Source organism: Streptomyces sp. NPDC087300, assembly GCF_044744425.1.
Lineage (GTDB): Bacteria > Actinomycetota > Actinomycetes > Streptomycetales > Streptomycetaceae > Streptomyces.
Genome location: NZ_JBIUYI010000004.1, coordinates 313,602 through 367,761 on the forward strand (window position 1 = coordinate 313,602; position 54,160 = coordinate 367,761).

The 54,160-nt window shown below is 71.0% G+C and carries 57 protein-coding genes and 2 pseudogenes (2 of these 59 only partly in view); 27 read left to right on the forward strand and 32 right to left on the reverse strand.

Annotation, left to right across the window (positions count from 1 at the left end; genetic code table 11):
* On the forward strand, positions 1-331 hold the 3' end of the coding sequence (gene era / locus ACIO9J_RS17190; RefSeq protein ID WP_401999362.1) for a GTPase Era. 632 nt of this gene lie to the left of the window's left edge; the window shows 331 of its 963 coding nt (coding positions 633-963); its start codon lies off the left edge, out of view; it ends in the stop codon at positions 329-331.
* A 63-nt stretch (positions 332-394) separates the two neighbouring features.
* On the opposite strand, the gene ACIO9J_RS17195 is transcribed toward era, so the two are convergent.
* The 4 genes from ACIO9J_RS17195 to ACIO9J_RS17210 form a co-directional block, all read right to left on the reverse strand.
* Positions 395-1,633: an MFS transporter gene (locus ACIO9J_RS17195; RefSeq protein ID WP_401999365.1), complete on the reverse strand. Its 1,239-nt coding sequence runs from the start codon at positions 1,631-1,633 to the stop codon at positions 395-397.
* Entirely contained in the window at positions 1,630-2,982 is a 1,353-nt protein-coding gene (locus tag ACIO9J_RS17200; RefSeq protein ID WP_401999368.1) for a GH1 family beta-glucosidase, read from the reverse strand. Before ACIO9J_RS17200 ends, ACIO9J_RS17195 begins: the two co-directional genes overlap by 4 nt.
* A 140-nt stretch (positions 2,983-3,122) precedes the next feature.
* The gene (locus ACIO9J_RS17205) at positions 3,123-3,389 is read right to left on the reverse strand and encodes a protealysin inhibitor emfourin (RefSeq protein WP_401999371.1); all 267 of its coding nucleotides are present in this window, start codon (positions 3,387-3,389) and stop codon (positions 3,123-3,125) included.
* A gap of 44 nt (positions 3,390-3,433) precedes the next feature.
* Positions 3,434-4,510, reverse strand: coding sequence for a M4 family metallopeptidase (locus tag ACIO9J_RS17210; RefSeq protein WP_401999374.1), 1,077 nt, complete (start codon positions 4,508-4,510; stop codon positions 3,434-3,436).
* Positions 4,511-4,845: 335 nt separating this feature from the next.
* On the opposite strand from ACIO9J_RS17210, the gene leuA reads away from it, so the two are divergent.
* The 5 genes from leuA to ACIO9J_RS17235 all read left to right on the forward strand — a co-directional run bounded on the left by leuA (position 4,846) and on the right by ACIO9J_RS17235 (position 11,785).
* Entirely contained in the window at positions 4,846-6,576 is a 1,731-nt protein-coding gene (leuA, locus tag ACIO9J_RS17215; RefSeq protein ID WP_401999377.1) for a 2-isopropylmalate synthase, read from the forward strand.
* 171 nt (positions 6,577-6,747) lie between these two features.
* Entirely contained in the window at positions 6,748-7,488 is a 741-nt protein-coding gene (locus ACIO9J_RS17220) for a TerB family tellurite resistance protein (RefSeq protein ID WP_402001044.1), read from the forward strand.
* A gap of 172 nt (positions 7,489-7,660) precedes the next feature.
* A complete protein-coding gene (locus ACIO9J_RS17225; RefSeq protein WP_401999380.1) occupies positions 7,661-9,751 on the forward strand; it encodes an MMPL family transporter in 2,091 nt (696 codons plus the stop codon).
* Positions 9,748-11,079 carry a sensor histidine kinase gene (locus tag ACIO9J_RS17230; RefSeq protein WP_401999383.1) on the forward strand — a complete coding sequence of 444 codons (1,332 nt, stop codon included), beginning with the start codon at positions 9,748-9,750 and terminating at the stop codon, positions 11,077-11,079. The genes ACIO9J_RS17225 and ACIO9J_RS17230 overlap by 4 nt, the downstream gene beginning before the upstream one ends.
* 25 nt (positions 11,080-11,104) lie before the next feature.
* Positions 11,105-11,785, forward strand: coding sequence for a response regulator (locus tag ACIO9J_RS17235; protein WP_401999386.1), 681 nt, complete (start codon positions 11,105-11,107; stop codon positions 11,783-11,785).
* 22 nt (positions 11,786-11,807) lie between these two features.
* On the opposite strand, the gene ACIO9J_RS17240 is transcribed toward ACIO9J_RS17235, so the two are convergent.
* The 5 genes from ACIO9J_RS17240 to ACIO9J_RS17260 all read right to left on the reverse strand — a co-directional run bounded on the left by ACIO9J_RS17240 (position 11,808) and on the right by ACIO9J_RS17260 (position 18,495).
* Positions 11,808-12,737 (reverse strand): dihydrodipicolinate synthase family protein, encoded by a 930-nt coding sequence (locus ACIO9J_RS17240; RefSeq protein ID WP_401999388.1) that lies wholly within the window; start codon positions 12,735-12,737, stop codon positions 11,808-11,810.
* Positions 12,734-13,768, reverse strand: coding sequence for an oligopeptide/dipeptide ABC transporter ATP-binding protein (locus tag ACIO9J_RS17245; protein WP_401999391.1), 1,035 nt, complete (start codon positions 13,766-13,768; stop codon positions 12,734-12,736). The genes ACIO9J_RS17240 and ACIO9J_RS17245 overlap by 4 nt, the downstream gene beginning before the upstream one ends.
* Positions 13,765-15,828, reverse strand: coding sequence for a dipeptide/oligopeptide/nickel ABC transporter permease/ATP-binding protein (locus ACIO9J_RS17250; protein ID WP_401999393.1), 2,064 nt, complete (start codon positions 15,826-15,828; stop codon positions 13,765-13,767). The genes ACIO9J_RS17245 and ACIO9J_RS17250 overlap by 4 nt, the downstream gene beginning before the upstream one ends.
* A complete protein-coding gene (locus ACIO9J_RS17255; RefSeq protein ID WP_401999396.1) occupies positions 15,828-16,787 on the reverse strand; it encodes an ABC transporter permease in 960 nt (319 codons plus the stop codon). The genes ACIO9J_RS17250 and ACIO9J_RS17255 overlap by 1 nt, the downstream gene beginning before the upstream one ends.
* A 64-nt stretch (positions 16,788-16,851) precedes the next feature.
* A complete protein-coding gene (locus ACIO9J_RS17260) occupies positions 16,852-18,495 on the reverse strand; it encodes an ABC transporter substrate-binding protein (protein ID WP_401999399.1) in 1,644 nt (547 codons plus the stop codon).
* Between the two features lie 149 nt (positions 18,496-18,644).
* Here ACIO9J_RS17260 and ACIO9J_RS17265 point away from each other — a divergent pair, with 149 nt between their 5' ends.
* Positions 18,645-19,373 carry a FadR/GntR family transcriptional regulator gene (locus ACIO9J_RS17265; protein ID WP_401999402.1) on the forward strand — a complete coding sequence of 243 codons (729 nt, stop codon included), beginning with the start codon at positions 18,645-18,647 and terminating at the stop codon, positions 19,371-19,373.
* 39 nt (positions 19,374-19,412) lie between these two features.
* On the opposite strand, the gene ACIO9J_RS17270 is transcribed toward ACIO9J_RS17265, so the two are convergent.
* The 3 genes from ACIO9J_RS17270 to ACIO9J_RS17280 form a co-directional block, all read right to left on the reverse strand.
* Positions 19,413-21,539, reverse strand: coding sequence for an ATP-binding protein (locus ACIO9J_RS17270; RefSeq protein WP_401999405.1), 2,127 nt, complete (start codon positions 21,537-21,539; stop codon positions 19,413-19,415).
* Positions 21,540-21,752: 213 nt separating this feature from the next.
* The gene (locus tag ACIO9J_RS17275) at positions 21,753-22,433 is read right to left on the reverse strand and encodes an AIM24 family protein (protein WP_401999408.1); all 681 of its coding nucleotides are present in this window, start codon (positions 22,431-22,433) and stop codon (positions 21,753-21,755) included.
* Positions 22,434-22,447: 14 nt separating this feature from the next.
* On the reverse strand, positions 22,448-23,020 hold the full coding sequence (locus ACIO9J_RS17280) for a class I SAM-dependent methyltransferase (protein WP_401999411.1): 573 nt from the start codon (positions 23,018-23,020) through the stop codon (positions 22,448-22,450).
* 55 nt (positions 23,021-23,075) lie between these two features.
* Between ACIO9J_RS17280 and ACIO9J_RS17285 the strand changes: the two genes are divergently transcribed.
* Together ACIO9J_RS17285 and ACIO9J_RS17290 are read left to right on the forward strand one after the other, a co-directional pair.
* On the forward strand, positions 23,076-23,870 hold the full coding sequence (locus tag ACIO9J_RS17285) for an AraC family transcriptional regulator (RefSeq protein ID WP_401999414.1): 795 nt from the start codon (positions 23,076-23,078) through the stop codon (positions 23,868-23,870).
* 54 nt (positions 23,871-23,924) lie between these two features.
* Positions 23,925-24,818: an isocitrate lyase/phosphoenolpyruvate mutase family protein gene (locus ACIO9J_RS17290; protein ID WP_401999417.1), complete on the forward strand. Its 894-nt coding sequence runs from the start codon at positions 23,925-23,927 to the stop codon at positions 24,816-24,818.
* A 616-nt stretch (positions 24,819-25,434) separates the two neighbouring features.
* Here ACIO9J_RS17290 and ACIO9J_RS17295 read toward each other — a convergent pair.
* The 5 genes from ACIO9J_RS17295 to ACIO9J_RS17315 all read right to left on the reverse strand — a co-directional run bounded on the left by ACIO9J_RS17295 (position 25,435) and on the right by ACIO9J_RS17315 (position 28,423).
* On the reverse strand, positions 25,435-25,677 hold the full coding sequence (locus ACIO9J_RS17295; RefSeq protein ID WP_401999420.1) for a hypothetical protein: 243 nt from the start codon (positions 25,675-25,677) through the stop codon (positions 25,435-25,437).
* A 54-nt stretch (positions 25,678-25,731) separates the two neighbouring features.
* The gene (locus tag ACIO9J_RS17300; RefSeq protein ID WP_401999423.1) at positions 25,732-26,139 is read right to left on the reverse strand and encodes a hypothetical protein; all 408 of its coding nucleotides are present in this window, start codon (positions 26,137-26,139) and stop codon (positions 25,732-25,734) included.
* A 202-nt stretch (positions 26,140-26,341) separates the two neighbouring features.
* Positions 26,342-27,151 (reverse strand): hypothetical protein, encoded by an 810-nt coding sequence (locus tag ACIO9J_RS17305; protein WP_401999426.1) that lies wholly within the window; start codon positions 27,149-27,151, stop codon positions 26,342-26,344.
* Positions 27,148-27,519 carry a hypothetical protein gene (locus ACIO9J_RS17310; RefSeq protein ID WP_401999429.1) on the reverse strand — a complete coding sequence of 124 codons (372 nt, stop codon included), beginning with the start codon at positions 27,517-27,519 and terminating at the stop codon, positions 27,148-27,150. Before ACIO9J_RS17310 ends, ACIO9J_RS17305 begins: the two co-directional genes overlap by 4 nt.
* Before the next feature lie 397 nt (positions 27,520-27,916).
* The gene (locus tag ACIO9J_RS17315; RefSeq protein ID WP_401999432.1) at positions 27,917-28,423 is read right to left on the reverse strand and encodes a DinB family protein; all 507 of its coding nucleotides are present in this window, start codon (positions 28,421-28,423) and stop codon (positions 27,917-27,919) included.
* Between the two features lie 107 nt (positions 28,424-28,530).
* Here ACIO9J_RS17315 and ACIO9J_RS17320 point away from each other — a divergent pair, with 107 nt between their 5' ends.
* Complete coding sequence (locus ACIO9J_RS17320; protein ID WP_401999435.1) at positions 28,531-30,003, forward strand: membrane-associated oxidoreductase; 1,473 nt, start codon at positions 28,531-28,533, stop codon at positions 30,001-30,003.
* Positions 30,004-30,213: 210 nt separating this feature from the next.
* Entirely contained in the window at positions 30,214-31,113 is a 900-nt protein-coding gene (locus ACIO9J_RS17325) for a GNAT family N-acetyltransferase (RefSeq protein WP_401999438.1), read from the forward strand.
* A gap of 88 nt (positions 31,114-31,201) precedes the next feature.
* Here ACIO9J_RS17325 and ACIO9J_RS17330 read toward each other — a convergent pair whose 3' ends face one another.
* Both ACIO9J_RS17330 and ACIO9J_RS17335 read right to left on the reverse strand, forming a co-directional pair.
* A complete protein-coding gene (locus ACIO9J_RS17330) occupies positions 31,202-31,489 on the reverse strand; it encodes a DUF397 domain-containing protein (RefSeq protein WP_401999441.1) in 288 nt (95 codons plus the stop codon).
* Positions 31,471-32,313: a helix-turn-helix domain-containing protein gene (locus ACIO9J_RS17335; protein ID WP_401999444.1), complete on the reverse strand. Its 843-nt coding sequence runs from the start codon at positions 32,311-32,313 to the stop codon at positions 31,471-31,473. Before ACIO9J_RS17335 ends, ACIO9J_RS17330 begins: the two co-directional genes overlap by 19 nt.
* A 115-nt stretch (positions 32,314-32,428) precedes the next feature.
* On the opposite strand from ACIO9J_RS17335, the gene ACIO9J_RS17340 reads away from it, so the two are divergent.
* Both ACIO9J_RS17340 and ACIO9J_RS17345 read left to right on the forward strand, forming a co-directional pair.
* Entirely contained in the window at positions 32,429-32,653 is a 225-nt protein-coding gene (locus ACIO9J_RS17340) for a hypothetical protein (protein ID WP_401999446.1), read from the forward strand.
* 2 nt (positions 32,654-32,655) lie between these two features.
* Positions 32,656-32,871 (forward strand): hypothetical protein, encoded by a 216-nt coding sequence (locus tag ACIO9J_RS17345; protein ID WP_402001047.1) that lies wholly within the window; start codon positions 32,656-32,658, stop codon positions 32,869-32,871.
* A gap of 16 nt (positions 32,872-32,887) precedes the next feature.
* On the opposite strand, the gene ACIO9J_RS17350 is transcribed toward ACIO9J_RS17345, so the two are convergent.
* Positions 32,888-33,292 carry a twitching motility protein PilT gene (locus ACIO9J_RS17350; protein WP_401999449.1) on the reverse strand — a complete coding sequence of 135 codons (405 nt, stop codon included), beginning with the start codon at positions 33,290-33,292 and terminating at the stop codon, positions 32,888-32,890.
* Positions 33,289-33,558 (reverse strand): hypothetical protein, encoded by a 270-nt coding sequence (locus ACIO9J_RS17355; RefSeq protein WP_401999452.1) that lies wholly within the window; start codon positions 33,556-33,558, stop codon positions 33,289-33,291. The genes ACIO9J_RS17350 and ACIO9J_RS17355 overlap by 4 nt, the downstream gene beginning before the upstream one ends.
* A 116-nt stretch (positions 33,559-33,674) precedes the next feature.
* Here ACIO9J_RS17355 and recO point away from each other — a divergent pair, with 116 nt between their 5' ends.
* Positions 33,675-34,424 carry a DNA repair protein RecO gene (gene recO, locus ACIO9J_RS17360; protein ID WP_401999455.1) on the forward strand — a complete coding sequence of 250 codons (750 nt, stop codon included), beginning with the start codon at positions 33,675-33,677 and terminating at the stop codon, positions 34,422-34,424.
* 23 nt (positions 34,425-34,447) lie between these two features.
* Positions 34,448-35,269: an isoprenyl transferase gene (locus ACIO9J_RS17365; RefSeq protein WP_401999458.1), complete on the forward strand. Its 822-nt coding sequence runs from the start codon at positions 34,448-34,450 to the stop codon at positions 35,267-35,269.
* An 82-nt stretch (positions 35,270-35,351) separates the two neighbouring features.
* Here ACIO9J_RS17365 and ACIO9J_RS17370 read toward each other — a convergent pair whose 3' ends face one another.
* From ACIO9J_RS17370 to ACIO9J_RS17385, 4 genes are all read right to left on the reverse strand, one after another.
* On the reverse strand, positions 35,352-35,756 hold the full coding sequence (locus ACIO9J_RS17370) for a Fur family transcriptional regulator (protein ID WP_401999461.1): 405 nt from the start codon (positions 35,754-35,756) through the stop codon (positions 35,352-35,354).
* 78 nt (positions 35,757-35,834) lie between these two features.
* Positions 35,835-36,725, reverse strand: coding sequence for a metal ABC transporter permease (locus ACIO9J_RS17375; RefSeq protein ID WP_401999464.1), 891 nt, complete (start codon positions 36,723-36,725; stop codon positions 35,835-35,837).
* A gap of 15 nt (positions 36,726-36,740) precedes the next feature.
* Positions 36,741-37,529, reverse strand: a complete 789-nt coding sequence (locus ACIO9J_RS17380) for a metal ABC transporter ATP-binding protein (RefSeq protein ID WP_401999466.1) — start codon at positions 37,527-37,529, stop codon at positions 36,741-36,743.
* Between the two features lie 32 nt (positions 37,530-37,561).
* Positions 37,562-38,524, reverse strand: a complete 963-nt coding sequence (locus ACIO9J_RS17385) for a metal ABC transporter substrate-binding protein (protein ID WP_401999469.1) — start codon at positions 38,522-38,524, stop codon at positions 37,562-37,564.
* 189 nt (positions 38,525-38,713) lie between these two features.
* On the opposite strand from ACIO9J_RS17385, the gene ACIO9J_RS17390 reads away from it, so the two are divergent.
* Positions 38,714-40,096, forward strand: a complete 1,383-nt coding sequence (locus tag ACIO9J_RS17390) for a glycine--tRNA ligase (protein ID WP_401999470.1) — start codon at positions 38,714-38,716, stop codon at positions 40,094-40,096.
* 84 nt (positions 40,097-40,180) lie between these two features.
* A complete protein-coding gene (locus ACIO9J_RS17395; RefSeq protein ID WP_401999473.1) occupies positions 40,181-40,393 on the forward strand; it encodes a hypothetical protein in 213 nt (70 codons plus the stop codon).
* Here ACIO9J_RS17395 and ACIO9J_RS17400 read toward each other — a convergent pair.
* A complete protein-coding gene (locus tag ACIO9J_RS17400; RefSeq protein ID WP_401999475.1) occupies positions 40,326-41,198 on the reverse strand; it encodes a helix-turn-helix domain-containing protein in 873 nt (290 codons plus the stop codon). The two genes, ACIO9J_RS17395 and ACIO9J_RS17400, sit on opposite strands and share 68 nt — an antisense overlap.
* Before the next feature lie 78 nt (positions 41,199-41,276).
* Here ACIO9J_RS17400 and ACIO9J_RS17405 point away from each other — a divergent pair, with 78 nt between their 5' ends.
* The 6 genes and pseudogenes from ACIO9J_RS17405 (at position 41,277) to ACIO9J_RS17430 (ending at position 45,644) form a co-directional block, all read left to right on the forward strand.
* Positions 41,277-41,702, forward strand: coding sequence for a hypothetical protein (locus tag ACIO9J_RS17405; protein ID WP_401999478.1), 426 nt, complete (start codon positions 41,277-41,279; stop codon positions 41,700-41,702).
* A 5-nt stretch (positions 41,703-41,707) separates the two neighbouring features.
* Positions 41,708-42,085 (forward strand): annotated as a pseudogene (locus tag ACIO9J_RS17410) (methyltransferase domain-containing protein); the annotation flags it as partial.
* A 30-nt stretch (positions 42,086-42,115) separates the two neighbouring features.
* A pseudogene (locus ACIO9J_RS17415) lies at positions 42,116-42,418 on the forward strand (DUF1330 domain-containing protein); the annotation flags it as partial.
* Between the two features lie 242 nt (positions 42,419-42,660).
* Entirely contained in the window at positions 42,661-43,236 is a 576-nt protein-coding gene (locus ACIO9J_RS17420) for a VOC family protein (protein WP_401999481.1), read from the forward strand.
* A gap of 183 nt (positions 43,237-43,419) precedes the next feature.
* Complete coding sequence (locus tag ACIO9J_RS17425) at positions 43,420-43,932, forward strand: hypothetical protein (protein WP_401999484.1); 513 nt, start codon at positions 43,420-43,422, stop codon at positions 43,930-43,932.
* Positions 43,933-44,051: 119 nt separating this feature from the next.
* Complete coding sequence (locus ACIO9J_RS17430) at positions 44,052-45,644, forward strand: class I adenylate-forming enzyme family protein (RefSeq protein ID WP_401999487.1); 1,593 nt, start codon at positions 44,052-44,054, stop codon at positions 45,642-45,644.
* 126 nt (positions 45,645-45,770) lie between these two features.
* Here ACIO9J_RS17430 and ACIO9J_RS17435 read toward each other — a convergent pair whose 3' ends face one another.
* Entirely contained in the window at positions 45,771-46,064 is a 294-nt protein-coding gene (locus tag ACIO9J_RS17435; RefSeq protein ID WP_401999490.1) for a hypothetical protein, read from the reverse strand.
* 397 nt (positions 46,065-46,461) lie between these two features.
* Here ACIO9J_RS17435 and ACIO9J_RS17440 point away from each other — a divergent pair, with 397 nt between their 5' ends.
* Entirely contained in the window at positions 46,462-47,151 is a 690-nt protein-coding gene (locus ACIO9J_RS17440) for a hypothetical protein (protein WP_401999493.1), read from the forward strand.
* Positions 47,151-47,639, forward strand: a complete 489-nt coding sequence (locus ACIO9J_RS17445; protein ID WP_401999495.1) for a hypothetical protein — start codon at positions 47,151-47,153, stop codon at positions 47,637-47,639. The genes ACIO9J_RS17440 and ACIO9J_RS17445 overlap by 1 nt, the downstream gene beginning before the upstream one ends.
* Before the next feature lie 112 nt (positions 47,640-47,751).
* On the opposite strand, the gene ACIO9J_RS17450 is transcribed toward ACIO9J_RS17445, so the two are convergent.
* The 3 genes from ACIO9J_RS17450 to ACIO9J_RS17460 form a co-directional block, all read right to left on the reverse strand.
* Positions 47,752-48,336, reverse strand: a complete 585-nt coding sequence (locus tag ACIO9J_RS17450) for a TetR family transcriptional regulator (RefSeq protein WP_401999498.1) — start codon at positions 48,334-48,336, stop codon at positions 47,752-47,754.
* Positions 48,337-48,360: 24 nt separating this feature from the next.
* Positions 48,361-49,377, reverse strand: a complete 1,017-nt coding sequence (locus ACIO9J_RS17455; RefSeq protein ID WP_401999501.1) for an aldo/keto reductase — start codon at positions 49,375-49,377, stop codon at positions 48,361-48,363.
* A gap of 76 nt (positions 49,378-49,453) precedes the next feature.
* A complete protein-coding gene (locus ACIO9J_RS17460; protein ID WP_401999504.1) occupies positions 49,454-49,867 on the reverse strand; it encodes an ATP-binding protein in 414 nt (137 codons plus the stop codon).
* A gap of 162 nt (positions 49,868-50,029) precedes the next feature.
* On the opposite strand from ACIO9J_RS17460, the gene ACIO9J_RS17465 reads away from it, so the two are divergent.
* Together ACIO9J_RS17465 and ACIO9J_RS17470 are read left to right on the forward strand one after the other, a co-directional pair.
* A complete protein-coding gene (locus tag ACIO9J_RS17465) occupies positions 50,030-50,572 on the forward strand; it encodes a GntR family transcriptional regulator (RefSeq protein WP_401999507.1) in 543 nt (180 codons plus the stop codon).
* Entirely contained in the window at positions 50,569-51,363 is a 795-nt protein-coding gene (locus ACIO9J_RS17470; protein WP_401999510.1) for a GntR family transcriptional regulator, read from the forward strand. The genes ACIO9J_RS17465 and ACIO9J_RS17470 overlap by 4 nt, the downstream gene beginning before the upstream one ends.
* On the opposite strand, the gene ACIO9J_RS17475 is transcribed toward ACIO9J_RS17470, so the two are convergent.
* A complete protein-coding gene (locus ACIO9J_RS17475) occupies positions 51,350-52,804 on the reverse strand; it encodes an MFS transporter (RefSeq protein WP_401999511.1) in 1,455 nt (484 codons plus the stop codon). The genes ACIO9J_RS17470 and ACIO9J_RS17475 overlap by 14 nt on opposite strands.
* A gap of 90 nt (positions 52,805-52,894) precedes the next feature.
* Positions 52,895-54,160 carry the 3' portion of an MFS transporter gene (locus ACIO9J_RS17480; protein ID WP_401999514.1) on the reverse strand. 186 nt of this gene lie beyond the right edge of the window, so 1,266 of the gene's 1,452 nt are visible here — the last part of the coding sequence; its start codon lies beyond the right edge, outside the window — the gene reads right to left on this strand; it ends in the stop codon at positions 52,895-52,897.

Genomic DNA, 54,160 nt, shown 5'->3' on the forward strand with positions numbered 1-54,160 from the left:
GGTCGCCGAGCTGATCCGTGAGGCGGCGCTCGAAGGCGTGCGGGACGAGCTGCCGCACTCCATCGCCGTCGTCGTCGAGGAGATGCTCCCGCGCGAGGACCGCCCGGCCGACAAGCCGCTCCTGGACATCCACGCGTTCGTCTACATCGAGCGGCCCAGCCAGAAGGGCATCATCATCGGCCCGAAGGGCAAGCGGCTCAAGGACGTGGGCATCAAGTCCCGCAAGCAGATCGAGGCGCTGCTGGGTACGCCGGTCTTCCTTGATCTGCACGTCAAGGTGGCGAAGGACTGGCAGCGGGATCCTCGCCAGCTCCGCAAGCTCGGGTTCTGAGGGTTTTCGACTGCGGGCTCGTCGTGGCTTGTCGCGCAGTTCCCCGCGCCCCTCAAGGGGCGCCTATTCCACGCCCCTGATCCTGCGGACCAGCACCGCCCCCGCCAGTCCCACCACCGCCGCCGTCAGGTACAGGACCCGGTAGCCGCCCAGGTACGTGACGATCGGGGCCGCGATCGCCGGGGCCGCGACCTGGGGGAGGGAGTTGGCGATGTTGATGACGCCGAGGTCCTTGCCCCGGTCGAGGGCCTCGGGGAGCACGTCGGTCATCAGGGCGAAGTCCACGGACGTGAAGACGCCGAAGCCGATGCCGAGGACCGCCGCGGCGACGATCGCGCCGGGCCAGGTCTGCCAGAGCGCGAGCAGGCCCGTCGCCACCGCCATCAGCGTGCCCGCCCAGATCACGAAGGGCTTGCGGCGGCCCACCCGGTCCGACCAGGCGCCGCCGACGACGACCGTGGCGAGCATGGTCACGCCGTTCACGGCGGTGAGGACGAGCACGCCCTGCTCGGGGTCCGCGTGGTGCAGGCGGTCGCGCAGGAAGTACAGCAGGTAGAGCAGGACCACCGAGTTGCCGACGTTGATCAGGAACCGGGTGAGCCAGGCCCAGGCCAGGTCGGGGTGGCGGCGCGGGCTCAGCCAGAAGCTCTTCAGGAACTCCCGCCCGTTCCACGGCGGCCGGTCGGCGCGCGGCAGGCGCAGGTCCCGGTGGCGTACGACGTAGGGGAGCACGCCCGCGACGGTGAAGACCGCGCACGCCGCGTACCCCGCCACCGTGCCGCCCGCCACCGTCGCCAGTCCCGTGCCCACCACCACGCCGAGCAGTTGCGCCGCGCCGAGCCAGCCGCCGACCGAGCCGCGCTGCGCGCGCGGCACCCGGTCGGGGACGGCGGCCGTGACGGCGGCGAACGCGGCGTTCAGGGTGAGCTGGACCAGGCACCAGCCCGCCGCCATCGACCAGACCGAGCCCGCGGCGGAGAGCAGCAGCAGCGCGGCCGCGCCGCCCGCCGTGCCCGCCACGATCCACGGGGTGCGCCGGCCCCGGCGGGCGGTGGTGCGGTCCGAGAGCGCGCCGAAGAGCGGGTTCGCGGCGAGGGAGACCACCGCGCCGACGCCGGTGACCCAGGCCAGGACGGTCTCCTTGGAGGTGCCCGCAGGCGCGAGGTCCTCCGCCTGCACGGCGAGCAGGATCTGCAGCGGCCCGTACCAGCCCACCCAGATCGCGCCGTTGGCGAGGGACAGCGCGCCGGTCCAGGACCTGCCGACCCGCTCGGTCGGCTCCCGCAGCGCGGTGGCGGTCATGGGCGCTGCGCCCGCAGGGCCTCGCGCAGCCAGTGGTAGGACGCCTTCGGGGTGCGCGTCAGGGTGTCGTAGTCGACGTGGACGAGGCCGAAGCGGCGCCGGTAGCCCTCGGCCCACTCGAAGTTGTCGAGCAGGGACCAGACGAAGTACCCGCGCACGTCCACGCCCGCCGTCAACGCCCGGTGCAGCGCCCGCAGATGGCCGTCGAGGTAGGCGATCCGGTCCTGGTCGTCGAGCCCCTCGTACGAGCAGCCGTTCTCGGTGATGACCAGGGGCGGGAGACGGTCGCCGTAGCGGTCGCGGAAGGCGGTGAGGAGTTCGGTGAGCGCGTCGGGGACCACCGGCCAGCCGAAGTCGGTGACCGGGTAGCCCTCGATCTGCCTGGGGGAGAAGGGGAGTTCGGGCGGGAGCGTGACGCCGGAGAACTCGGCGGCGGTGCCCTCGGGCAGCGGGGCGCCCACCTTCGTCGGCTGGTAGAAATTGATCCCGTACCAGTCGAGCGGCTCGGCGATGGCCTTCAGGTCGGCTTCGAGATCGGGCGAGGGCATCAACTCGCCCATGCCGTCCGGGTAGTGGCCGAGGAGCAGCGGGTCGGCGAAGAGCCGGTTGAGGAGTACGTCGTAGAAGTCGGCCGCCGCCGTGTCCTGCGCGTCGGGCGAGGCGGGCCAGGTCGGGCCGTGCGAGTTGGCGATGCCGATGTCACGCGCGCCCGCCGCGCGCAGCGCCCGTACGGCGAGGCCGTGCGCGAGCAGTTGGTGGTGGGCGACGGGGAGCGCGTCGAAGAGGAGCCGCTCGCCGGGCGCGTGCTGGCCGAGAGCGTGGCCGAGCAGGGTGTGTTCGGCGGGTTCGTTGAGGGTGATCCAGTGGCTGACGCGGTCGCCGATCCTGGCCGCGACGACGGCGGCGTACTCGGCGAACCGGCCGGCCGTCGACCGCTTCAGCCAGCCGCCCGCCTCCTGCACCACGAGCGGGGTGTCCCAGTGGAAGAGGGTGGGCACGGGGCGTACGCCCGCCGCGCACAGCTCGTCCACGAGGCGGTCGTAGAAGTCGAGGCCCGCCGGGTCCACGGCGCCGGACCCGGTGGGCAGGACGCGCGGCCAGGAGACCGAGAAGCGGTAGGCGCCGACGCCCAACTCCCTGATGAGGGCGACGTCTTCGCGGTAGCGGTGGTAGTGGTCGCAGGCGACGGCGGCCGTGCTGCCGTCCTTGACGTTGCCGGGGACGGCGGTGAACGCGTCCCACACCGAGGCGCCGCGCTCGTCGGCGGCGCCCTCGATCTGGTGGGCCGATGTGGACACGCCCCACAGGAAGTCGTGGGGGAACTGGGGTATCGCCGCGCTCGCTGCCATGGGCGGGATCTTCCGTACCGGTAGGTACGGAAGTCAATGGCCATGCGCGGAAAAGATGAACAAGGCTCAGGTTTCCCGGTAATCCGCAGGCCCGCCGTGGCTTGTCGCGCAGTTCCCCGCGCCCCTTACGGGGGCGCCTCCTAGGCACCCTCCTTCAAGACCCGCGAGATCAGCTTGCGCTGCGGCTCGGTCAGGCGCGGGTCCGAGCAGTACACCGTGCGCCCGTCCACCGTCAGCTGGTAGTTGAAGCCGTCCGGTACCCCTATCGACGGGGTGCCGCGGCCGTCGGCCAAGGCCTGTTCGGCCAGGGCGTGCCATTCGGGGGCATCGGCCAGCCGCGAGGTGTCCACCTCGGCGTGCCGGTCGATGCCCGCGAATCCTCCCGTGCGCTTCACCTGGATACGCATGGGTCCTGTCTACTCCACCGCGTGGGCGGCGGGTAGCGCGACGGTCAGTCGGTGGCGGGGACCTTCACCGTGGACCACGCGTCGATGACGGCCTTGAGCTCGTCGCCGTCGCCGTACTTCGCGCGTGCCGCGGCGACCGTCAGCTTCGCGAAGTCCGTGAACGACGCGTCCTGCGCCAGCTCGCCGCCGGTCAGGACGGCGTACCAGATCTGTCCCGCGCGCTCCCAGGAGTGCCCGCCGAGGGCGTCGGCGACCAGGAAGAAGGCGCGGTTGGGGATGCCGGAGTTGATGTGCACGCCGCCGTTGTCGCGGCCGGTCTTCACGTAGTGGTCCATGTCGGCGGGCTGCGGGTCCTTGCCGAGCACGTCGTCGTCGTACGCCGTGCCGGGCTCCTTCATGGAGCGCAGCGCCTTGCCGGTGACGCGCGGGGCGAGCAGGCCGGCGCCGATCAGCCAGTCGGCCTCCTGGGCGGTCTGGCCGAGCGCGTACTGCTTGATCATCGAACCGAAGACGTCCGAGAGCGACTCGTTCAGGGCGCCGGGCTGCCCGAAGTACGTCAGGTTCGCGGTGTACTGCGTGACGCCGTGCGTCAGCTCGTGGCCGATGACGTCGACCGGGATGGTGAAGTCGAGGAAGATCTCGCCGTCACCGTCGCCGAACACCATCTGCTCGCCGTTCCAGAAGGCGTTGTTGTACTCCTCGGAGTAGTGCACGGTGGCGTTCAGCGGCAGACCGCTGCCGTCGATGGAGTCGCGCTCGTAGGACTTCAGGTAGAGCTCGAAGGTCGCGCCGAGGCCCGCGAACGCGCGGTTGACCGTGGCGTCCTTGCCGGGCTTGTCGCTCTCGCCGCGCACCTTGCGGCCCGGGAGCTCCGTGCGGTGCCTGGCGTCGTAGATGGTGCGGTGGGGCTTGCCCGCGGCGGCTTCCTTGGGCGGGCTCACGCTGGGTGCGCCGACGACGGTCGTCAGGCGGCGCTGGGTGCGCTCGAAGGCGTCCCGCTGCAGGGTGCGGCGGGCGGGCGCGGCGAGCGCGGGGTCCTGGCTCTGGGCGAGGGTGTCCAGGACGTGCGGCGGCACGATGCTGCAGAAAACGGGCTCGAAGCCCGTTGGGTTCGCGGTCATGGCGGCAATGTGGCACTGGGTCATGCCGCTGTCACTACCTGCAACCATGATTAGTGAAATAGAGGTATACGGGGGCCGGAAGGTGACCCCGTCGTGACCGTCCCCGTGGGATACCGCACCTTTTGGCCGGAATCTGACGTCGGTCCCGCATACTGATACGGGCCCGCGCACAGCGCGCCGCTCGGCTAGGCTGCGGCACATCATGCGATTCGGGCTGCTTCTCCTTAGCTGCCGCGGCGAGGGCCTGTAGACGAGGCCGACCCCCTCCCCGCGGAGTTCGGCGTTGCGCTAAGACCGTCGGCCGTCCTTCAGGACACTTCCGAGGAGCCCCGCAGATGCCGAACTTCCAGCGCCCCACCTCCATGCCTGTCCACAAGTACGGCAGGTACGAGCAGGTCGACATCCCCGACCGCACGTGGCCGGACAACCGGATCACCGTCGCCCCCCGCTGGCTCTCCACCGACCTGCGCGACGGCAACCAGGCCCTGATCGACCCGATGTCCCCGGCCCGCAAGCGCGCGATGTTCGACCTGCTGGTGCGGATGGGCTACAAGGAGATCGAGGTCGGTTTCCCGTCATCGGGCCAGACCGACTTCGACTTCGTACGGTCGATCATCGAGGACGAGGACGCGATCCCCGAGGACGTGACGATCTCCGTCCTGACCCAGGCGCGCGAGGAGCTGATCGAGCGCACGGTCGAGTCCCTGAAGGGCGCGAGGCGCGCCACCGTGCACCTGTACAACGCGACCGCGCCCGTCTGGCGCGACGTCGTCTTCCGCGGCTCGCGCGACGCCGTGAAGCAGATCGCCGTGGACGGCACCCGGCTGGTCATGGAGTACGCCGACAAGCTGCTGGACGACCGGACGGCCTTCGGCTACCAGTACAGCCCGGAGATCTTCACCGACACCGAGCTGGACTTCGCCCTGGAGGTCTGCGAGGGCGTCATGGACGTCTGGCAGCCCGACGCCGAGCGCGAGATCATCCTCAACCTGCCCGCCACGGTGGAGCGTTCGACGCCCTCCACGCACGCGGACCGCTTCGAGTGGATGTCCCGCAACCTGTCCCGGCGCGAGTTCGTCTGTCTGTCCATCCACCCGCACAACGACCGCGGCACCGCCGTCGCCGCCGCCGAGCTGGCCGTGATGGCCGGCGGCGACCGCGTCGAGGGCTGCCTGTTCGGCCAGGGCGAGCGCACCGGCAACGTCGACCTGGTGACGCTGGGCATGAACCTGTTCAGCCAGGGCGTCGACCCGCAGATCGACTTCTCGGACATCGACGAGATCCGCCGTACGGCCGAGTACTGCAACCAGATGGAGATCCACCCGCGCCACCCCTACGCGGGCGACCTCGTCTACACCGCCTTCTCCGGCTCCCACCAGGACGCCATCAAGAAGGGCTTCGACGCGATGGAGACCCGCGCGGCGGGCCAGGGCAAGACGATCGACGACATCGAGTGGGCCGTGCCGTACCTGCCCATCGACCCCAAGGACGTCGGCCGGTCCTACGAGGCCGTCATCCGCGTCAACTCCCAGTCGGGCAAGGGCGGCATCGCGTACGTCCTGCAGAACGACCACAAGCTGGACCTGCCCCGCCGGATGCAGATCGAGTTCTCACGGATCATCCAGGCGAAGACCGACGCCGAGGGCGGCGAGGTCACGCCGGGCGCCATCTGGAGCGTCTTCCAGGACGAGTACCTGCCCAACCCGGGCAACGCCGCGGCTCAGTGGGGTCGGATTCAGGTCAAGAACGGCCAGACGACGACCGACAAGGACGGCGTCGACACGCTGACCGTCGAGGCCACGCTGGACGGCGCGGACACCGTACTGACCGGCTCCGGCAACGGGCCGATCTCCGCGTTCTTCGACGCGCTGCAGGGGATCGGCGTCGACGTACGCCTGCTCGACTACCAGGAGCACACGATGAGCGAGGGCGCGTCCGCGCAGGCCGCCTCGTACATCGAGTGCGCGATCGGCGAGAAGGTCCTGTGGGGCATCGGCATCGACGCGAATACGACACGTGCGTCGCTCAAGGCCGTCGTCTCCGCCGTGAACCGGGCCGCGCGCTGACGCGCTGACCGGCGCTTTCCCGGCCCCGGCCGCCGATCGGGCGGGCGGGGCCGCGTCGTGTCCCGGCCATGTCCCGCTCGATCTCCTGTGCGAGGTGCTGACGCCACATCATCAATGTGGCTAACATCACGCCAACGCGGCAATGCAGCCGGGGAGTTACGGAGGTGCGTGGTGCTGCCAGATCGGGGACGAAACGGCCGGAAAGCGCGCATCTTCGGCACGCCCGTCACACGCGGGCATGCCCTCTTCCGGCGCGTCATCGGCATCCACACGGCCTGGGACTCCGTCGGCGACGGCGAGTTCTTCTGCCCCGGCTGCGGCGGCGACCGCAACTACCAGCGGCTCACCGGGCGGCGCCGCTTCATGCTGCTGGGCCTGCCGGTCGTGCCGCGCGGCGACGCGGGCCCGGTCATCCAGTGCGCCGCCTGCCAGGACCTGTTCGACCCCGACGTCCTGGACCACCCCACCACCACCCGGCTCTCCGCGATGCTCCGCGAAGCCGTGCACACCGTCGTCCTCGCCGTCCTGTCCACCGGCGGCGCCGCCTCCCGCACCACCCTGGAGACCGCCGTCGCCGCGCTGCGCGGCGCCGGCTTCGACGACTGCACCCGCGACGAGCTCAGCGCCCTCGTCGACGCGCTCGCCGCCGACACCGGCCGCGCCACCGACCCCGACTGCGGCCCCGCGATCCCCGGCCTCGCCATCGAACTCCACGAGGCACTCGGCCCGCTCGCCCCGCACCTGGCCCCCGCGGGCCGCGAGGCGCTGCTCCTCCAGGGCGCCAGGATCGCCCTCGCCGACGGCCCCTACACCCCCGCCGAACGCGACGTACTCGCCACGGCGGGCTGCGCGCTGACGATCGGCTCGGACGACGTGGCCCGGCTCCTGGTGGCGGCGCGCACGCCCTCCTGAGGGCCCCGTGACCGCCGCGCCGACTTCACCGCGCGTACTCCGCCGGGAGTAATCCCCACCCCCGGCCTCCGTACGCCGTACCCCTCAACTCGGTCGCGAGCCGGACGGAACGAGGGGCGGGTGCCGGAAGGGTTGACGTTGAACATGTCATCCCTGCCGAAGGAGGCCCGTCATGGGGGCCGCACCGAACAGCGTCGCCTCGCCACGGCGGCGGCGCGCCGTGCCCTGGGTGTTTCTGGGGCTCTGGGTCGTGGTGCTCGCGCTCGCCTCGCCGTTCGCGGCGAAGCTCGCCGATGTGCAGAAGGACCGGCCGGTCGACTATCTGCCCGCGAGCGCCGACTCGACCGAAGTCGCCGAGATCCAGGACCGGTTGCCCGGGGGCGAGGCCACCGAGCTGGTGCTCGTCTACCACCGCGACGGCGGGCTCACCGCCGCCGACCGCCGGCTCGCCGGTGCGCAGGCCGCCGAGATAGCGGGGGCCCACGAACTCGTCTCCGAGCCTCGCGGCGTGCCCTCCAAGGACGGCACCACCCTCGTCTACCCGGTCGCGAGCACCGATCCTGGACAGGACGAGGAGAAGCGGAACGCGCTCGTCGAGGACGTGCGGGACATCGCCAGGGGCGAGGGCGGGCTGAGCGTCGACGTCGGGGGATCCGGGGCGCTCGACACCGACGCGGGGGAGGTCTACGACTCGCTCGGCGGGCCGCTGCTCTACACCACCGCCGCCGTGGTCGCGCTGCTCCTGATCCTCATCTACCGCAGCCCGTTCCTGTGGCTCGTGCCGCTCGCCGTCGCCGGGGTCGCGGACTACTTCGCGATGGCCGTCGCGTACGGACTGAACCAGGCCTTCGGGACGTCCGTCACCGGGCAGAGCGCGGGCGTCATGACCATCCTCGTGTTCGGCGCGGGCACCGACTACGCGCTGCTGCTCGTCTCCCGCTATCGGGAGGAGCTCAGGCGGATCGAGCGGCCCTACGACGCCATGGTGGCCGCGCTGCGCGGCTGCGGGCCCGCCGTGCTCGCCTCGTCGGGGACCGTCGCCGCGGGGCTGCTCTGCCTGCTCGCCGCCGACCTCAACAGCAGCAGGGGCATGGGGCCGCTCGGCACCGTCGGGGTGCTCTGCGCGCTCGCCACGATGCTGACCCTGCTGCCCGCGGTCCTCGTGCTGCTCGGGCGGCGCGTGTTCTGGCCGCTCGTGCCCGCCTTCGGCAGCGTGCCCAAGGCGCGGCGCGGGCTCTTCGCGGCGATGGGCGGTTCGGCGGGGCGGCGGCCGCTCACCGTGCTCGCGGGCGGCGCCGTGCTGCTCGGGGCACTCGCGCTCGGCGCGTTCAACCTGCCGGGCGCCCTCAAGCAGGAGGACTCCTTCACGAAGAAGCCGGACTCCGTGGCCGCCATGGAGACCCTCGCCGCCGCCTATCCCGAGCAGGGCACCCAGCCCCTCACCGTGATGACACCGGCCGCGCGGGCCGACGCGTCCCTCGCGGAGATCCGGGCCACCCGGGGCGTCGACAGCGCGGCACGCGGCCGTACGGCCGAGGGCTGGACGGAGATCTCCGTGCTCGCGTCGGCGCCGCCCGAGTCGGCGGGGGAGACCGCCACCATCGAGGCGCTCAGGGACGGGCTCGACGGGTCCTACGTCGGCGGGGCCAGCGCCCAGCAGCTCGACCTGAAGGACACCAGCGCGCGGGACCGGACGATCGTGGTGCCGCTGGTGCTCGCGGCCGTGCTGCTGATCCTCGTCGTCCTGCTGCGCAGCCTCGTCGCGCCGCTGCTGCTGCTCGCCGCGGTCATCGCCGTCTGGGGCGCCTCGCTGGGCATCGCCGGGTTCGTCTTCGAACCGCTCTTCGGGTTCGGGGGCACCGACCCGGGGCTCGGCCTGCTCTCGTTCGTGTTCCTCGTCGCACTCGGGGTCGACTACGGGATCTTCCTGATGCACCGGATGCGTGAGGAGTGCCTGAACGGGGCCGAACCGGGGACGGCCGCGCTCACCGCACTGCGCACCACCGGCGGCGTCATCGCCTCCGCGGGCCTGGTGCTCGCCGCCACGTTCGCGGTGCTCACCAACATGCCGCTGGTCCAACTCGTCGAGCTGGGCTTCGTCATCGCGGTCGGCGTGCTGCTCGACACCTTCCTGGTGCGTACGTACCTGGTGACGAGCGCGAGCGTGGCGCTCGGCAGGAAGGTGTGGTGGCCAGGGCCGCTCGCCAGGCCGCGTGCCGTCGGGGAGCCGCGGCCCGAACCCGTACGGGTGCCCGCGCCGTGACCTTCGTATCCAGGGCGTCCCTCCCCTCCCGGAGGGGCGCCCGCGTGCCGCAGGATGAGGCGGTGGACGACACCGTGAACCCCTCCGGGCGCGCGCGCCCGCGCCTGGTCGAGCGGATGCCCGGTCTCCGCCTGGTCGAGCGGGTGGCCGCCATGCCCGCGCCCGCCGGACGGCTCGGCGCCGACGTCCTGTTCGCCCTGGTGATGTTCGCGAGCAGCGGCGCCGTCGTGGGGTTCGTGCGCGACAACGGCGAGCCGCCCGGCGCGGCGGGCTGGACGCTGCTCGTCGCGGCCCACGCCGTCATCGTGTGGCGGCGGCGCGCGCCGCTCGGCGTCATGGTCGCGCTGATCGCGATCCTGATGTCGTACCACCTCCTGGACGTCAACCACACCGCCCCCATGGCGGTCTCGATGTGCGCCCTCTACACGGTCGCCTCGCGGCGCCGCCCGCTGTACGCCGTACTCGTCGGCGCGGTCGTGCTCACCGTGATGCTCAGCCTGAAGTTCTCCGAGGGCATGGCCCAGGGCGCCGAGTCGCTGCGGATCTCCGGCTGGATCGTGGCCTTCCTGCTGCTCGGCGTGTACGTGCGCATGCACCGGCAGTACGTCGCCTCCGTCCTTGAGCGGGCCGAGCGCGCCGAGCGCACCCGCGAGGAGGAGGCCCGGCGCCGGGTCGCCGAGGAACGGCTGCGGGTGGCCCGCGATCTGCACGACCTGCTCGCGCACAGCATCACCCTGGTCGGCGTCCAGACGTCGGTGGCCGCGCACGTCCTGGCCACCGACCCGGACCGCCTGGACCGGGCGGCCGTGGCCAAGGCGCTCGACGACGTCGCGGAGACCTGCCGCAGCGCGCGGGGCGAACTCCGCGCCACCCTGGAGGTGTTGAGGTCGGGAACCGAGGGGGACGCCGCGGAGGCCAGGGGCCCGCTGCCCGGCCTGGACGGCCTGCCCGACCTCGCGGCGGCGGCCCGCACGGCGGGCGCCGACGTGGAGCTCTCGGTGGCCGTGTGCGAGGCGCCGCCCGTGGTGGGCGCCGCCGTCTACCGCATCGTGCAGGAGGCGCTCACCAACGCCGTACGGCACGCGGGTCCCGGCCTCGCCGTCCGCGTCGCCGTGCGGGTCGCGGACGAGGCGCTGAACGTGACGGTCGCCGACGACGGCGCCGGGGCCGAAGAGCCTTCCCACGCACCGGGGTTCGGCCTCGTCGGGATGCGCGAGCGGGCCCGCACCGTCGGCGGCACGCTGGAGGCGGGGCCGCGGCCAGGCGGCGGCTTCCTGGTGTCGGCCGTGCTGCCCCTCGCGCCGGTGTCCCTGGGCGGCCTGACATGATGAACTCCGGCTCAGGAGGCCCGAGATGACCGTGCGTGTGCTGCTCGCCGACGACCAGACGCTGGTGCGTGCCGCGTTCGCGATGCTCGTCGATTCGGCGCCCGGCATGGAGGTAGTCGGGCAGGCGGGCACCGGCCGCTCGGCCGTCGAACTCGCCCGCGCCGCACGGCCCGACCTCGTCGTCATGGACATCCGCATGCCCGACCTCGACGGCATCGAGGCGACGCGGCTGCTCGCGGCGGACCCGGACCTCGCGGACGTCAGGGTCCTGATGCTCACGACGTACGACACGGACGAGCACGTCGTCGACGCGCTGCGCGCGGGCGCGTCCGGCTTCCTGGTCAAGGACACCAGGCCCGCCGAACTCCTGGACGCGATCCGCACGGTGGCGGCCGGCGAGTCACTGCTGTCGCCGGGGCCCACGGCACGGCTGATCGCCCGGGTCCTGCGGGCGCCGGACGCCGCCGAGCTGACCGGGGCGGGCGGCCCCGAAGGGCTCTCGGAGCGGGAGCGGCAGGTGCTGCGGCTCGTCGCGCGCGGCCTGAACAACACGGAGATCGCCGAGACGCTCGGGCTGAGCCCGCTGACCGCGAAGACCCACGTGAGCCGCATCATGGGGAAGCTGGGCGCACGCGACCGCGCCCAACTCGTCATCGTGGCCTACGAGTCGGGGCTCGTGTCGCCGGGATCCGTGCCCTCGTCGTGAGCCCTCGCGGTGCGCGGCGAGGTCACATCAGGCCCGCCGCCGCCAGGTACTTGCCGACCCGCTCGATGTCCTCGGCCGACAGCGGGATCTGCGGCGCGGCCGTGGCGGGGCAGTCGATGATGCCGCGCAGCCGCAGCGCCGCCTTGAAGGCGCCGAGCGCCGACGAACTGCCGCCCATCCGGGCCGGATCGCCCACGGTGACCATGCCGAACAGGCCGCACAGACGCTCCTGTTCGGTCCGCGCGAGCGCCCAGTCGCCCGCGCGGCAGGCGCGGTACAGGCGCACGTACCCCGCCGGGTCGACGTTCCCGAGCCCCGGCACGACACCGTCCGCGCCCATCGCGAGCGCCGCGTCGGCCGTCACCTCGGAGCCCGTGAGCACGCTCAGGTCCGTCGGGCCCGACCGCCTGCCGAGGATGACGCGCCGGAAGCCGCCCTCGTCGCCGCTGGAGTCCTTCAGGCCCGCGAGGACGCCCTCCGCGGCCAGTTCCAGGACCAGTTCGGCGGACAGCTTCGTGTGGACGGCCATCGGCAGGTCGTACGCGAGGACGGGCACCGCGGAGCCGCGCGCGACGAGCCGGTAGTGGCGGGCGATCTCGGCGGGGTGCGTGCGCGTGTAGAAGGGGGCGGTGACCACCACCGCGTCGGCGCCGCCGGCGCCGAGCGCGCGCACGTGGTCCAGGACGCGGGGCGTCGTCATGTCGATCGCGCCCGCCAGGACGGGCAGTTGACCGGCCACGTGCCGTACGACCGTGTCGAGCACCAGGGCCCGTTGCCGGTCGGTGAGGTAGGCGACCTCCGAGGTCGAGCCGAGCACGAACAGGCCGTCCACACCGCCCGCGACCAGATGGTCGACGAGCCTGACGAGCGACGCGGTGTCCACCTCGCCCTCCGGTGTCAGGGGGGTGCAGACGGGTGGGACGACACCGGTGAGCGGGGCGGGCGGAGTCATGGACGCTCCCTGATGGCTGGGGCCGTGGCGGCGGCCTGGGTGACGAGATCGTGGGTCGACTGTCCTATGCCCACGGGGTGGTGGCAGCGGAACGTGTGCGCGGGGCCCGCGGGTTCCGGATTCGGCATCGCGGTCGCGCACACCTCGTCGGCCTTCCAGCAGCGGGTGCGGAACGGGCAGCCGCTCGGCGGGTGGGTCGCCGAGGGCACGGGACCCGCCAGCGGAATCGGGTCGATGGGGTCGAGGAGTCCGGGCGTGGCGGAGAACAGGGCGCGGGTGTACGGGTGCCTGGCCCGGTCGAGGATCTCGGCGGCGGGCGACTCCTCGACGATCCTGCCGAGGTACATCGTGACGACGCGGTCGCTCATCCTGCGGACGGTCTGGATGTCGTGCGAGACGAAGACGAGGGCGAGGCCCAGGCGTTCCTTCAGGTCGAGGAGGAGGTTCAGGATCTGGGCGCGCACGGAGACGTCGAGGGCGCTGGTCGGCTCGTCGGCCACGACCAGATCGGGTTCGAGGGCGAGCGCGCGGGCGATGGCGACGCGTTGGCGTTGTCCGCCGGACAGTTGGCCGGGCAGGGCGTCGGCGAGGGCCTTGGGCAGGCCGACGAGTTCCATCAAGTCCCGTACGCGGATGTCGCGTTCCCTCGGGGTGCCGCGCCTGTGCACGTCGAGCGGGTCGCGCAGGACCTGCCGTACGGGGAGCCTGCGGTTCAGGGCCGTCGAGGGGTCCTGGAAGATCATGCCCGTGCGGGTGCCGATCGCCGTCCGTCGGGGTGCGGGTCTCATCGTCCAGAGGTCCTGGCCCCGGAACGACACCGTCCCCGTGGTGGGGCGCTGGACGCCGACGAGCACCTTCGCCAGGGTCGTCTTGCCGCAGCCCGATTCGCCGACGATGCCTACCGTTTCGCTCGGGGCGATGGACAGGGAGGCGCTTGTCAGGGCGTACACCTTGTCCCGGGACAGGAGGCCGCCCGAACGGGCCCTGTGCACTACGTGTACGTCGTGCAACTCCGCGATGGGGGTGGTCATTTCGGATCACTCTCCTTCGTGGGGCGGCGGGCAGGCGGGATGTCGGGTGCGGGTTCGTGGGGGCTGGTCGCGCCGTTCCCCGCGCCCCTTGGGGGCGCTCCTGCCTGCGCCGGGTGGTGGCATGCCGTCGCGTGGGAGCGGTCGCCGATCAGCTCCGGTGCGTCGCTCCTGCACACGGAGGAGGCCAGCGGGCACCTGTCCGCGAAGCGGCAGCCCCGGGGGAAGTCCGCGGGGGACGGGACCACGCCCTTGATCTGGGTGAGGCGGCGCGCCGCCGATTCCAGGGAGAGCACCGAGCCGAGCAGGCCCCGCGTGTAGTGGTGGGTGGGGTGCTCCACCAGGTCGGCGGTGACGCCCGTCTCGACGATCTGGCCGCCGTACATCACCACCACCCGGTCGGTGACGTCGGCGACGAGGGCCAGGTCGTGCGAGACGAGGATCAGCGCGAAGCCCAGCTCCTCGCGCAGCCGGAGCAGGAGCTGGATGATCTGCGCCTGGACGGTGACGTCGAGCGCGGTGGTGGGCTCGTCGGCGACGATCAGTTTCGGGTCGCGGGAGAGGGCCATGGCGATCAGGACGCGCTGGCGCTGGCCGCCGGAGAGTTCGTGCGGATAGCTGCGCAGGGTGCGTTCCGGGTCCAGGCCGACCAGTTCGAGGAGTTCGACGGGGGTGCGCCTGCCGCCCCTTCGTACGACCTGTTTGAGCTGGGCGCGGACGGTCATCGCGGGGTTCAGCGAGGAGAGGGCGTCCTGGTAGATCATCGCCATGTCGTGGCCGAGGAGGCGGCGCCGGGCCCGCATCGGCAGGCCGGTGAGCTCCTGCCCGTCGAAGGTGACGCGGCCCCTGACCCGGGCGCCCCTCGGCTGGAGGCCCATCACGGTGAGGGCGGTCAGCGACTTGCCGCAGCCCGACTCGCCGACCAGGCCGAGGACTTCGCCGGGGCGTACGGAGAAGCTGATGCCGTCGACGATGTCCACGCCGCCGTGGCGCTGGTCGAAGCCGACGGCGAGGCCGTTGACGGTGAGCACCGGGGCCCCGTCGGGCAGTGGGCGGGCCCGGGAGCGCAGGCGGTGGGCGGCCTCGGTCAGGCCGGGCAGCGCGAGGACCTCGCCGCTGCCGGGCGCGGCGGCTTCGAGGGGGTCCTCGTCGCGGGCCTTCGCCACGTCGCGCCCCGAGACGTCGCGGGTGGAGGGCGCGGCCCAGGCGTCGGAGACGCCCTCGGAGAGGATGTTGAGGGCGAGGACGGTGAGCAGCATCAGGAGGCCGGGGAAGACGGTCGCCCACCAGCCGCCGATCAGGACCATGTTCTTGCCGTCGGCGACGACGCTGCCCCAGGACGGGTCGGGCGGCCGGACGCCCGCGCCGATGAAGGAGAGCGACGCCTCGAAGACGATGGCCTCGGCGACCTGCACGGTGCAGAAGACCAGGATGGGCGCGGCGCAGTTGACGGCGACGTGGCGGATCAGGATGTGCGGCGTACGGGCGCCGATGATGCGTTCGGCGACCACGTAGTCCTCGCCGTACTGGTCGAGGACGTTGGCCCGTACGACCCGGGCGATCGGCGGTGTGAACAGGAACGCGATGGCGCAGATGAGGACGACGATGCCGCCGCCGAAGACCGCGACGAGCACGGCGGCGAGGGCGATGCCGGGGAACGCCATGACGACGTCGAGGCAGCGCATCAGCGCCTCGTCGACGGCCTTGCGGGAGGTCGCGGCGATCGCGCCGATGACCGCCCCGACGACGAGGGCGAGCAGGGTGGCGCCGAGCCCGATGGCCAGGGACCAGCGGGCGCCGTACATCAGCCTGCTGAGGATGTCGCGGCCCAGGCTGTCCTGGCCCATCCAGTGGTCGGCCGAGGGGTGCCCGGTGCCGTCGGTCTGGGTCTGCTGGTCGAGCGGGTCGTGCGGGGCGAGGAGCGGGGCGAACAGTGCCACCAGGACGACGAGGCCGACGACGGCGACGGCGATCCGGGACAGGACGGGCAGTCCCCGCAGGGGGCGCGGCCTGATGCCGGGAACGGAGAGGCGTGCGGCGAGTGCCTTGCGCGACGCGATCATCAACTGGCTCCCCTCAGACGCGGATTGACCAGGAGGTGGAGGACGTCGATGACGAGGTTGACGACGACGAAGCCGACGGCGGTGGTGATGACGACGCCCTGCACGACGGCAGGGTCGCCGTTCTTCACCGCGTCGATCATCAGTTTCCCCATGCCGGGCAGCGAGAAGATCGTCTCGATGACGACGGCGCCGCCGAGCAGATAGCCGACGCGCAGACCGAGGACGGTGAGCGGGTTGATGAGCGCGTTGCGCAGGACGTTGCGGCCGACGACCACCACCGGGGGCAGTCCGCTGCCGACGGCCGTGCGGACGTAGTCCTTGTCCAGCTCCTCGACCACGGCGGTGCGGATGATGCGGGTGAGGCCCGCCGCCACCGGCAGGGAGAGCGCGAAGGCGGGCAGCGTCATGGTCTTGAGCCAGCCGGTGAGGGAGTCGCCGGGGTTGATGTAGCCGCCGGTGGGGAACCAGCCGAGGTCCACCGCGAGGTACTGGATCATCAGGAGCGCCAGCCAGAAGCCGGGCGCCGCGACACCGGTCAGCGAGACGACGCGGATCAGCTGGTCGGGCAGCCGGTCGCGGTAGATCGCGGCGGTCACGCCGAGGGCCAGGGAGAGGACGACCGCGATGCCGAGGCCGAGGAAGGCGAGCTGCATGGTGAGCGGCAGCGCCGTGGTGACCTGGTCGAGCACGGGGGAGCGGTTGAGGACGCTGATGCCCATGTCGCCCCGGAGCAGGTCCCCCACGAACGCGACGTAGCGGACCGGCAGCGGGTCGAGGAGGCCGTTCTCCTCCCGGAAGTCGTGGAGCTGCTGGGGCGTCGGGTTCGCGCCCTGGAAGAACGCCGATGCCGGGTCGACGTCCGAGAACCGCATCACGAGGAACACGAACAGGACGATGCCGAGCAGCAGCGGGACGAGCAGGGCGATGCGGCGGGCCAGGATTCTGAGGACTGCGGTCACGGCGTACGACTCCTGAACTGGCTGGGGCTCCTGGGATTCCAAAGGCTCCCGAACTGGCTCCGGATCAGGCCCACTTGGCCTGGAGCAGATTGATCCCCGGGTAGGGCTGGGCCTTGACGCCGGTGATCTTCTTGGGGTCCCAGGCGGTCATCAGCTCGTTGTGCACGACCGGGTAGAGCACGGCCTGCTCGGCGACGACGTCGATGTAGTCCTGGATCATGGCCCGCTTCTTCGACGCCTCGGGCTCGCGCGTCGCCTGGTCCATGTCCTTGAAGAGCTTCTTGGCGACGGAGTTGCCCGCCCAGCGCGCGTAGCCCATCCAGATGTTCTCGGGGCCGTAGTTGTAGTGCATGATCAGGTCGGCGTCGAGCCCGAACTGGTTGGGGTTGGAGGCGGCCGCGACCACCTGGAAGTCCTTCTTCTGGTCCAGCTTGGTGAAGACGGCGGTGGTCTCCTGCGGATCGAGGGTGACGTCGACGCCGAGCTTCTCCCAGCCGTCCTTGATGGTCGGCAGGCAGTCCACGATCCAGCTCACGTTCACGGCCATCAGGTTGATCTTCAGGCCGTCGACCCCGGCCTCCGTCAGGAGCTTCTTCGCCTTCGCCAGGTCGTAGCCGTACACGGACTTGGCGGGCCGGTAGGAGGGGTTGGACTCGTTGAGGAAGGACGTCGACGCCTTGCCGTGGCCCTTGAGCGCGGCCTCGATCATCTTCTCGCGGTCGATGGCGTAGTGCAGGGCCTGGCGTACGCGTACGTCGTCGAACGGCTTGTGCGCGGTGTTGAAGAGCAGGAACAGGTTGTTCATGCCCGCACCGCCCTCGACGGTGAGGCCGCCCTTCTTCAGCTGCTCGATGTTGGCGTACGGGATGTTGTCGGCGATCTCCGCGTCCGCGCTGCCGCCCGAGATCTTCGCGACGCGCGGCGCGGCGTCCACGATGGTCAGCCAGTTCATCTTCTTGAAGGCGGCCTTGCGCGGCCCGTTGTAGTCGCCGAACGCCTCGAAGGTGGTGTTCGACTTCGCGTGGTGCGCGGTCTGCCGGTAGGGGCCCGAGCCCACCGCCTTGCCCTTGGTCGCGTCGTCCCAGGCGCCGGGCTCGGAGAACACGTGCTTCGGCATGATCTTGGCGAGGGAGAGGCGGGCCGCGCCGTCGGGGAAGGGGAACTTCAGGATCAGCTCGACGTTCATCGCGTCGACCTTCCTGACCTCCTTCAGCCAGCTCGCGAAGAAGCCCTTGGCCAGGGTCTGCGTCTTCGGGTCGAGGATCCGCTCGAAGACGAAGACCACGTCGTCGGCGGTGACCGGCTTGCCGTCGTGCCACTTGGCGCCGGGGCGCAGCGCGAACTTCCAGGTGGTCGCCTTGAGGTCGGCGGGGATCTGGGTGGCGAGGGCGGCGTAGGGCTCGCGGGTGATCGGGTCGGTGCCGAGCAGCCCCTCGTAGATGTGCTCGTTGCCGGCCATCGCGAACGCGGACGCGGTCTGCGTCGGGTCCCAACTGCCGTCGTTGCCATAGCCGATGACGGCCGTGAGCGTGGCGTCGCCGCCCTTGCCGCCGCCCCCGGTGTCGTTGGTGGACTCGGGCCCCGACGAACAGGCGGAGAGCGTGGTGGTGATGGCGGCGGCCGCGCCAAGGGCACCGGTGTACCTGAGGAAGGAGCGGCGGTCCGGCGCGACTCCGTGGTGCGTGGTCCGGGGGGTCTGGTCGCTCACTGTGTCTCCCTTGAGAGATCCCACGTCCTACGTCGTGGTGGCGTGGCGACCATAGGAGCGGTGCGGGACCCGGTCAAGAGATCGCGCAGGGATCCGAATGCGGCGAACTCGTACCGGAGGTGGGACGTGGGATGTCACCCGTGCCTACGATGACCCGCATGCCTGAGGAGCCAGTCCGAGAGCGGCGTGTGAGCGGTCAAGTGCGGCGTGAGGTCGTGCAGTTGATCCTGGACAGGGGGCTGCTGCCCGGCGCCCCGCTGCCCACCGAGACCGAGCTGATGGAAGCGCTCGGCGTCAGCCGCAACTCCGTGCGCGAGGCGCTCAAGGCGCTCCAGGCCCTGGACATCGTGGAGATCAGACACGGCTACGGAACGTACGTCGGCCAGGCGTCCCTCACCCCGCTCGCCGACGGTCTGACCTTCCGCGCGCTCGTCCGGGTCCGCGACGACGACCACGCCCTCGCGGAGATCCTGGAGGTCCGCGAGGTCCTGGAGGAGGGCCTGATGCGACGGGTCGCGGGCTCCCTCACGGATGCGGAACTGTGCTGCCTGGAGGACCTGGTGGGCCGCATGGAGGACGCGGCGGAGACCGGCACGGCCTTCCCCGACCTGGACCGCGAGTTCCACGAGACGCTCTACCGCTCCCTCGGCAACGAGCTGGTGCCACAGCTCCTCGGCGCGTTCTGGAACGTCTTCCACCGGGTGGCGGGCGCACGCGGCTGGTCCAACGACCCGGCGCCGGACGTGACGGTACGCAGACACCGGGACATCGTGACGGCGCTCCGCGCCAGGGACGTGGGGCGCGCGCAGCGGGCGATGGCGGACCACTTCAGGGGGATCGGGGAGCGGGCGGGGCAGGGGATGCGGGGGGTGGGGTGAGCGGGTCCCGGGTGCTCGGCGGAGCCTCCGACGCGGCTCCTAGGCCGACGGCGCATCCGATGCGAGGGCGTAGGCGAGGCCGTCCGTGGGGTCGGTGTCCAGGCCCGTGCGGTAGGACCTCTCGTACGCCGCGTCGCCTATGCACGACCTGATCCGCAGCTCCGACCGCTCGCGCGCGGCGAGGAGTTCGGGCATGCCCATCTGGGGGAGGCCGACGGTCTGCCACATGCGCTGGCCGATGCCGAGCAGCCGGGCCGCCCGTACCCCGTGGCCCGATGCGGCGGTCGTCGACGCGAGCAGGTCCACGGTCATCACGGTGCCGATGGTGTCGTGCAGCAGCGCCTTGCCGCGCAGCGCCGACCGGGCGTGCGCGGCGGCCTCGGCGGGCCGGCCGAGGCCGACGGCGGCCAGCGCCCTGGTGTACTCGGCCCAGGCGTGCATCCACCGCTCGCCGCGCCGCGCGCACCGGTCGCACAGCGCGTCGGCGACGGCGGCGGCCGCCGCGAACTCCCCGCGGTGGACGTGCACGAACGCACTGGTCACCTGGTTCAGGAAGTGAGCCGCGGGAAAGGCCCCGCGCCCGGCCCCGGCCCCACCCCTGCCCCCGGCTTCGTCGTCCGCCGGGAGGTCCGCCACCGAGGCGAACACCTCGGCGGCCGCCCGCTGATCGCCCCGCAGGGTCAGCGCGGCGCCCTCGAGATAGGCCGCGGCGGCGGCCGCGTCCGGGTCGGTGCTGTCCCGCACCGCCTCGCGGAACGCGGCGGCGAGCCGCCAGGCCGCGCCGGTGTCGCCCTGCGCGATGGCCACCACCCCGTTCGCCCACAGGGCCTTGGCGCGCGCGGGCCCCGGCTCCCCGCACACGTCGAGCGCCCACCCGAGATAGTGCCTGCCCTCCCGCGTGAATCCGCACGCGAACCAGAAGAACCAGAGCGCGCCGCCCATGTCGAGCGCGGCGCGGCCGTGCCCCTGGGACAGAGAGAAGTCCAGCGCCGTACGGAGGTTGGCGTGCTCGGCCGCCAGGCGGTTGTACCAGTCGACCTGGTGCGGCCCCATCCACTCCGCGTCGGCCCGCAGCACCAGGTCCAGATGGTGGTCCCGGTGCGCGCACCGCGCGGTGTGCTCCTCGTCGAGCTCGCGCAGCCACTGGGCGCCGTACTCGCGGACGGTGTCGAGCATGTCGTAGCGCGGCGGGCGCTCCGTGCCGTTCGAACGGCGGCGTACGAGGGACTTGGCGACCAGGCCGTCCAGGAGTTGTTCGACCTCGCCCGCCGGGATCGGCCCGCCCGCGCCCACCGCACGCGCGCCGCCCAGGTCGAAGCCGCCGTTGAAGACGGACAGGCGCGCCCACAGCAGCCGTTCCAGGGGCGTGCACAGCTCGTGGCTCCAGCCGATGGTGGTGCGCAGCGTGCGGTGGCGCGGCAGAGCGGCGGTGCCGGTGCCCGACCGTTCGGTGAGCGCGTCGAAACGGTGCTGGATGCGGTCGGCGAGCTGTTCGAGGGAGAGCTCGGCGAGCTGCGCGGCGGCCAGTTCGATGGCGAGCGGGATGCCGTCCAGGCGGCGGCAGACGGCGGCCGCGGAGGCCCGGCGCGCCGCGCACAGTTCGAAGCCGGGCAGCGCGGTCGCGGCGCGCTCCGCGAAGAGCGTCACCGCGTCGCTGTGCTCGGGCGGCGCGTCCCTCCGTGTGGGCGGGCGGGGCAGCGGCAGCGGGCACACCGCCACGACGCGCTCGCCGCGGGTGCCGAGCGGCTGCCTGCTGGTGGCCAGGATTCGCAGCTCCGGGGCGGTGTCCAGGAGCGTGCGGGCCAGCCGGGCGCACTCGGTCACCAGGTGCTCGCACGAGTCGAGTACGAGCAGGAGCTGCTTGCCTGCGAGCCACTCGGCGGCCAGTTCCTCGGGCGGCCGCAGGGTCTGGTCGGCCAGGAGCAACTCTTCGAGCAGCACGTTCCCTAGCAGGGAGGCGTCGCGGAGCGGGGCAAGCCGGACCAGGCGGGCCCCGTCGGCGTACCGCTCCTGGAGCCGGTGGGCGGCCCGCAGGGCGAGACGCGACTTCCCGACGCCGCCCACCCCGGTCAGGGTCACGAGGCGGGCCCCCGCCAACAGGTCGCTGATCTCCCGCAGTTCGGCTGCCCGCCCGACGAAACTCGTTGTCTCAGAGGGGAGATTCATGATCCGTAGTCTCCTCCGCGGGGGTGGGAGGGGCGCCCGATTGCCGCAAGTTGAGCCCTGCCGAGGACGATGCGCTCACATTCCCACAACGGAGAGCCAGCTCCGGTCAGCACTGCGACTGGCGCGATCAATGGGGGGCCGCGACGGTTCCGAGCACGGAACCGGAGGCGCCCGCGCCGGGTAGCTCGCCGCGCTGCTGACCGGGGCCGGTCCTCAGTGCTGCTGCGGCTTCTGCGGTGTCGCCTCGCTCGGGCGGACGATGACGTGGCCCTCGCCCTGGAGCATCAGCTGGACCGCCTCGCCCGAGCCGCCGCGGATCATCGAGCCGATCGACTGCGAGCGGTGCAGGGTGGTGCTGAGGTTGGCGGTCCAGCCGACGACCGCGTCCGTGTCGACGTACACCGGCTGGTCCTTGCTGACCGGGATGACCAGGGGATTGCCCTCGCAGATCAGGCCGAGGTGGCCCGAACCCGTGAAGACGCTGTTGAACAGGCCGCCGCCGGTGATGCCCGCGCCCTTCACCGTCTCGATCTTGTACGAGAGGGTCGCGTCGAAGCAGAGGACGTTGCGGCCGTTGACGGTGAGCACGTCGCCGGGCTCGATGTCGACTATGAAGCAGTTCTGCGCCTCGTGCGCGAACCACGCCTCGCCCCGGCCGCGCACGGCCATCAGCGGAAGCCCCTCGCCGGTCACCGCCCGCTTGAGCATGCCGCCGACGCCGCCCTGGCTCTTCCGCTCGAACTGGAGGTCGCCCCGGTAGGCGATCATCGCGCCCTGGCGCGCGAGCATCTCGCCGTTGACCGCGTACTTGATGGACTTGGCGTTCTGGAGGGTCATGCCGGGCACGTGGGCCGGCTGCGCCATGTGGTCGTTGGAGAACAGGTCACTCTTCATGCCCACATCTTGGGCTATGCCTTCCGGGCGCGGAAGCGCATGCCACCGGATTCCGGGTGCAGGTGGACCGCCGGCTCCGAGAAGCCCGCCGCCGTGAGCCGGGCGGGCAGCTCGACCGGGTCCACCGTGTTCATGATGTCCCCGACGTGCAGCTCGTCCAGTTCGCGGCTGGGCTGGCTGTCGCTGCCCGCGAAGACCCCGCCGGGCCGCAGCACGCGGTACGCCTCGGCGAAGATGCGGTCCTGGAGCGCGTCGGTCGGCACGTGGTGCAGCATCGTGAAGCCGACGACCGCGGAGTACGTCGCGTCGGGCAGCGGCAGCCGCGCCGCGTCCGCGTGCAGGACGCGGACCCGGTCGCCCCAGCCGCGCTCCAGGAGTTCGGCGGTCGCCCCGTCGATCTCCACCGAGGTGAGGGAGGGGACGAGGTCGACGAGCAGCCGGAGGTTGGCGCCGTAGCCGGGCCCGATCTCCACCACGTCGTCGCCGAGTTCGATGTCCTCAAGGGCCCACGGCAGGATGCGGTCCTTCACGGTCCGCGCCCACTCCTCGGAGCTGCACAGCTGGCGGTGTGCTTCGTTCATCGGCATACGGCGACGCTAGGCCGGGCCGTACCGTGTCAGCCACGGGCTAGGCTGCCGTCCCATGTCGCGAACCGGACAGGGCCGATCCACCGGAGCCGCCGGATCCGGCGCGCCGATCACCACCGCGATCTTCGTCGGCGACTTCGCCATGCCACGCGGCCGCGCCTTCCGTACGCACACCCACCCGGCCCATCAACTCGCCTGGGCGGCCAGGGGGTTGCTCCGCGTACGCACCGCGCAGGGCACCTGGCTGCTGCCGCCCTCCCTCGCCCTGTGGATCCCCGCGGGACTGCCCCACGCGACCGCGGCGGAGGGCGACACGGTGATGCGGAGCCCCTACGTCGATCCCACGCACTGCCCCGTCGACTCGGTCTGGACCGAACCGACCGTCCTCGCCGTCGGCCCCCTCCCGCGCGCCCTCATCGACCATCTGGTCCGCGACGACCTGCCCACGGACGCCCGCTCGCGCGCCGAGGCCGTTCTCCTCGACGTCCTGCGGCCCGTTCCGGTGGCGACCGTCTCCGTCTCCGAGCCGCGCGACCCGCGGGCCCGCACGGTCGCGCGGGCGCTCGTCGCCGACCCGGCCGACGACCGGACCCTGGAGGCCTGGGGGTGCGAAGCGGGCGCCTCCGAAAGGACATTGGCGCGGCTCTTCGTCACGGAGACCGGCCTCGCCTTCGGCCAGTGGCGCAAGCGCCTGCGGATGCGCGCCGCCATGCCCCTCCTCGCCGAGGGCCTGCCCGTCGAGGCGGTCGCCCGGCGCGTCGGCTACGCGTCGGCCAGCTCCTTCGTCGCCGCGTTCCACCGGGTCGTGGGGCTCACGCCCCGCCAGTACTTCCCCGTCCGCGAGGAGTGACGCCCCGGGCACGCTTCGGCCCGCACCGAAGCGTCGCGCCCTTACGTTCGTGCCATGACACTTCGGTACGAGGAGTTCCGCGACCTGCACCACCGCCCCGGCGCGCCCCTGTTCCTGCCCAACGCGTGGGACCACGCGTCGGCCGCCGCGCTCGCCGCCGCCGGGTTCCGCGCGATCGGCACGACCAGCCTGGGCGTGGCCGCCGCGGCGGGCCTGCCGGACGGCACGGGCGCGGCCCGAGCGCAGACGCTACGACTGGCCCACGGCCTTGCCCGCACCGACACCCTCGTCACCATCGACATCGAGGGCGGCTTCAGCGACGACCCGAAGCGAGTCGCGCTGCTGGTGGGTGAGTTGGCTGACGCGGGCGTCGTAGGCGTGAACATCGAGGACGGCCGCCCGGACGGCACGCTGCGCGACACCGCCCACCAGAGCGAGATCCTGCACGCGGCGTGCGAGACGGCATCCGGCCGACTCTTCGTCAACGCCCGCACGGACACGTACTGGCTGCCGGACGCCGGGGCGGCGGAGGAGACGGCCGAACGACTTACCGTCTACCAACAGGCGGGTGCGGAAGGGGCGTTCGTACCCGGACTACGGGACGTACACGCGATCGCGGAGCTGACCGCGGCGCTCGACGCCCCGCTGAACGTCCTCCACGCGCCGGAAGGACCGTCCCTCCGGGCGCTCGCCGAGGCGGGCGTCCAGCGGATCAGCACCGGCTCGCTGCTGTTCCGCGCGGCACTCGGCGCGGCGCTGACGACGGCCACGTCGGCGGCCCGGGGCGCCCCGGCCCCCACACACGTCCCGTCGTACGCCGAGACGCAGGCCCTCGCCGACGCGGCAGCCCCTCCGGTGTCAGACCACGTTGGAGTCACCGATGTCGTTTACCTCGACCCAGCCGCAGGAGAAGACCAGGCAGTTCAACTGGCGAGGAAGCAGCATTGAGCATGATCAGGGACGCCGGAAGCTGTTCACGACAACCGCGTCCCCGTAGCTGTGCGGGTCCGCTTCTTCCACGTTGAACCCCGCTGAGATGAGGATTCTCAGAAGAGCTTCCCGCATGCACGTATGGACGGTTGAGGAGTGGCGAAGCGCGTGAGGCGGATTCGAAGGATCGACTCCACCCTCCAGAAGAGTCACAGCGGCAGTGACCAGTTCTTCCCCTGCGTTCCAGTTCACCAGAACTCCGCCATCGGCGACGGACTCTACGTGAACCTCCGCCCCTGGCCTGCTTTCGAGATCGCCCCCGAGGCCACTCCGGTACACGGGAAAACCGGCTTGGGTCAACGAGCGGCAAGCCTCTTCAGCCAGTGTGCTGCGCTGGGCGAGGACCTTCGATGAGGCTTGCGGAGGCAGGTCAAACTCGTCTCTTGCCATGCGTCGTTCGCTTTCCTTTTTGGTCTTGGCCTGGCAGGGGGCGTGCCAAGTTTCCCCCGCCGGTTCGCTTGGCGTAGTGAGACAGCAGTTGCCTCCCCCGCGCTCTCCATGCCGGGAAGGTAAGGGGCGACCGCATCGGGTCGCGACTCCATGAAGATCGGGCAGAGCAAGAAGTGGAGAAGCATCAAGACGCCTGGATCACGTGCGCGATTTCCTCGGCCGTTGACACGACGGCTACTTCCCACCCGTCCCTGATGCCCTCAGGAAGCAACTCACGGTCCGCTCCTCGACTGAGGATCACTTTGATCTGGAGGAAGCTGCCGTCCCGCGCCGTCACGTAGGGGTCAAGGACTTCGTGTGCGGTTTCCCTGTCCAGCACCGCCGGCTCACCACCCATGAACCGGCAAACGAAGATCTCGTAACTCACAGTCCCCCCATAGTGAATGTCAGATGCGGCAGCCCCTCCCGCGTCAGGCCCGGATCAGTATGCGACCTTGCCCGTCCCGTCGTTGCCGCCGGAGAACTCCAGGTAGAACTCCCAGCCGTTCGGGACCTTGTCGTCGAGCACCTTCCACTGGCCCGCCTTGGCGTACTGGTAGTCCTGGCAGCCGTGGCGGTAGCAGATCTTGACGTGCCGGTTGTAGTTCACCTTGATGTTGATGTCGGCGCAGTTGCCGGTGGTCTTGGCCCAGGCGGTCCCGGCGGGCCAGATCGTCGTGCCGTCGCTGCCCTCGGCCTTGTAGTTCTTCGCGCTGCCGTAGCAGGACTGGATCTGGACCCCGTCCTTCGGCGCGTCGGCGCTCGCCGTGGCGGCGGTCGCGGCGGCCATCCCGCCGCCCAGCATGGCGGCGGTCAGCGCGATCGAGGCCATGCGTGAACGTATGCGCATGAGTGTTTCCCCCTGTGTGGTCTTCGTCGTGGTCTTCGTCCGTGGTCACCGGCGTACTCGCCGACGAGCGGAGAAGTTACGCGGGGGCACGGGCCGGAGACGTCAACCCGTGGGTGTCTGTCGGGGGTAAACCTGGGCGTTAGCCGGGGCGGAGGGTAAACCTGGGTGGCAGTGGGTGCCCCGCGCGAAGCGAGGCGCCCCGTCACGGTGCGGTGCTCGACGGGCCTTCCCGGGACGGGGAGCCGGAGTCGGGGGAGGAGCGGTCGTACGTCAGTTGGTCCTTGTTCCCTTCGGAGACGCGCCGCAGTTGGTCGTCGCTGGTCAGTGTCAGTGTCGAGCGGGGGCCTGGTGCGCAGGACCCGGGCGGCTTCGCCGAAGCGACCGTCGACCTGCCCAGCCGGACGCTGTTGAACGTGACGGACTCCAGCTTCGCCGTGAACACGCAGTGGTACCCGTGACCGCCTTTCGTCGGCCCGTCCGCCCGCAGGGTCATCACGGTGTCGGCCACGTCGCCCGGTCTGATCACGAGCGTCCGGGTGTGCTTGCCCTGCGTGTTCTCAAGCGTGGCTTTCCAGGTGCCGACGTAGAGGTCCAACGTGCCCGCCTGGGGCTCGACCGTCACGACGGAGTCTTCGTGGAGGTAGGCGTAGGCGCCGAAGGCGATGGCCATGACGGCGGCGACCGTGGCCAGGACGAGGGCACGGCGCGGGCGCGCCCCGGCCGGGGGCCTTTCGAGGGGACCGAGGGCCACCGGCGGGGGCATGCCGGACGGAGAACTCGCGTCGATCCTCCCCGTATCGGCCCTCTCCGCCACCTTCCCCCGCACCGACGCCCCGGCGCCGGCCCTCGCCCCCACGGGCAGCCCCGGCACGCGGACACCGATGAGCGCGCAGGCGACCCTCCGCGTCAGCGTGCGGCCCTGCCCCAGGGGCAGGGTGCGATCGCCGGGCGGGCGCCGGTCCACGCCGATCGTGGCCGCGGCGGCCCGGCGGAGCAGCGTGGGCCGGGTCATTCGGTGCTGCTCCGGCCCGGGGCGGGGCGCCGGGGGCCCACCTGCGGCTCGTCCGGCGACCCGGTCACGGGCGACTGGGCGGGCTGCGCCGCCTCGGAGTCACCGATGAGCACCTCCGCCAGCCGGGAGTGCTTGAGCTGAACGAGGATCAAGGGCGCCGACGCTCCGACGGCGAATGTCGCGAAGCCCCCGCTGACCTGGCCCCAGGACGCCATGAGGACCGCCACCCCGGCGCCCAGCACGGTGTGCACCACCGCCGCGATGCTCTCGCCCGCGACGTCGTAGAACGTGCCGAACGCGGGCGGCCCCTCCGCCCCGGGCTGCTCGGCGAGCCGGAACTCCCGCCGCCGCACGAGCCATTCGGACATGCAGTCGTATGCGTGCACGATCCCACGTGCCGCCCCGCCTGCCGCACCGATCAGAAGCAGACTCGCAGTGTCCACGTGTCCTCAGCCCATGCAGCGAGACTTAGACGGTCGACACAAAAGGGTACGGACCTCCTCATCGCATGAGAAGAGGACCGCCCGGGTAGTTCATCGCCTGCCAACAAGCCTGCGAGGCAAGGGTGTTGGTCCCTCTGCGCCGTGTCGGTGCGCGTCTCCTCCGCCCATCGTCGGCTCCAGACGGTCAGCGGGTCCCGTTCCCCGCACGGATGCCCGGTGATCCGTCGCCGGGCCGATCGAGCTGAGTGCGAGGCGGCCGCCGCGGCCCGGACGGGGGGCAGCCGCGACGCCGGAATCGCCGAGCGCACCGTCCTGGTCGAGTTCAGTCGCCGGTCGTGCCGTCGAGCAGCTCGCGCAGGATGTCCAAGTGGCCGTTGTGGCGGGCCGTTTCCTCCGTGAGGTGGAGGAGGATCCAGCGCAGGTCGACGTGGAGGCCGTCGCGGATGGTTCCCTCGGTGCGCTTGTCCAGGGCGGTCGCCGCGGCCAGTTCGCGGTAGCGGGCGCTTTGTTCGGCGTACTCGTCCAGGAGTTGAGTGAGCGGGAAATCGACCGCGACGCGCATCTCGCGGTCGGGGTCCTCCTCGGTCCAGGGGCCCTGGTCCTCCTCGCCGAGGAGGACCACCTGGAACCAGTAGTACTCGACCCAGCGGAGGTGGTTGATCACTCCGCTCATCGTCATCAGCGGTGAGCCCGGAAGGAGCGCCTTGCGGGCGTTCTCCGCGGAGACGCCCTCGCACTTGGCGCGGGCGGTGTCCCGCGCGTAGTCGAGGAACGTGGTGAGCTGGGTGCGCTCGTCCCATGCGGGCGGCGTGTCATCGATTCTGGTCATCGCGCGCAGCGTCCCCGATCGACACGTCCGCTGTCGAAGCATTTATCGGGGGCTCGGCCCTGCCCGTGGCCGGGTAGCGACCCGCCCCGTCGCCTAGAGTCGCGCCGGTGGACATCAGTCAACTGAGCGACGCCGAGCGGCAGGTGTGGGAGGCGTATCCGCTGGGGCGGCGCGTCGACTTCCGGGAGCGGGACCGGGAGCCCGCCGACCTCGGAGCCGGGTGGGGGCCCGAACGGACCGTGCGGGCCGCGGTGTTGCGCGCGCTGCTCGTCGGCGGGCCGCGCCAGGACGGTGAGATCGCGGCGCTGCGGCTGCACGGTGCGCGGATCATTGGGCAGTTGGACCTTCAGTACGCCGAGGTCGCCGCGCCCGTGCATCTGTGGTCCTGCCACTTCGACGAGGAACTCGACCTGTACGGCGCCCAGTTGCGCCAGCTCAATCTGGGCTGGTCCGTGCTGCCCGGCATCAACGGCAACTCCCTGCGCGTCGACGGCTCCGTGCGCATGACCGGGTGCCGGATCCGCGGGCCCGTCCGGCTCGGCGGCGCGCGGATCTCCGGGGCGGTGTTCCTTGAGGGCGCGCACCTGGGGGAGGAGGGCGTCGCGCTCGACGAGCCCGTCCTCGCGCTCAACCGCACCACCATCGACGACGACCTCCAGGCCGACGGGGGCCTCGTCGTGCACGGCCTCGTACGGCTCGCGGGCGCGGTCGTCGCCGGGAACATCACGTTCAACGACGCGGTTCTGAGCAATCCGGGCGGGACCGCCCTGCACGCGTCCAACCTCAGCGGCGGCACGGATCTGCACGCGATGCGGCTGACGGCGTACGGGCGGCTCAACCTGCGGGGCATCCGCATACCCGGTCAGCTCAACTTCGCCTACGCGCGACTGTCCAACCCGGGCGGGTTCGCCCTGCGGGCCAGCAGCGTCATCGCCGGTGAGCTGTGGTTCCGTGAGGCCGCCCCCATCGAGGGCGCCGTCACACTGCGCCGTTCCCGCCTCGACCTGCTGCACATCGCCCCCGACACCTGGCCGGACGAGGTCCGCCTCGACGGTCTGACCTACACCTCGCTCGACCCCCACGAGCCCGCCGAGCGCCGCCTCCAGGTACTGGAGCGGGACACCGACGGTTACGTCCCGTACGAGTACGAGCAACTCGCCGCGGCGTATCGCAGGATCGGCGACGACGGGGCCGCGCGCACGGTGCTGCTCGCCAAGCAGCGGCGGCACCGTGCCACTCTCGCCTGGTACGCCAGGGCCTGGGGCTACCTCCAGGACTGGACCGTCGGCTACGGCTTCCGCCCCACCCGCGCGGCGGTCTGGCTCTTCTCGCTGCTGCTCGTCGGCGCGGTGACGTTCGCGGTGCGCGAGCCGGCCGCGTTGAAGCCCGAGGAGGCGCCGGACTTCAATCCGGTCTTCTACACGGTGGACCTGCTGCTGCCGATCGTCGACTTCGGCCAGGAGAGTGCGTATGCCGCGCCGGGGGCGTATCAGTGGTTCGGGTACGCGCTGGTGGTGCTGGGGTGGACGCTTGCGACGACGATCGCGGCGGGGGTGACGAGGGCGATAAGCCGTCAGTAGCAAGCCCTCGCGGGCCGTCGCGGGTCACGGAAATCCGTGGACGGACCCGCGGAAGTCCACGTAACGTGTGGGCTCACGCCCCGAGACGAACGGAAGGAGGCGAGTGCCATGCGGTTCACACCTTTCCAGCGCTCCCTCTTCCGCTGTCCCGGCGTGCTTCGCGAGTTCTGACCGGGAGCGCTCCAAGCAGCCTGTATCCCGGAGGAATCCATGACCGGTCTGGTCATCCGCTCGCTCTCCGCGAGCGACGCTCATCTCTTCGACGCACTCCCCGACCCACTGGGCGCCCGTGAAAGCCATCGGCGTACCCAGTTCCGCCCCGACTGGAAGCGCGTCGCCCTTCGCGACGGCCAGGTCGTCGCACGCGGCGCGTGGTGGGGCGGGCCCGACGACCCGGAGCCCGTCAACATCAACTGGTTCGACGTGGCCGAGGGCGAGGAGGAGGCCGGAGCCGAACTCCTGCGCTCCGCTCCCCGGCAGGTCGAACTCGAGATCAACCTGCCAGGCGGCTGGCGGGACGAGCCCGGCCTACGGGCCGGTGCCGAGGCGCGCTTCGCCGCCGCACGAGCCGCCGGGTACGAACTCCTGGTGGAACGCTTCGTGTACCGCTGGACCCCGGAGCGGGGTCTGCCCGAGCGGCCAGGACGCCTGCGCTTCAGGGCCGAGCCCGACGACACCGTGTTCTTCGACGCGGTGCGCCGCATCCACTCCGTCACGCTGGACGCCCACGCGCTCAGCGCCATCGAGGAGGGCGGCGTCGACCAGGCCGCCCAGCAGGAACTCGACTTCTTCCACTGGTGCCCATCGCCACGGGAGTGGTGGCAGATCGCGCACACGCCCGAAGGCGACCTGGCCGGCATCCACATCCCGGCCCACAACCCCTCGGGCCCGACCGTCGCCTTCATCGGCGTCGTCCCGGAACAGCGCGGTCACGGCTACGCCTACGACCTCCTCGCGGAGTGCACCCACCTGCTCGTCGAGCACGGCGCGGAGTTCGTGAGCGGAGCGACGGACCAGGGCAACTTCCCCATGGCCGCGAACTTCGCCAAGGCCGGCTTCCCCGTCGTCAGGGAACGCATCAACTTCCACCCGGCGGGTGGAGAGGCCTAGTGCCTAGCGAGGAGTAGCACCGGGTGCGGGCGGTCCGGTCCGAGGGCAGGTCCGGACCGCTCGTCGTGCGCGGTGGCAGGCGGAGGGATCACGAACCGTCTCGAAGGGACGCCCAGCCCACGAACGTGGACCAGGCCGCGGCGCCGATCAGCAGGGCGGGGCCCTGGGGGGCGGTCTTGCTGTCCCGTACGGGTACGACGCCGGGGACTCCGTCCGCCACCTCGACGCAGTTTCCGCCTTCGCCGTTGCTGTAGCTGCTCTTGCGCCAGCGTGCGGCGCCGATGAAGTCGTACGCGATCTCGACGCAGTCGCCGCCGCTGCCGTTGCTGTAGCTGCTCTTGCGCCAGCGGGCGTTGCTCAGGTCGGGCTCGTACATTGCCTGTAGTCCTCAGCCGCCGACTCGATCATGGAGAGGGACGCCTCCGGCGACAACGCGGCGGCCCTGAGCAGATCGTAAGTCGCCCTGGCATGCTTCACCAGGGCGGGATCGTCGAGCAGGCTTCCCGAAAACTCCGACTCTGTATAGAGAGTTGGGGGAGCGTCGTCGAATTCCATGAGCTTGAGCGAACCCTGCATCGAGGCGTGCGCGCCCGCCGAGTAGGGGATGACGGCGACCAGGGCCTGGCGCTGCCGCCCGAGCTTGGCGATGTGGTCCAGCTGCGCGGCCATCGTGGCGGTGCCGCCCACCGGGATGTGCAGCACGCACTCATGCATGATCGCCCAGTACACGGGCCGCGTGGCGTCGTGGAGGATGCGCCCGCGCTCCGTGCGGGCGGTCACCATGTCCTCGACGTACTCATCGGGTGCGAACGGGTGGGAGGCCAGGGTGAGCGCACGGGTGTAGGACGAGACCTGGAGAAGTCCGGGTACGAGGGACGGGGCGAAATCGCAGATCTCCGTCGCCAGCCGTTCCAGCTCGACGACCGTCGCGAAGTACTCCGCATAGCGCCGGTCATTGATCAGCTTGCGGCACATCCGCTCGAAAAAGCCATCGGTTTGTAGTGTCTCGTCAATACGTTGAGCCACATCCAACTGAGGTTTGCGAATGGCCTGTTCGAACTGCCCAATGTATCCGCCGGAGACGAAAACCCGCGTCCCTAGCGCCGACTGGGAGAGGCCCGCTTCCTCCCGCCGTCGCTTGAGCTCAGCCCCGAAGAACTCCCAAGCCGCCTGCCGTGATCCACGCGAACCATTGGCCATGGCCAACCGCCTTTCCATGCCCCGCAGTTGTAGCGGACAGACTCCTGCCGAGTGTAGGTGGACTCCGTCACCGTAGGAGGGCGAAGAGTGAAATCCACAGGCAAAGGGGAGCCACGTGAAGGCGGAATCGGAGCGGCATGCAGTGGCATGTATCGAACAGGCGGAGGACACCGTGAAAGAATTGCGCGACGCGCTCGGCAGGGCCGGAATTACCTTGCCTTCATTGCGGATCGACCCGGTCTCACTCGCTCGCGAAGCGCCCTGCCCGCGCATCGAATTGGGCGGTTGTTCCGTCGACGTGGCGGCCCGCCTGGCCGCCACGCTGCGGGGCGGCGCATGAATCTGCACCTTCCCGTCGGGGCGTACGTCGTGGACACCCGCAGCGGCCGGGTCGGCAGAGTGATGGGGCACGAGGGGCCCTACGTCCAGCTGCGGCCCTACGGGGGCGGGCGCGAGTGGGACTGCACGCCCGAGGCCGTACGGACGGCGACCTCGGCGGAGCGGCTGCGCGCGGCGACGGCGTATGCGAACGCGCGGAGCCGGGGGGAGGTGCCTTGAACGTGCCGATCAGGCATCAGCGCAGGGCCCAGATCCTGGCGCGCTTGCCCGCCGGGCCCAGCTGATCCAGGAGGTGCTGGATGTCGTCGGGGTCCGAGGTGAACACCCTGGCTCCGAGCTGTGCGGCGATCATCGCGACGGCGCCGTCCACCGGGTCCGAGGTGTCGGACTGCCCTAAGAGCCGGCCGACGCTCCGGGCCAGGGCGTAGTCCAGGGGCGGGACGTCGCACCCGCTGAGGAGGCGGGCCAGCTGGGCCTGGCGGGCGCCGTCACGCCAGGCCTGGGACACGACGGGTGCGGGTACCAACGGCACGCCGCCCGCGGTCAGATAGGAGCGGTGGGCCCGCCAGAAGGCGACTTGGTTCCGCTCGGCGGCGATCAGCGCCCCGGCGTCGTACACGAAGGGCTTGAGGGGGCTCACGCGGCGCCTCGTGCCTGCTCGTCCGAGCGCTCGGGGCGGGTGGCGTCCGCCATGACGGCGTCCACCCATGCCTGCTCGTCGGGCGTGGGCGGGTCAAGGTCCACCATGGCTTCCTCCGCCGCCGCCAGGCCCGCCTCGATCTTCGCCGCGTGTTCGGCCGCTCGCGACAGCCAGGCGGAGACGCTCAGCCCCTCCCGCTCGGCGGCCGACTTGGCGGCGTCGAGTGTCTCGCTGGGGATGGTGATGGTGACGCGTTCCAGACTCATACTGAGAGTCTTACTGGCGTGACCGGCGCCGCGCCAGTCGTACCGGGCCGTGTTCACCGGTACGAGGTAGGGCGACCCCCGGCCGGTGGCCCGTCGGCGTGCGCGAGAATGGCCCCATGAGTCTGTTCCGCGACGACGGCATCGTGCTGCGCACCCAGAAGCTGGGTGAGGCGGACCGCATCATCACGATACTCACGCGCGGTCACGGCCGCGTACGCGCTGTCGCGCGCGGGGTGCGGCGGACGAAGTCCAAGTTCGGGGCGCGGCTCGAACCGTTCTCGCACGTCGACGTGCAGTTCTTCGCGCGCAACAGCGAACTGGTCGGGCGCGGGCTCCCGTTGTGCACGCAGAGCGAGATCATCGCTCCGTACGGTAGCGGGATCGTCGCGGACTACGCCCGCTACACCGCCGGTACGGCCATGCTGGAGACCGCCGAGCGGTTCACCGACCACGAGGGCGAGCCCGCCGTGCAGCAGTATCTGCTGCTGGTGGGCGGGCTGCGAGTGCTCGCCCGCGGGGAGCACGAGCCGCATCTCGTCCTGGACGCCTTCCTGCTGCGCTCGCTCGCCGTGAACGGCTACGCGCCGAGCTTCAACGACTGCGCGAAGTGCGGGATGCCGGGACCGAACCGGTTCTTCTCGGTCGCGGCGGGCGGCTCGATTTGCGTCGACTGCCGGGTGCCGGGCAGCGTCGTACCCTCGGCGGAGGCCCTCACGCTCCTCGCCGCCCTGCTCACCGGCGACTGGGCGACGGCGGACGCGTGCGAGGCGCGGCACGCCAGGGAGGGCAGTGGGCTCGTATCGGCCTATCTGCACTGGCACTTGGAGCGCGGGCTGCGCTCCCTGCGGTACGTAGAGAAGAACTGAATCCAGCTAGGAGAGAGCCCCCCATGGCACGACGCGGAATCCTCGGACGGTCCCGCCGTGAGTACGTCGCCCCCGAGCCGCACCCCTCGGGCGCGCGGCCGCCGAAGATCCCCGGCGAGCTGGTGCCCAAGCACGTCGCCATCGTCATGGACGGGAACGGCCGGTGGGCCAAGGAGCGTGGCCTGCCGCGCACCGAGGGGCACAAGGTGGGAGCCGAGCGCGTCCTCGACGTGCTCCAGGGCGGCATCGAGATGGGCGTCGGCGCGATCTCGCTCTACGCCTTCTCCACCGAGAACTGGAAGCGCTCCCCGGACGAGGTGAAGTTCCTGATGAACTTCAACCGCGACTTCATCCGCAAGACCCGCGACCAGCTCGACGAGCTCGGCATCCGGGTGCGCTGGGTGGGCCGCATGCCCAAGCTGTGGAAGTCGGTCGCCAAGGAGCTGGAGATCTCCCAGGAGCAGACCAAGGACAACGACAAGCTGACCTTGTACTTCTGCATGAACTACGGGGGCAGGGCCGAGATCGCGGATGCCGCGCAGGCCCTCGCCGAGGACGTGAAGGCGGGCCGGCTCGACCCGTCCAAGGTCAGCGAGAAGACCTTCGCCAAGTACCTGTACTACCCGGACATGCCGGACGTCGACCTGTTCCTGCGCCCCAGCGGCGAGCAGCGCACCTCCAACTACCTGCTCTGGCAGAGCGCGTACGCCGAGATGGTCTTCCAGGACGTGCTCTGGCCGGACTTCGACCGGCGCGACCTGTGGCGGGCCTGCCTGGAGTACGCCTCGCGCGACCGCCGCTTCGGCGGCGCGATCCCGAACGAGCAGCAGATCGCCGACAGCTGATCAGGGGGCGTGGGGGGTACGAAGTACCCCCCACCGCCGGACGGATGGGCGGGTGGGGCGTGCGGGCCCGCGACGGCTCCGCTCAGGCCTGCGCCGAGCACTCCGCGCACGTACCGAAGATCTCCACCGTGTGCGCCACGTTCACGTATCCGTGCTCCGAGGCGATCGCCTCGGCCCACTTCTCGACGGCGGGACCCTCCACCTCGACGGCCTTGCCGCAGACGCGGCAGACCAGATGGTGGTGGTGATCGCCGGTGGAGCACCTGCGGTAGACCGTCTCGCCCTCGCTGGTGCGCAGCGCGTCGACCTCGCCGGCGTCGGCGAGCGACTGGAGGGTGCGGTAGACCGTGGTGAGACCGACGGAGTCGCCCTTGTGCTTGAGCATGTCGTGCAGCTCCTGCGCACTGCGGAACTCGTCCACGTCGTCGAGCGCCGCCGCGACTGCCGCTCGCTGGCGGGTCGACCTGCCTCGAACCGGGGCTCCCACGGTTACCTCCTCGCGTCTGCGCTCTGGTCTGCTGCTCAAGCCTGCCGGGCCATTGTGCCAGGTTGGCCTGAGCTCAGGTCAGAGCTTGGCGCCCGACTGCGCCGGAACGGCGCACTCCGCGGGGTCGCCCCCGGCCGCCGCGGCCGCCGCCGCACGGGCTCTGCGCCTGGCCAGCGGTGTCGCGAGGACCGTGAGCGCGATGAAGACGCCGATGGTGAGAAGGACGATCGTCGCGCCGGGCGGCACGTCCTGGTAGTACGAGGTGACGGTGCCGCCGAGCGTCACCGCGACGCCGATCGCCACCGAGACCGCGAAGGTCGCCGCGAAGCTGCGGGTCAGCTGCTGGGCGGCCGCGACCGGCACCACCATCAGCGCGGAGACCAGGAGCAGGCCCACCACGCGCATGGCGACGGTGACCGTGACCGCGGCGGTGACGGCGGTCAGCAGGTTCAGGGCGCGCACCGGCAGACCCGTCACCCGCGCGAACTCCTCGTCCTGGCTGACCGCGAAGAGCTGCCTGCGCAGGCCGAGCGTGACGAGCACCACAAAGGCGGCGAGCAGGCAGATCGCGGTGACGTCCTGCTCGGAGACCGTGGAGAGCGAACCGAAGAGGTACGACTGGAGGTTCGCGTTCGAGCCGCCGGGGGCGAGGTTGATGAACATGACGCCGCCCGCCATGCCGCCGTAGAACAGCATCGCGAGCGCGATGTCGCCGCGCGTCTTGCCGTACCAGCGGATCAGCTCCATCACGACGGCGCCGACGATCGCGACCGCCGTCGCCATCCACACCGGCGAGGTGGAGAGCAGGAAGCCGAGGCCGACGCCGGTCATCGCGACGTGCCCGATGCCGTCGCCCATCAGGGCCTGGCGGCGCTGCACCAGGTAGATGCCGACGGCGGGCGCGGTGATGCCGACCAGGACGGCGGCGAGCAACGCCCGCTGCATGAAGGCGTAGTTGAGGAGTTCCATGATTCTTCGCCCCGGTCAGGTCAGCAGGCCGGTGCGGACCGGTTCCGCGTCGGCGGTGTGCGGGTGGACGTGGTCGTGGCCGGGCAGCGCGTGCTGGCCGACGGCCTCCGGGGGCGGCCCGTCGTGCAGGACGCAACCGTCGCGCAGGACCACGGCGCGGTCGATCAGCGGTTCGAGGGGGCCCAGTTCGTGCAGCACGAGCAGGACCGAGGTGCCCTTGGCGACCTGCTCGCGCAGGGTGGCCGCGAGGATCTCCTGGCTGGCCAGGTCGACGCCCGCCATCGGCTCGTCCATGATCAGCAGCTCCGGCTCCGCGGCCAGCGCGCGGGCGATGAGCACCCGCTGGTGCTGCCCTCCGGAGAGCGCGTCGACGGAGTCCTTGGCACGGTCGGCGAGGCCCACGAGGTCGATGGCGCGGGCCACGGCCTCGCGGTCGGCCTTGCGCAGGACGCCGAAGCGGGCGCGGGAGAGCCGCCCGGATGAGACGACCTCGGTGATGGTGGCGGGCACGCCGCCCGCGGCCGTGGTGCGCTGCGGGACGTACCCGACGCGGGCCCAGTCGCGGAACCGGCGGCGCGGGGTGCCGAAGATCTCGACGTCGCCGCCGGTGGCCGTGACCTGGCCGATGATCGTGCGTACGGCCGTGGACTTGCCCGAGCCGTTGGCGCCGAGCAGCGCCACGACCTCACCGCGCCCGACCCGCAGGTCGATGCCGCGCAGCACGGGGCGCGAGCCGAGCTCGGCCGTCACCTTGCGCAGGGATATGACGGCTTCGCCTTCGCCGGAACCGGCTGTCTTGCTCATGGCTCGTGCCTCCGTAGCCGCGGGAGTGGGGGTCACTTGGCGCCCAGGGCCTTCTGCAGGGCCTTGAGGTTGGACTCCATGACCTGGACGTAGTCCTTGCCCTTGGACTTGCCGGTGATGCCCTCGACGGGGTCGAGCACATCGGTCTTCAGGCCGGTGTCCTTGGCGAGGGTCTGCGCCGTCTTGTCGCTGACGAGGGTCTCGTAGAAGACGGTGGTGACCCCGTCGGCCTTCGCCATCTTCTGGAGGTCCTTGACGCGCTTGGCGCTGGGCTCGGCCTCGGGGTCCAGACCGCTGATGGCCTCCTCGGTGAGGCCGTAGCGCTCGGCGAGGTAGCCGAAGGCGGCGTGGGTGGTGATGAAGACCTTGGAGTCGGTGTCCTTCAGGCCGTCCTTGAAGGACTTGTCCAGGCCGCCGAGCTTCTTCACCAGCTTCGCGGTGTTCTTCTCGTACGTCGCCGCGTTGTCCGGGTCGGCCTTCTCCAGGGCCTTGCCGACGCCCTCGGCGACCTCGGCGTACTTCACCGGGTCCAGCCAGATGTGCGGGTCGGCGCCCTCGTGCGAGTGGTCGTGGCCGTGATCGTCGTGGTCGTGCTCCTCGGCGTGCCCGCCGACCTCGTTGCCGTGCTTCTCCATGCTGGTCAGCGATGCGGCGTCGACCTTGGTCTTGATGCCGGACTGGTCGATCGCGCTGTCGACGGCGGGCTGCAGGCCCTTGAGGTAGAGCGCGACGTCGGACTCTTCGAGCTGTCCGCGCTGCTGGGCGGAGACCTCCAGGTCGTGCGGCTCCTGGCCGGGCTCGGTGAGGTTGGTGACCAAGACGTGGCTGCCGCCGATCTGCTCGGCGAGGTACTGCATGGGGTAGAACGACGCCACCACGTCGAGCTTGCCGTCCTTGTCGTCCGCGGCGGATGTGGAGCACGCGGTCAGGGCCGTGAGGCCGAGGACGGTGGCGGAGGCAAGGGCGGCGGTGGGTATGAGGCGTCGTACGTTCATGACACTCATTTTCAACAAATGTGGAAACGATTGTCAACAAGGGGTCCGCGCAGGGGGCCGGTGCGGGGTCCGCTCCGTGGTCGTACGGGAACCGATTTGATTAGGGGGGTAAGGCCGCCGGTAACCTGAAGCATTCGCTCCCGGAGCGCGTATTCCCGCTCTGCCCGCCGTCGTAATGAAGAGAGCACCGTGGCCGCCGACAAGATCGACACCATCGTCAGCCTGAGCAAGCGCCGTGGCTTCGTTTTTCCCTGCAGTGAGATCTACGGCGGCCAGCGTGCCGCCTGGGACTACGGGCCGCTCGGCGTCGAGCTGAAGGAGAACCTCAAGCGCCAGTGGTGGCGCTACATGGTCACCTCGCGCGAGGACGTCGTCGGCATCGACTCGTCGGTGATCCTGGCGAGCGAGGTCTGGGAGGCCTCCGGCCACATCAAGACCTTCTCCGACCCGCTCACCGAGTGCCTCTCCTGTCACAAGCGCCACCGCGCCGACCACCTGGAAGAGGCGTACGAGGCCAAGCACAACCGCCCGCCGGCCAACGGCCTCGCGGACATCAACTGCCCCAACTGCGGCACCAAGGGCCAGTTCACCGAGCCCAAGCAGTTCTCCGGCATGCTCGCCACGCACCTCGGCCCCACGCAGGACAGCGGCTCCGTCGCCTACCTGCGCCCCGAGACCGCGCAGGGCATCTTCACCAACTTCGCCCAGGTCCAGCAGACCTCGCGCCGCAAGCCGCCGTTCGGCATCGCGCAGACGGGCAAGTCCTTCCGCAACGAGATCACGCCCGGCAACTTCATCTTCCGGACCCGCGAGTTCGAGCAGATGGAGATGGAGTTCTTCGTCAAGCCGGGCGAGGACGAGCAGTGGCAGGAGTACTGGATGGAGCAGCGCTGGAACTGGTACACCGGCCTGGGCCTGCGCGAGGAGAACATGCGGTGGTACGAGCACCCGAAGGAGAAGCTCTCCCACTACTCCAAGCGCACCGCTGACATCGAGTACCGCTTCCAGTTCGGCGGCAGCGAGTGGGGCGAGCTGGAGGGCGTCGCCAACCGCACCGACTACGACCTGTCGGCGCACTCCAAGGCCTCCGGCCAGGACCTCTCCTACTTCGACCAGGAGGCGGGCGAGCGCTACACCCCGTACGTCATCGAGCCCGCGGCCGGCCTCGGCCGCACCATGCTCGCCTTCCTGCTCGACTCGTACTTCGAGGACGAGGCGCCCAACGCCAAGGGCAAGCTGGAGAAGCGCACGGTCATGCGCTTCGACCACCGCATCGCCCCGGTGAAGGTCGCGGTCCTGCCGCTCTCCCGCAACCCGGAGCTCTCGCCCAAGGCCAAGGGCCTGGCGACCGCCCTCCGGCAGAACTGGAACATCGAGTTCGACGACGCGGGCGCCATCGGCCGCCGCTACCGCCGCCAGGACGAGATCGGCACGCCGTACTGCGTGACGGTCGACTTCGACACCCTGGACGACAACGCGGTCACCGTGCGCGAGCGCGACACCATGAAGCAGGAGCGCGTCTCCCTCGACCAGATCGAGGGCTACCTGGCCACGCGCCTCGTGGGCTGCTGACGCTCGTACGTTCGCGGCACGACGCCGTAGGGAGCCCCCGGTTCCGGGTTATGGAACCGGGGGCTTTTGTGCACACTGAGGCGCATGCTTCCGATGACGACGAGCAAGGTCAGCAGGTGGGACCAGCACGGGCGCGAACACGTCGTGCAGGTCCAGAAGGCGGGCAGGCAGCGGCAGTTGAGCTGCGGGACCTGCGGATGGCGCAGGAAGGCGCAGTTCCTGCCGTGGCTCAAGGCCGAGGAGCACCTGACCCAGGAGCATCAGGCGACGGTTGATCCGTCGGCTCCGTCCTCGTAGGGGTCATGACGAGGATGGCGGCGTCCTGCGGCTGCGGGGCGAGCAGCAGAGTCATGCCGTACGCGCGGGGCGGGGTGCCGTCCGCAGGGACGACGTCGACCGTGCGCGAGGCGAAGTCCCCGATCGAACGGCAGGCCCACCAGGCGTCCAACTCGGGCCGCGCGGACCGCAGCCGCTCAGTGAGGCGCCGGAAGTCCTCGTCCTTGGGACGGCGGTCCGCGCGGGTGCGCAGGTGCCGGTACAGATCGATGGCGACGGGCTCCCAGCCGGGCAGCGCCCGCTGATGCCGTGCGTCGCCGACCAGCAGGAGCAGCAGATTGCGTCGGTCCTCGGGGACGTCGGCCGGGTCGGGCCACAGGGTGGCGTACGCGCTGTTCCAGGCGAGGACGTCCAGGGCGGGGCCGAGAAGCAGCGCCGGGCTGTCGGGCCAACCGTCCAGTACGGCGCGGAGGTTCGGGTCGTACGAGGTGTCCCACCCCTCGGAGGCGGGGGCGAACCCGGCGAGGGCGAGCGCGTGCCGGTGGGCGGCCTCGTCGAGCCGGAGCGCGCGGGCGACCGAGTCGAGTACCTGCCGCGAGGTGTCCACGCGGCCCTGTTCGATCCAGGTGTACCAGGCCACGGAGACGCCGGAGAGCGCCGCGACCTCCTCGCGGCGCAGCCCCTTCGTGCGGCGCCGCGGGGTGTGCGGGAGGCCGACGTCGCTGGGGGAGAGGAACTCGCGGTAGGCGCGCAGGAACCCGCCGAGTCGCTGCCGGAGCGGGGCGGTGGCGCTCTCCGGGGGCTCCGCTGTCTCAGTGATGGCCATGGCCTCAGCCTATGACCTGGACCAACCCCCATGAATGCCTGGCTGGTTGAGGGGCGGGCCGAACGGGAGGCTGGTCCCATGACCGAAACCCCTGTGATGTGGCGCCGCCGCAACGACTCCACGGACCTGACCGAACCCCGCCCCTTCATCCGCGTCTATACGGGCCCGGGCACCCTGGACGCCTTGGCGTCGTCCTACGAGCGGCTGCTCGGCACGGAACGCGACATGTGGTTCGCCTACCCCGAGAAGAACCTCGCCCTCGCCGTGGTCGGCGCCTTCCTCCTGATCGAGGGCACGGAGGAGACCCTGGCTCCCTTCCGCGCGACCCACGGCACGCTGCTCGTCGACTCGGCGCAGGCGTACCTGGAACGCCTCGCGGAGGAGGGCGCGGAGATCACGGACCCGCTGATCAAGGTCCCGACGGGCTCGGGCTTCACGGCGCGGCACAAGGACGGCACGGTGATCGAGTACGTGGAGCACCGGCCGACGGAGGACGGGCTGTAGGCGCGATTGTCGACCTGGCCCGCGCCGCCCATCCGGACATCCGCTTCGAGGTCGGCTCCATGGACGCCCTCGACGTACCGGACGGCACCCTCTCCGGCGTCGCGTCCTGGTACTCGGTGATCCACACGCCCCCGGCGCAACTCCCGCCGTACTTCGCTGAGTTCCACCGGGTCCTGGCCCCCGGCGGCCACCTCCTGCTCGCGTTCTTCGAGTCGGAGGGGCCCCCGGTCACGCCGTTCGACCACAAGGTGACGACGGCCTACCGCTGGCCGGTCGACGGCCTGGCGGAACTGGCGGCGAAGTCCGGCTTCACGGAGACCGGCCGGATGCTGCGGGAACCCCGCGAGGGGGAGCGGTTCCGCAGGGGGCATCTGCTGATGAAGAGGAGTGCTTGGAGCATGCCCGCTTACGTCATAGTCACCATCGACGTGCTCGATGAGGAGGCGGCCCTGGCCTACGCGCCCGTGGCCCAGCAGTCCATCCTCGCCCACGGCGGCCGCTACCTGGTGGCGGGCCCCACGCCCGAACCGGTCGAAGGCACCTGGGAATCCTCCCGGTTGGTGCTCCTGGAGTTCCCGGACGTGGCCCGGATCGGGGAGTGGTACGACTCCCCGGAGTACCGGCACGCCCGCGAGATCCGGGAGGGCAAGGTCCGGGTGTCGCTGCTGTTCGCCGAGGGGGCGCCGCCGGAGGGGTTCTCGCTCCCAGTTAATTAACATTCAACTATTTCTCGCCACGGTCCGCGCGCCGGATCGGTGTCGGTCGCCTGGTGGCCGACCTGCGGGGGCGGGCTGGAGGGGTGCCGCATCGGCGCCTCGGGGGTGCCGTTCCGGCGTGCGGACAATGGCCCAAATTGATTTAACATTCAACCTATTCGAGGTGCATGCTGGTCAGAGAGCCGCCCCCCCCCGAGGGGGGCCGGCCCAATACCCCATCTGACCAATGGAGATGACCCGAGATGGCGCAGACGCAGACCGAGCCCCAGGCCCTGCCCCAGGCCCTGCCCCAGCCCTCGACCCAGCCCCTCCGCCTCCACCACCACGCGTGGATCACCGACGACCAGGAAGCCAACCGGCGCTTCTACGAGGACGTGATCGGCCTGCCCCTGGTGGCCACGTGGACCGAGCGCGAGGTGCTGGCCGGGGCCGAGCGCGCCTACAGCCATGCCCTCTACGGCCTTGCCGACGGCAGTGCGCTCGCCTTCTTCCAGTTCGCCGACCCCAAGGACCAGGCGGAGTTCAAGACCGGCATCAACACCACTCCCTTGCGTCACATCGCCTTCAAGGTCGATGCGGAGGCCCAGGACGCCATCCGCGAGCGCGCCGTCGCGGCCCATCCGGAGGCGAATGCCCACGTGCTCGACCACGGGTTCTGCGTCTCGCTGTACATCACGGACCTCAACGGCCTGATCCTGGAGTTCGCCGTCGACCACCCCGACGTGGCGAAGATCGACGCCGAGAAGCGCACCACGGCACACGCCGACCTCGCCCGCTGGCTCGCGGGGGACCACGCCAGTAACAACAGTTGGCGCTGACGGGGGCGTGCGCGAAGCGGAAGGCAGGGGGGGCGGAGCCGGTTCTTCACGGACCTGGCTCCGCCCCGCCTCTTATGCCGCCAGGGTCATGACGTCATGGCGATGTCGGTCTTGGACGCCACAACTCGCCTGCCATAGCGTCGAGTTGTCGGCACGCGTAGATCGCCATGAGGAGTTTCCACGATGGGGAACAACAGCAACCGGCTCCTGCTCAAGAGATGCGCCGCCCTGTCGCTGGCCACCGCGGCGGTCGGCGTCTTCGCCGTGGGGGGCGCGAACGCCGATGCCTCGAAAGCGCATGCCGATCCCTCGGACAAGGACCGGGTCGAGGTCATCGAACTCCGCCTCAAGGACCTGGAGTACGAGTCCGTCGATCTCGGCGAGGCGGGGCCGAGCCTGGGCGACATGACCGTCTACTGCGCCACCGCGGTGGAGAACGGCCGCGACGTCGGACGGGGCGCCGGGACGTCTCAGGTCGTGTACGTCGGCGGTGGGAAGGTCACGTCGCAGGCCGTGATCACGTTGGAGCTCGAGCGTGGCTCGCTGACGATGCAATCGCTGCGGCCGGAGGAGGCGAGTTCGCTCGACATGGCCATCACCGGCGGCACGGGCGCCTTCAAGGACGCCCGGGGCAGTGTCCGCTACTGGGACATCAACACGCCCAAGGAGAGGCTGCGCGCCGAGATCCTGCACTGAGTTCCAGGGCTCGTGGGCTCATGTCCGCCGGGGCATCGGTACATGACCGCATCGGTCTTGGACCGCGTGAACGCCGTGTGTTTGTCTCCAGAGACAGCACGCGGCGAGAGGCACAGGCCATGAACGACAGTCCGACGTACGGAAATCAGGGCACCGGCGAGGGATACGAGAGCTACGTCGAGACCCTGCTCGACGTCCTCGGCGCGGACCCCGGAAGAACCGCCCTGCGCACCGCCGAGGGGTGTGGCGTCACGGCCGGGGAACTCCGCGACGGCGTGCACCGGCTGGCCGCGGGACTCGCGGAACGCGGCATCGGCCGGGGCAGCACCGTGACCCTGCTCACGGGCAACAGGATCGAAGCCCTCCTCGCGCGGTACGCGGCGAATCTCCTGGGCGCCCGGGCCGTCTCCCTCGGCGAGGGCACGGCACCGCGGGCCCAGGCGGAGATCGTGCACAGGGTGGACACGGCGCTGCTCATCATCCTGGACTCCGCTGCCGAACCCCTGGCTGACCTGGTCGAGGTCCCCGTCGTACGCATACGGGATGCCGCGCTCCTCGGCGACGGCGATGGCGATGGCGATGGCGATGGCGATGGCGACGGGGCCCGCGCCGCGGAACCGGTGTCCGGACGGGCGAGGCCCGAGGACGACTGGTGCATCCGCTTCACGGGCGGCACCACCGGGGTGCCCAAGGGCATCCGGATGGCACACGGCCCCTACCGGCGGTTCCTGACCGAACGCGTGGGCGGCCTGTCCGCCGGGGAACGCCCGCGCTTCCTCGCCTGCACCCCGCTCGCCCACATGGCCGGGATCTTCGCCGACATGGCGCTCATGGCCGGAGGCACCGTGGTGCTGCGGGACGGCTTCGACCCGGCCGACGTGCTCACCGCCATCGGCGACGAAGGCATCACCGACCTCTGGCTGCTGCCGCCCCTGCTGTACGAACTCCTCGACCACCCGCGGCTGTCCACGGCCGAGGTCGGCACGCTGCGCCGCATCGTCTACGGCGGCACCGCCGTGTCGGCGCGGCGCCTCCGGCAGGCCGCCGCGGCGTTCGGGCCCGTGCTGCACGGCTCGTACGGGCAGACCGAGGCCGGGTGCATCGCGGAGGTGCTGCCGCACGAGCACGAGCGCCTGGTGACGGCGGACGGCGGCCCGGCGCCCGCGGGGCGCGCGGTGCCCGGCGCGGAGATCGAGGTGCGCGGCCCGGACGGCACGGTGCTCGCGGCGGGCGAGGCCGGGGAGGTCCACGTCCGCACCCCGATGCTGATGACCGGGTACTGGCGACAGCCCGAACTGACCGCGGAGGTCCTGCGCGACGGCTGGGTCCGCACCGGCGACGTCGGGCGGCTGGACGCCGACGGGTACCTGTACCTCGTCGACCGGATCAAGGACATGGTCGTCGTGGTCGGCGGACACATCTATCCGGCGGAACTGGAGCGGCTGCTGCTCACGCACCCGGCCGTGGCGGGTTGCGCGGTGGTCGGGGTGCACGGCGCGGACGAGACCGAGCAGGTGCGGGCGGCGGTCGTCCGCGCGCCCGGATACGGCGGTACGGAAGAGGAGTTGACGCGGGAGGTCACGGCGTTCGTCACGGAACACAAGGGAGCGCTGTACGCCCCGCGCGCGGTGCACGTCCTCGACCGGATTCCGCTGACGGATGTCGGCAAGCCCGACAAGAAGCTGCTCCGGTCGACGTTGGCGGACCGGTAGGCCGCGGCTACGCCTCCCTGAAACTCTGCCCGCAAGTCGCCCAGCGCCGCTTCGGTGACCACCTGGTAGTCACGCGCTTCCGGCACGACAGCGGGGAACGGCGCTCCGAACTCGATGAACATCTGCTCAGCTGTCCGGCCTGCCGCGGCGAAGCAGGCCGGCAGGCGGAAATCGTCGCAGGTCGAGCACCACGATCGGCTTGGCACCCGTGTTGTAGAGCACGAGAGGAAAGCGGACCCGAGCGATCTCGGAGGTCACAGCGGCCGCGAACGAATGCGACTCCCAGACCTTCAGGTCTCCCTGGCGAGCGTTGATCCACCAGAACGAGGCCACCGTGAACGCGAGGGCGCACGCCGCGACGAAGACGGTCAGAGGGAGCGAAGCACTGCTCTGCTGCTCCGCAGCGGTCAGTGGAATCACGCCCAGAGTCTGCCAGTTGGTGCGGCTTCGGCGTGGGTGTTCCGGCTGGCTGGTGCAGCCGGGTACGGGAGTGGGCCGTGGTCCGCTCCTGGTCCACACACCCGCTTCTACGCGAAGGCCATGCACCGTAGTCAGGAACGGTCGAACCCCCAGATTGAGCGGGCTCTAGAGGCAGCAGAGGGAGAAGGCGGACGCCAGTCCCGCACGTTCGGTCAGGCGCTGTCCACACCCGCATCGGGCGGGGCGGCGCTCTTTCGGTTCATGGAGACGCATATGCCCGAAGCATGACCTCAATTCTTGCTCAGAAGATCACGCAAGATCTTCACCCACCGCAATCGCTCCCGTACTTTCAGTGGACCGGCCGCCCAGTAAGGGCGGCTCATCGGGGAAGGTGCTCATGAGCATCAGAACAAGCAAGGGCCTGCTGATACCGGCAGCGACATTGGCCCTTATGGCGGGGCTGACCACCCCTGCGCTGGCCGACGCAGCCACTACAGAACCTGTCGCCACTGCTACGGCAAACGCAGAAGACACCGCCGTCCAGCCCGGTCCGCCGGCCGAGCCGGAGGAGACGGACCTCATCGAGGTCGGGGACCCCGAGGCCCCCACCGGGGAGGCCGAGTGGCCGGTCGGTAAGCCCGACCCGGGACCGGCCGCCGAGCACTGCACGCCGGGCGGTGTGTACCGGCCCATCAGCAAGGGCGGTAAGTTCCACAAGGGCGTCGGCCCGACGAACTCCAACTACAACGGCACGAGCCGTACCGCGAAGTCCCGGTTCGAGGCTGAGGTAACCGCCAAGGTCGGCATATCAGTATCTGCGGGACTCAAGGTGAAGGCCAGTGCGATGGTGGCCGAAATTGAGCAGGAGTACAGCGTCAATCTGTCCCTTGAGCTGACCGCGAAACTCGGCAACGTCATCACCGTGGACACTCCGGCCAAGAAGACCACGCACGCCAAGTACGGGGTATACCGGCTGAAGCACAAGGGCAAGAGCTACTCCTACTACAGCAACTGCTCAACGACCGCGAAGAAGACGATCACCAGCTACACCCCGTACCGGGTGGGCTGGTACATCTGGGAGAGCTGATGCCCAACAGCGCCAAGCGGGGAACCCTCCGCACCGTGAGCTGCGCCGCCGGGGCACTGCTGGTGAGCCTCACGATTGGCGCCTGCTCAGGATCGGACGACACGTCGGACCAGTCGAAGTCGACACCGTCCGCGACGCGCACCAAGGACGCGGCCAGACCTGAACACATCCCTGGGGAATCGGTCAGCGAGGCGCCCAAGCTTCCGGAGGGCCAGCCGCTGGCCGAGGTCGCAGCGGCCAAGGGGAACCAGAACATCCCGCTCGGCGATATCGCCAAGGGATCGCTGTCCGTGCTCGTCAACTGCCAGGGCAAGGGCACCCTCAAGGTCACCGTCCAGCCTATGGGCATGCACTTCCCCCTCAACTGCGTGGACGGCGAGGTCAGCAGCACGTACAACGAGCTGGGCCTCAAGAAGGCCAGGCCAACGGGCACAGTCGCAGTGACCGCGCCCTCCTCGGTTCGCTGGTCCCTCACAGTCGGGCAGTAGCAGCCAATGCCACAGCGCCCCAGGGTTTTTGCCTGGGGCGCTGTTCGCCGTCCTGGGTCCACGGCGTGACAGTCCCGGATCAAACTCGCGCCACGACGGTCTTCCAGACCGTTCAGGCCCGCAGCCCCCGCACCGTCAGATCCACCACCGCCGTGAAGGCCGCCTCGATGCCGGGGCGGGACCAGTGCGACGCGTACGACGGGTCGTGGAAGCGGCCCGTCGCGTCGAAGACCGCGCGGGCCGAGACCGCGGGGTCCTGGGACGTGAACTCGCCCGCGTCCACGCCCTCTTGGACGATCGCCGTGAGCTGGCCGGTGAGTTCGGCGATGTGGGCGTCCACCACGCCGCCGTTCTCCTCGGTCAGCACCGTGTAGGTCGCGAAGAGTTCGGGGTCGTCGCCGGCCTTGTGCTGCTTGGCCTCGAAGAGGCCCGCCAGCCAGTGCCGCAGCTTGGCCTCGGGCGGCTCGGCGCCGGTGACGATCCCGGACAGGGCGTCGGACGTACGGTCCAGCCAGCGCTTGGTGACCGCGCCGCGCAACTCCGCCTTCGTACGGAAGTGGCGATACACCGTGCCGTGGCTCACCCCGAGCGCGCGGGCCACGTCGACCACCGTGGCCTTGGCCGCGCCGTGCCTGCGAAGCACCTCCTCGGTCGCTTCGAGGATGCGCTCGGGGGTCAGGGGTGCCGCGGTTGCCATGGCTAGACCGTACCCGGGGGACGGTCAGCGCTCGCTGTCGAGGTGTGCCATCTGGGACTCCGGGTAGCGGGCGCCGGCCGCGGCGTCCGCGGGCACGGCCGCCTCGATCGCGGCGAGGTCCGCGTCGTCGAGCGTCACGTCGAGCGCGCCGAGCGCCTCGTCGAGCCGGTCGCGGCGGCGGGCGCCGACCAGCGGCACGATCGACGCCCCGTGCCGGGGGCCCTGCGCGAGCACCCAGGCGATGGCGGTCTGCGCGACGCTGACGCCCTTCTGCTCGGCGATCTTGCGCAGGGCGTCGACCAGGTCGAGGTTCCTGTCGAGGTTCTCGCCCTGGAAGCGGGGGCTCATCGAGCGGAAGTCGTTCGCGGCGAGCTTGCGGTCGCGGGTGAAGTGGCCGGAGATCAGGCCGCGCGAGAGCACCCCGTACGCCGTGACGCCGATGCCGAGCTCGGCGACCGTCGGCAGGATCTCCGCCTCGATGCCGCGCGAGATGAGCGAGTACTCGATCTGGAGGTCGGAGATCGGGGCGGTGGCGGCGGCCCGGCGGATCGTGTCGGCGGCGACCTCGGAGAGGCCGATGTGCCGGACGTGGCCCTTCTCGACAAGGTCGGCGATGGCGCCGACCGTCTCCTCGACGGGGACGTCGGGGTCGATGCGGGCGATGCGGTAGACGTCGATGTGGTCGACGCCGAGGCGCTGGAGGGAGTACGCCGCGAAGTTCTTGACGGCCGCGGGACGTCCGTCGTAGCCCGACCAGCCGCCGTCCGGGTCGCGCAGAGCGCCGAACTTCACGCTGGTGAGCGCCTGTTCGCGACGGGCCGCGGGGGCGGTGCGCAGGGCCTCGCCGATCAGCATCTCGTTGTGCCCCATGGCGTAGAAGTCGCCGGTGTCCAGCAGGGTGACGCCCGCTTCGAGGGCGGCATGGATGGTGGCGATGGACTCCGCGCGGTCGGCTTCGCCGTAGAGCGCGGACATGCCCATGCAGCCGAGGCCGAGGGCGGAGGTGCGGGGGCCGGTGTTTCCGAGGGTGAGAGTACGCATGCGTCCACCATGACATGACAGATGACAGATTTCAATATCTGTCATCTGTCATCCATGGCGCACCGTTGGGCGGTCGTCACTCGCCGTCCGCTGCGGCCGGTGGTGGTGACGCGGTCTTGAATGTCAGCCAAACGGTCTTGCCGGGGGTGTGCCAGGTGACGCCGAAGTCGTCGCTCAGGGCCTGCGCCAGGTAGAGCCCTCTGCCGCCGCATCCCTCAAGTTCCCCGCGCTCCCACCGCGGGTGCCCGCCCCCGCTGTCGCGCACCTTGACGCGGATCGGCGGGCCGTCGGCGACGAGTTCCAGGCTGAACTCGCGTCCTGGTGGAACGCCGTGGAGCAGGGCGTTCGTGGCGAGTTCGGAGACGCAGAGCTGGATGTCCTCCAGCCTCTCGGTGACGCCCCACTCCGTGAGTACCTCCGAGGTGAAGGTGCGCGCGGCTCTCGCGGAGCCGTGTGCGCGAGGGAAGCGTCGTTGCCGTGACGGGGGCACGGTGAACCACCGCCTTGATCCTGGGCTGTGCGATGGTTGGGAACTTATCGCTATTCGCGAAAAGCGGCAAGGTAAGGCCAAGGGGGATGCGCGGAGTGAGTCGCTTAACGTGTAAAGCGGCAAGGTTGGAGACGCCCGGTTCCGGTTCCGTAGGAGGACGCCGTGAGTGACAGTGCGTGGGTCAGTACTTCCATGCCGTACCTGACGCCGCGAGGTGAGGGGCAGGCCGACGCCTGGGCCGAGGAGGCCGCCGCCCGAGGAGGGAGGGGCGGCCAGCGCATCGTGCACGCCGGGGAAGTGGTGGCCCCGGACGAGGTGGCCGCCCTGCTCGGCGTGGCCACCGGGGAGCCCGTCGTCGTGCGCCGCCGCGTCATCCAACTCGATGGGGAACCATGCGAGTTGACCGACACGTACTACCCGGCCAATATCGCCCGTGGCACCCGTCTCGCCGGTACGGGAAAGATCCGTGGTGGGGCCGTCACGCTTCTCGCCGAGCTCGGGCACACCGGCGTGCGCGTACGTGAGGACGTGACCGCGCGCATGCCCAGCGAGGACGAGCGCGCGACGCTGGGCATGGGCGAGGGTGAGCCCGTCCTTCGGATCAGCAGAGTCACGCTGGACGGTGACGGCCGGCCGATCCAGGCCGACATGATGGTGATGCCCGCGCACCGGCAGCGGCTGCGCTACGAGATCAGGATCGGATGACCGTGCCCGCCGACAACACCACCGACACCGGCGCCGAGTCGGCCGACCGCCGCTCACTGCACGAGCGGATCGCCGCCGACCTCCGGGGCGAGATCATGAGCGGTGACTTGGCGCCCGGCGCGAAACTCCCCTCCACGGTCCACCTCAAGGCGAGGTTCGACGCCTCCAACGCCACCATCCAGAAGGCTCTCCAGCTCCTCAAGGGCGAAGGGCTCCTGATCGGGCGGGCCGGAGCGGCCGTCACCGTCCGGGAACACCGGCAGCAGACCGTGCGCCCGGCCTCGTACATGGCCCCGGCCCCTTCGGGCGAGCCGTACCGCTGGCTCACCGAGGCCGCGAAAGGCGGCGGGCAGGCGCGCAGCACGCTGCTGGACGTGGCCGAGGTCCGGCCTCCCGCCGACGTCTCGGCCGCCCTGAACCTCGCGGACGGCGAGACGGCACTGCTGCGGCACCAGATCCTGTTCATCGACGACGAGCCGGTCGAACTGGTCAAGTCCTACTACCCGTTGGCCTTGGTCCAGGGCACCGCCGTCACGGACAAGCGCCGCATCAAGGGTGGCACCCCGGCGCTCCTCGCCGAACTCGGACTGCCGCCACGCCTGAGCGTGGACCGGGTCTCCGCCAGGATTCCGACGCGGGAGCAGTACGTCGCTCTCGGCCTTCCCGGCAGTCTGCCCGTGCTGCGCACCCTGCGTGTCGTCTACAGCGACAACGACAGGCCCATCGAAGCCACCGTCATGGTCAAGGCGGGACACCTCTACGAGCTGCAGTACGAGTTCACGCCGGAGTGACCGAGCGGCCTGTCGCCTCCCGTCCCTCCAGGCACCGCGCCGTACGCTCCGCCGTCCCCCGCGCCCACCGCCCGCTCGTCATCGCGCCGAGTACCAGGACCGCGACGCCGCAGCCCGTGATGATCCACCAGGCGGGGCGGCTCGCCGTTGTGAAGTCCTTCGCGTACGAGGAGGACGCGACGCCCGAGGCCAGGACCGCGCCGATCACCGCGACGCCGAGTGTCTGGCCGATCTGGCGGCTGGTGGAGGCGACCGCGGCGGCGACGCCCGCCTGGGCGCGGGGCATCCCGGCGACCGCCGTGTTGGTGATCGGGGCGTTCACGAAGCCGAAGCCCAGGCCGAACAGGACGTAGCCGACGAAGCGCGTGGCGCCCGCCTCCTCCGCCTGGAACGCGGCGAACAGGAGACCGGACGCCGTCATCGCCACCCCGGCGACCAGCAGCGACAGGCGTGGGCCCCGGCTGCCGACCAGACGGCCCGAGAGCGGGGCGCAGACCAGCGTCATCGCCGCCATCGGCAGCATCCACAGGCCCGCGTGCAGCGCGTCGAGGCCGCGTACGTCCTGGAGGTAGAGCGTCGAGAGGAACAGGAAGCCGCCGAGGGACGCGAACGCGCAGACCGCGATCACGGTGGCGCCGCTGAACGGTGCCGAGCGGAAGAAGCGCAGGTCGATGAGGGGTTCCGCGCGGCGCGGCTCGTACAGGACGAGCCCGGCGAGGCCGAGAAGGGCCGCGCCGGCGAAGGTCAGGATCAGCGGTGACGTCCAGCCCGCGCTCGGCGCCTCGATGATCGCGTACGTCAGGGCGCCGAGCAGCACGATCACCAGGAGCTGGCCCACCGGGTCGGGGCGGCGCGGCTTCGGGGCGCGGGACTCGGGGACGTACCGCGTGGTCAGGAAGAGCGCGGCGAGGCCCACCGGCAGATTGACCCAGAAGATCGAGCGCCAGCCGACCGAGTCCACGAGCAGCCCGCCCACCAGCGGGCCCGCCGCCATGGAGATGCCGACGACGCCGCCCCAGACGCCGATGGCGCGGGCCCGCTCGCGCGGCTCGGTGAAGGTGTTGGTGATGATCGACATCGCGACCGGGTTGAGCATCGAGCCGCCGACCGCCTGGATCATGCGGAAGGCGACCAGGGATTCCAGGTTGGGCGCGAGCGAACAGAGCACCGAGCCGATCGTGAAGGTGATCAGACCCGCCTGGAAGACCTTGCGGCGGCCTATCCGGTCGGCCGTCGAACCCGCCAGCATGAGGAGCGAGGCGAGGACGAGCGTGTACGCGTCGATCGTCCACTGCATGCCCGAGACGCTCGCGTCGAACTCCCGCCGCATGGTGGGGAGCGCGACGTTCAGGATGGTGTTGTCGAGGCTGACGATCAGCAGGCTCATGCAGCAGATCGCGAGGACGAGCATGCGTCTGCGGTGGGTGAGTTCATCGGGCATGTATCTGACGGTAGTCCTCCCGGGGGCACCGGGCGCGGCCGGACCGGAGCGGTGCGGGAGGCGCGGGCTCGGACCGGCTTCCGACCGGCCTCAGCCCAGCCTCCGCGGCAGCCGCAAGCTCAGCAGTGCCAGGCCGAGCAGCCCGGTGAGCTGGGCCCCGAGCATGAGCGCGAACGCGGCCCGCATGCCGAGTGGCGGGGTGAGGGCCAGGAAGAGGGAGCCGAGTGCCGCGACGCCCATGGCCAGGCACGACTGCTGCACGGTCGCCGCGAGGCCGCTTCCCGCCCCCGCCCGCGCGGCCGGTACGGCGGCCAGTGCGACGCGGTAGTAGAGCGCGAGCTGGACGCCCTGCCCGAGACCGCACAGGAGCAGCCCGGGGGCGAGGGCGAGCGGGGTCAGGGCGGCCCACGGTGTCCACAGCACCGTCAGGCCCGTCACCGTGAGGCCCACGACGTGCACCAGGGCGGCGCGGGTCATCGCACGGGTGCCCCAGCGGCGTACGAGGCGCGGCACCAGCATGGCCGCCGGGATCTGCGTGAGACCCATGGGGACCACGGTCAGGCCCGCCTTCAACGCCCCGTAGCGCAGCCCCTGTTGGAGCAGGATCGCGAAGCCGAACATGAACCCGCTGAAGCCGATGAAGATCGGCAGGCCGAGCGCCAGGCTCTTGCGTACGGCGGGTTCGCGCAGCAGCGAAGGGGGCAGCAGCGGACTGCCGCCGGTGCGCTCGGCACGGCTCTCCACCGCCCCGAACGCCCAGCCGAGCAGCGGCGCCGCGACCAGGAGCAGCACGGACCACAGGGGCCAGCCCGTCGCGCGGCCCTCCGTCAGGGGCAGCAGGAGCGCGGTCAGCGACCCGGCGAACAGGACGGTGCCGAGCACGTCACCGCGCGCGGGCCGCTCCGTCCTGCTGTCCGGCACCGCGCGGGCGCCGACGAGCAGGGCGGCCGCCGCGATCGGCACGTTGATGAGGAACACCGCGCGCCAGCCGGTGCCGCCCAGGTCCGCGGCGACCAGCGCACCGCCGAGCGCCTGGCCGAGCAGGCCCGCGATGCCGCTCACGGCGCCGTACAGGGCGACGGCCCGTGCCCGCCGCTCGCCCCGCGTCGTCGCGTGGATCGTGGCGAGGACCTGCGGCAGCATCAGCGCGGCCGCCGCGCCCTGCGCCACCCGTGCCGCCACCAGCCACCACGCGCCGGGCGCGAGCCCGCAGGCTCCCGAGGTCACGCCGAAGGCCGCCACGCCCCACAGGAAGAGCCTCCTGCGGCCGAAGGTGTCGCCGAGCCGCCCGCCGAGGACGAGCAGTACGGCGTACGCCACCGCGTAGCCCGCGACGACCATCTCCAGCGTGGCGGG

Excerpts from the sequence above, each read along its gene's own strand:
- recO (WP_401999455.1), top strand. The coding sequence starts at position 33,675 with ATGAGTCTGTTCCGCGACGACGGCATCGTGCTGCGCACCCAGAAGCTG.
- ACIO9J_RS17305 (WP_401999426.1), bottom strand. The coding sequence starts at position 27,151 with ATGACCCGGCCCACGCTGCTCCGCCGGGCCGCCGCGGCCACGATCGGC.
- ACIO9J_RS17195 (WP_401999365.1), bottom strand. The coding sequence starts at position 1,633 with ATGACCGCCACCGCGCTGCGGGAGCCGACCGAGCGGGTCGGCAGGTCC.
- ACIO9J_RS17300 (WP_401999423.1), bottom strand. The coding sequence starts at position 26,139 with ATGCGCATACGTTCACGCATGGCCTCGATCGCGCTGACCGCCGCCATG.
- ACIO9J_RS17380 (WP_401999466.1), bottom strand. The coding sequence starts at position 37,529 with ATGAGCAAGACAGCCGGTTCCGGCGAAGGCGAAGCCGTCATATCCCTG.
- ACIO9J_RS17425 (WP_401999484.1), top strand. The coding sequence starts at position 43,420 with ATGGGGAACAACAGCAACCGGCTCCTGCTCAAGAGATGCGCCGCCCTG.
- leuA (WP_401999377.1), top strand. The coding sequence starts at position 4,846 with ATGCCGAACTTCCAGCGCCCCACCTCCATGCCTGTCCACAAGTACGGC.
- ACIO9J_RS17335 (WP_401999444.1), bottom strand. The coding sequence starts at position 32,313 with ATGGCCAATGGTTCGCGTGGATCACGGCAGGCGGCTTGGGAGTTCTTC.
- ACIO9J_RS17450 (WP_401999498.1), bottom strand. The coding sequence starts at position 48,336 with ATGGCAACCGCGGCACCCCTGACCCCCGAGCGCATCCTCGAAGCGACC.
- ACIO9J_RS17225 (WP_401999380.1), top strand. The coding sequence starts at position 7,661 with ATGGGGGCCGCACCGAACAGCGTCGCCTCGCCACGGCGGCGGCGCGCC.
- ACIO9J_RS17250 (WP_401999393.1), bottom strand. The coding sequence starts at position 15,828 with ATGATCGCGTCGCGCAAGGCACTCGCCGCACGCCTCTCCGTTCCCGGC.
- ACIO9J_RS17395 (WP_401999473.1), top strand. The coding sequence starts at position 40,181 with ATGCTTCCGATGACGACGAGCAAGGTCAGCAGGTGGGACCAGCACGGG.
- ACIO9J_RS17355 (WP_401999452.1), bottom strand. The coding sequence starts at position 33,558 with ATGAGTCTGGAACGCGTCACCATCACCATCCCCAGCGAGACACTCGAC.
- ACIO9J_RS17275 (WP_401999408.1), bottom strand. The coding sequence starts at position 22,433 with ATGAAGAGTGACCTGTTCTCCAACGACCACATGGCGCAGCCGGCCCAC.
- ACIO9J_RS17325 (WP_401999438.1), top strand. The coding sequence starts at position 30,214 with ATGACCGGTCTGGTCATCCGCTCGCTCTCCGCGAGCGACGCTCATCTC.
- ACIO9J_RS17315 (WP_401999432.1), bottom strand. The coding sequence starts at position 28,423 with ATGACCAGAATCGATGACACGCCGCCCGCATGGGACGAGCGCACCCAG.
- ACIO9J_RS17475 (WP_401999511.1), bottom strand. The coding sequence starts at position 52,804 with ATGCCCGATGAACTCACCCACCGCAGACGCATGCTCGTCCTCGCGATC.
- ACIO9J_RS17200 (WP_401999368.1), bottom strand. The coding sequence starts at position 2,982 with ATGGCAGCGAGCGCGGCGATACCCCAGTTCCCCCACGACTTCCTGTGG.
- ACIO9J_RS17285 (WP_401999414.1), top strand. The coding sequence starts at position 23,076 with ATGTCGCGAACCGGACAGGGCCGATCCACCGGAGCCGCCGGATCCGGC.
- ACIO9J_RS17245 (WP_401999391.1), bottom strand. The coding sequence starts at position 13,768 with ATGACCACCCCCATCGCGGAGTTGCACGACGTACACGTAGTGCACAGG.
- ACIO9J_RS17205 (WP_401999371.1), bottom strand. The coding sequence starts at position 3,389 with ATGCGTATCCAGGTGAAGCGCACGGGAGGATTCGCGGGCATCGACCGG.
- ACIO9J_RS17405 (WP_401999478.1), top strand. The coding sequence starts at position 41,277 with ATGACCGAAACCCCTGTGATGTGGCGCCGCCGCAACGACTCCACGGAC.
- ACIO9J_RS17385 (WP_401999469.1), bottom strand. The coding sequence starts at position 38,524 with ATGAACGTACGACGCCTCATACCCACCGCCGCCCTTGCCTCCGCCACC.
- ACIO9J_RS17290 (WP_401999417.1), top strand. The coding sequence starts at position 23,925 with ATGACACTTCGGTACGAGGAGTTCCGCGACCTGCACCACCGCCCCGGC.
- ACIO9J_RS17280 (WP_401999411.1), bottom strand. The coding sequence starts at position 23,020 with ATGCCGATGAACGAAGCACACCGCCAGCTGTGCAGCTCCGAGGAGTGG.
- ACIO9J_RS17445 (WP_401999495.1), top strand. The coding sequence starts at position 47,151 with ATGCCCAACAGCGCCAAGCGGGGAACCCTCCGCACCGTGAGCTGCGCC.
- ACIO9J_RS17430 (WP_401999487.1), top strand. The coding sequence starts at position 44,052 with ATGAACGACAGTCCGACGTACGGAAATCAGGGCACCGGCGAGGGATAC.
- ACIO9J_RS17470 (WP_401999510.1), top strand. The coding sequence starts at position 50,569 with ATGACCGTGCCCGCCGACAACACCACCGACACCGGCGCCGAGTCGGCC.
- ACIO9J_RS17240 (WP_401999388.1), bottom strand. The coding sequence starts at position 12,737 with ATGACTCCGCCCGCCCCGCTCACCGGTGTCGTCCCACCCGTCTGCACC.
- ACIO9J_RS17310 (WP_401999429.1), bottom strand. The coding sequence starts at position 27,519 with ATGTCCGAATGGCTCGTGCGGCGGCGGGAGTTCCGGCTCGCCGAGCAG.
- ACIO9J_RS17210 (WP_401999374.1), bottom strand. The coding sequence starts at position 4,510 with ATGACCGCGAACCCAACGGGCTTCGAGCCCGTTTTCTGCAGCATCGTG.
- ACIO9J_RS17455 (WP_401999501.1), bottom strand. The coding sequence starts at position 49,377 with ATGCGTACTCTCACCCTCGGAAACACCGGCCCCCGCACCTCCGCCCTC.
- ACIO9J_RS17265 (WP_401999402.1), top strand. The coding sequence starts at position 18,645 with ATGACCCGCATGCCTGAGGAGCCAGTCCGAGAGCGGCGTGTGAGCGGT.
- ACIO9J_RS17420 (WP_401999481.1), top strand. The coding sequence starts at position 42,661 with ATGGCGCAGACGCAGACCGAGCCCCAGGCCCTGCCCCAGGCCCTGCCC.
- ACIO9J_RS17375 (WP_401999464.1), bottom strand. The coding sequence starts at position 36,725 with ATGGAACTCCTCAACTACGCCTTCATGCAGCGGGCGTTGCTCGCCGCC.
- ACIO9J_RS17400 (WP_401999475.1), bottom strand. The coding sequence starts at position 41,198 with ATGGCCATCACTGAGACAGCGGAGCCCCCGGAGAGCGCCACCGCCCCG.
- ACIO9J_RS17235 (WP_401999386.1), top strand. The coding sequence starts at position 11,105 with ATGACCGTGCGTGTGCTGCTCGCCGACGACCAGACGCTGGTGCGTGCC.
- ACIO9J_RS17365 (WP_401999458.1), top strand. The coding sequence starts at position 34,448 with ATGGCACGACGCGGAATCCTCGGACGGTCCCGCCGTGAGTACGTCGCC.
- ACIO9J_RS17270 (WP_401999405.1), bottom strand. The coding sequence starts at position 21,539 with ATGAATCTCCCCTCTGAGACAACGAGTTTCGTCGGGCGGGCAGCCGAA.
- ACIO9J_RS17440 (WP_401999493.1), top strand. The coding sequence starts at position 46,462 with ATGAGCATCAGAACAAGCAAGGGCCTGCTGATACCGGCAGCGACATTG.
- ACIO9J_RS17330 (WP_401999441.1), bottom strand. The coding sequence starts at position 31,489 with ATGTACGAGCCCGACCTGAGCAACGCCCGCTGGCGCAAGAGCAGCTAC.